This window comes from Paenibacillus sp. GCM10012306 (assembly GCF_042649265.1).
Taxonomy (GTDB): domain Bacteria; phylum Bacillota; class Bacilli; order Paenibacillales; family Paenibacillaceae; genus Paenibacillus_AQ.
The window spans coordinates 171,726-213,162 of the sequence record NZ_JBHRYW010000013.1; the positions used below are offsets into that span (position 1 = coordinate 171,726).

Consider the following 41,437-nt stretch of genomic DNA (forward strand, 5'->3'; position numbering starts at 1 on the left):
TCAGTTACGTCCACTTCGTCCATGATCGTAACGTGAGGTGCAGTGTAAGCCGATTTAACCATAGCGTTCGAGATCGCTTTACGGATACCTTTGAATGGTACGCGCTCTTCTTCCAGGCTCACGTTGCCTGCAGAAGCTGCTGCTGCTGGAGCAGCTTTCTCTTCAGCCTTAGGCGCTTCAGCAGATGCTGCTGCCGGTGCTGCTACAGAACCACCGTTTTGGAAGGCTTCAACATCCTCACGAGTGATTTTGCCGCTCTTACCAGTGCCATTGACTTTGGAGATGTCTACACCCTGTTCACGAGCGAATTTACGCACGCTTGGTGTAGCCAGAACGTCACGGTCAGGAGCTGGTACAGCTGCTGGTGCTGCTCCGCCTTCTTTAGCATCAGCAGGGCTGCTTGCCGCAGGAGAAGAAGTGGTGTTTGCACTGCCTTGAGCTGCGTCAGCTTCTGCTTCTGCATTTCCGTCATCTGGAATATCGCCTTCTGCATCGATTACAGCTACAGTTTGGCCTACGTGGAATATGTCGCCATCTTTAGCAAATACTTCAAGAACGGTACCGTTAACTGGACAAGGAACTTCTACTACAGCCTTGTCGTTTTGTACTTCCAAAATAATATCTTCATCGGTTACTTTATCGCCGACTTTGATATGCACTTTAATAATTTCACCTTCATGCAGGCCTTCGCCAAGCTCAGGGAACGGGTAGTTGTATTTAGCCACGTTCAAGTACCTCCTTAATGGTAATAGACTATGGGATGTGATTTATTTAAAATTCCAGAACTTTCTTCACGCCTGCAATAACACGAGCAGGGTTAGGCAACCAAGTATCTTCGATTTGAGCGAACGGATAAATTGTATCCGGTCCAGCTACACGAAGCACTGGAGCTTCCAAGTGCAGGATACCTTTTTCATTGATTTGTGCAATAACTTCTGCAGCTACGCCGGAGCTCTTTTGAGCTTCTTGTACCACAATTGCACGGTTTGTTTTCTTCACAGACTCCATGATGGTGTCAATGTCGATTGGGCTAACGGTACGCAGGTCGATAATTTCGGCAGAAATGCCTTCTTTCTCGAGCTGTTCAGCAGCCTTAGTAGCTGTGTGAACCATCAGACCGTAAGCGATAATGGTAACATCGGAACCTTCGCGAACTACGTTAGCTTTGCCAAGTTCAACTGTGTACTCACCTTCAGGCACTTCAGCGCGGAAAGCATGGTACAAGTTAAGGTGTTCCATGAAGAATACCGGGTCGTTGTCGCGGATCGAAGCGATCATCAGACCTTTAGCATCGTAAGGGTTAGAAGGAACTACTACTTTAATACCCGGGCTTTGAGCAATCAAACCTTCCAGGGAGTCAGTGTGCAGCTCAGCCGCTTTAACACCGCCACCAAATGGTGTACGGAATACGATTGGAGAGTTGTATTTGCCGCCGGAACGGTAGCGCATACGTGCAGCTTGGATTACGATTTGATCCAGAGCTTCATAAATAAAGCCGATAAATTGAATTTCTGCGATTGGACGGAAGCCTTGGATACCAAGACCTACAGCCAGACCACCGATAGCGGACTCGGCCAGCGGCGTATCGAATACGCGATCTTCGCCAAACTCTTTTTGCAGACCTTCAGTTGTGCGGAATACCCCGCCTACATTACCAACATCTTCCCCAAAAACGAGAACGTTAGGGTCACGATTCAGTTCAACGCGGATTCCGTCACGGATCGCTTCTTTCAAGTTCATTTGTGCCATGCCTGTTATCCCCCTTATTCAAAATCGGCTTTTTGCTCTTCCAGATGTTTCGGAGTTGCCTCGAACATGCTGTCAATCAAGCCGGAAACGGTCATTTTTTCGGTTTGCTCTGCTTTTTTGATTTGCTCGTTAACAGTAGCTTTTGCTTCTTCTTTCACGCGTGCTGTATCTTCTTCGGTCCAAAGGCCTTTTTTCTCCAAATACTTAGCAAGACGGGCAATTGGGTCCTTCTCGCTCCATTGTCCTTCTTCTTCTTTAGAGCGGTATTTGCTCGCATCGTCAGAAAGGGAGTGTGGACGGAAACGGTAAGTTACAGCTTCAATCAGAGTAGCGCCTTCTCCGTTACGAGCACGCTCAGCAGCTTCTTGAACTGCGCTGATTACTGCGAAAATGTCCATACCGTCAACCTTGATTCCCGGAATACCAGCTGCAACCGCTTTGTGAGCGATAGACTTGGAAGCTGTTTGTTTCGAGAATGGCGTGGTGATGGCGTAACCGTTGTTTTGAACAAAGAAAATAACAGGCAATTTAAAGCGTCCAGCAAAGTTAAGACCTTCATAGAAGTCACCTTCGGAAGAACCGCCGTCACCAGTGTAAGTGATAGCAACATTCTTTTGGTTCTTCAATTTGAAGCCCATTGCAATCCCTGTAGCGTGCAGAATTTGTGCACCGATGATGATTTGTGGCATCAGTACGTTTACACCGTCAGGAATTTGTCCACCATGTTGGTGTCCACGGGAATACAGGAACGCTTGGTACAGCGGGAGGCCATGCCATACAAGCTGTGGAATATCACGGTAGCCCGGGCAGATGAAATCTTCCTTCTGCAGCGCGAACTCACTACCGATCATTGTAGCTTCTTGACCGGATACCGGTGCGTAGAAACCAAGGCGGCCTTGACGGCCCAGGTTCACCGCACGGTCATCCCAAGTACGGGTAAATACCATACGGTACATAATTTCCTTCAATTGATCATCAGTAAGAGCAGGCAGTTTATCTTTATTGATAACTTCTCCATCCGGGGAAAGTACCGAAAGAGCCTCGACGTCCTCTGTATACACTTCATAAGGAACTTTACTCATTATCATCTTCACCTCAACAAAAAAATTTGAATATCAGTTGCCTCTGTTATAGAATTATTATACACCTGTTTTATCCGTTTCGTCAAAGAAATACGCATAAAATTTATGTTTCCATAAATTTTGTATGTATAACAGGTCTAATTTTATTATATAACAGACGCCATACATTTTGGCAAGTAAATGATGTATGACACATTTACCCCTTGGTAATATTATCGTATTGCCGTCGGGAATGCAAAATTCGACAAGAAAGGTGACAAGAACAGCTATGAGTGAGCCTGTTTTTCTGAAACGTACAATAGTGAAACAAACCCTGTGGAGCGAATCGCTGCAGGAGGAACGTAAGCTGCGAATCTACCTTCCGCCCGGCTACAATGAAATTCTCAGTTATCCCGTCGTGTACTGCCAGGATGGTGAGGAGTTCTTCAACTTCGGCCGAATCGCCACACTGGCGGGCCAACTTATTCTCGAAGAAGATGTCGAACCCTTCATTATTGTAGGCGTTGAAGTTGATGTGAAAGTTAGAACCCAGGAATACGCACCATTCGGCAATCGTTTTGAACAATACCTGTCTTGCTTTGCCGAAGAAATTATTCCCTTCATTGAACATAATTATCCGGTACGGCGTACGCCTGCTGAGCGCATTCTAGCTGGTGACTCTTTGGGAGGTAGCGTCTCCCTCCACCTTGCCTTAGCTTATCCATCCATATTTAACCGTATCCTCAGTCTTTCCGGCGCTTTTTATCCCGAGACCCGTGAAATGATTGAAGATGAAGTGGATCTCTCCTGGCTTACTATTAATATGGTGGTTGGACTGCAAGAAACGGAATACAAGACGGATACAGGCGTCTATGACTTTGTTGATATGAACCGCAAGACGAGGGCGCTGCTTGAAGAACGCGGAGCCACAGTATCCTATCGTGAGAAAGACGGCGTTCACCTCTGGGGATTCTGGCAGAAGGAACTGCCCGAATCACTACTCTATTTTTTAAACAGCTAAAACAGGCTTGAGACAAGAAAAAATGAACATCTTGAGAACAGTATGTACAATCCATGTGTGATGACGCTTTCAGGGCGTGAGGGGCAGAAACGGCCCCCCGCCCTTCACAAGGACGGTTGTTCCGAATCTTAAAGCATGGATTAGAGCTTTTCTCTCACGATGGTGTCGAGCAGTACATCGCAACCAGCATCCATCAGATCATAAACCTGTTCAAAGTTTCCGGTAAAGTAAGGGTCCGGTACTTCGCGCAGTTCATCCTCTGGCAGCAAATCCATAAAGAACAACAGCTCCGCCTCTTCTCCACCCTGGAGCTTCCGCACATTGGTTCCATTAGAATTATCCATACAAATGATATATTGATAGTTCTCAAAATCATCGCTGGACACCCGGCGAGCCTTCATGCCTTCATAGCTGATTCCATGCTGGTCGAGGATACGCCGTGTCCCCTCATGTGGAGGGTTGCCGATGTGCCAGTCCCCTGTACCTGCAGAGTCTACAATAATTGAACCGGACAAGCCGCGTTCGTTGATCTTATGGCGTAGCACAGCTTCAGCCATTGGCGATCGACAAATATTGCCGAGACAAACAAACAGTACGTTAACGATTTCTCTCACCTCCAATTCTTTTTCTACAAAACCAAGCAGTTACCAGCATCACGCTGGACACGCTATTCTTATTTTAGCGCTGTCTGGGGCAATTGTACAACTTTTCAAACTGCATTATACTTGAGACTTGGTTCTGGATCAGAACTTTAGAATTGTAAGGAAGGGGAGGATTAGTGATGCCATCCGGAAGAATCGTGATTTGGGCCGGTGGAGAGCTATCTCCGGAACATTTGAATGTATTAGATGAAGAGGATTTTATTATCGGTGCCGATCGGGGTGCCTTGTTCCTCATTAACCATGGGATAACGCCGGATCTTGCAGTAGGAGATTTCGATTCTGTATCCCCAGAAGCGCTGCAAGAGATTAAGAACGGAAGCCGGGAGATTATTACTTGCGATGCGGTAGACAAAGACCTGACTGACAGTGAGCTAGCCCTGGACCTGGCGCTGAACAGATCTCCCTCATCGATCCTCATGATGGGCGTGACCGGATCGCGGGTTGATCACATGCTGGCCAGCATTCAAATGATGACACTGGCGATGCAGCGTCAGGTGAGCTGTTCCATTATGGACAGCCATAATTATATTAGCCTAACAGGGTCACAGGCCCTTGTTGAGGATCGCGGCTACACCTATGTATCCCTGCTGCCTCTAACGCCTGAAGTGACAGGAATTACGCTCGAGGGCTTTCAATATCCGCTGAGCAACGCCACATTGAAGCTTGGACAGTCACTTGGTGTAAGTAACAAACTGCTCTCAGCATCCGGGACCGTAACCATCGAGAGCGGTCTGCTGCTGATTATTCAGAGTAAGGATTGATTTACATACGAGATTTAGAGACATGGCTGTAACTTTTAAATGCATATCGATTAGGCCGAAAACCCCTTGCTGTTCAAGGGGTTTTCGGCCTTTTCATTCTATCATTCGCTGTAAATATTAATTTTTTGTAACTTTTAATCGTTTTTTAATAAAACGCTTACATCCCTTACCCTGCCTTGATTTGACTCATCTATTCCAATAAATAGGTGGTAGATTACCTGCTATACTACGAATCAGCGAAAGAAACAAAAGAAAAAAACGAAATAAAGAAATACACCTTGGAGGGATATACAACATGAATAAACAACAATGGTTCAAAAAATCAATTGTCATCGGGATGTGCACTACTATTGGCCTGTCCACACTGGCTGCAACTGAAATCGGCACACCACGCGCCGCCGCAGCTACAGCGTCCAAAGGACAAAGTATTATAAATCTCGGTAAAAAATATATGGGCGTTCGTTATGAATTCGGAGCATCTACTTCAAGCACTCGTACTTTTGACTGCTCGTCGTTCACCAAGTATATTTTCGGTAAATATGGTGTAGATCTACCCCGTACTTCTCAAGCCCAATCCAAAGTTGGTAAATCCGTTTCCAAAGCTAATCTTCGTGTCGGAGACCTTATCTTCTTCTCCAGCGGCGGTAGAGCTACCGGCAAGAATGTAACTCACGTAGCTGTATATGCAGGTAATGGCAAGATTCTGCACACGTACGGTTCGCCAGGCGTCACAGTCTCAGATCTGAATTCCGGTAACTGGAAAAGAACTTATCTATTCGCCCGCCGCGTACTGTAACAGCTCTAAAGATTAGAGTTTTGACTATGATAGAGGATTGGGTTCAGCATGTGGCGTCTCCGGGAGACGCCCTCATTACATAGCCGGATCCCCTTACCGTATGAATGAGTTTGTTCCGATAGCCCTTGTCCACCTTCAGGCGGATATGCCGGATATACACATCTACGACATTGGTGTCCGCTTCAAAATTATAGCCCCAGACCTGCTGCAAGATTTCGGTTCTGGGGCATATTTGCCCTGCATGTGCTGCCAGGTAATAGAGCAGGTCGAATTCCTTGCCTGTTAACTTCAGCTGTTGGCCATCTCGGTTCACATGCCGGCAGCTAGGATCCAGAACCAGACCGTCAATTTTTAAAAGATGATTCTTTCGGCGGCGCCGCCCGCTGAGAATTAATAAATTTATGATCCGGCAGGTCAGTTCCCCTGTATGGATAGGCCGGGACAGATAATCATTTGCCCCGGCCTTGAAGGCTGCTACCGCGCCTTCTCCAGCACCTGCGCCGGATATGACGAATACGGGCAGCTCCATCCCTTGGTCACGTAGCTCGGCAATGAGCTGCCAGCCATCCCATTCATTCGCCCGCTCCAGCTCGGCCAGGAGCAGCAAGGGCTCGCCTTCGATTAACAATGAGCGAAGATCTTCGAGATCCTCGCTCATTGTTATTTTTAAACCGGCTTCCGATAAGGCCTGTAGGACAGCGTCATGATCTGCTTTTTCCTGAATATAAGTTCCGCCGTTCGGTTCTTGTCCACTGTCTTCCCGAACTTCTTTAAACCACACGATTATCTCGTTCACCGCTGCGTCCTCCGCGTCACGACTTCTTGGCTTCCGGGTATTCCGGCACAGATAATCGTAGCGTTCCCCATATACAAAAAGAGCATTCCATCCTCGATGAAATGCCCCCTCTGTAATATACGCTTAGTTTCCTTTTACAACGTCGATCTCTTGAAACTTCACAACTTCCGTCTCCCAGCGTTGCTGTACGAACTCCTGGTGGGTCGGGTGATTCATGTAAGTCTCAAAAGCTTCTTGGCCATCAAACTCCATGCTGAAACCAAAATGGAAATCGCATTTCGGGCTGACTTGGCGCAGAACCTCGAATTCTTTCACTCCTGTAATGGAGGTCAAGATTCTCTCCCCATCCTTCAGAAAAGCTTCTGTCTCAGGTGCATCCACAGGATATTTCAAGCTAAAGTAAACCATGTGCCGAAGAATTCCGTTATTCATGTTATTAGCCTCCCATTATTTTATACAGATTGTGTCGACCACTGCTCGACATCCCAAGTCTTCGTAACCCAGTCTTCATAGAAATCCGGTTCGTGGGAAACGAGCAGTACAGTCCCTTTGTATTCCCGTAATGCACGTTTGAGCTCTGCTTTGGCAACCACATCAAGGTGATTGGTCGGCTCATCAAACAGAATCCAGTTGCTCTCGCGCATCATCAGCTTGCACAGACGCACCTTGGCCTGTTCTCCCCCACTCAACATGCTGAGCGGACGGGTGATATGCTCATTCTTCAAGCCACAGCGAGCCAGGTGTCCACGCACCTCGTTCTGACTCAGGCTGGAGAATTCGCTCCACACATCCTCAATCGGCGTAATATTCGCCGCCTTGGCCTCTTGCTGGAAGTAGGCTGGTGTAAGATAATCGCCGAGATACGTTTTGCCACTGTATGCCGGAATTACGCCGAGAATCGTCTTCAGCAATGTTGATTTACCGACACCGTTGCAGCCGACAATGGCAATCTTCTCGCCGCGTTCAATGGTCATATTCAGCTTCGGCAGAAGCGGGCGATCATAGCCGATCTCAAAATCAATACCTTCGAAGACCGTTTTGCCACTGGCCCGAGATTCTTTGAAGACGAAGGTTGGCTTAGCTGCTTCTTCTGGCCGGTCGATCCTTTCCATCCGATCCAATTGCTTCTCGCGGCTCTTGGCCCGGCCGGAAGTTGAAGCCCGCGCTTTGTTGCGCTGGATGAAATCCTCCTGCTTTTTGATGTACTCCTGCTGCTTCGCATAAGCTTCAATATGCTGGTTCTTGTTCAGTTCAGCCATCTCAAGGAAACGCTCATAGTTCCCGGTATAACGGGTCAGCTTCGTGAATTCCAGGTGATAGACCACGTTCACGACCTTGTTCATGAATTCCGTATCATGGGAGATCAGAATAAAGGCGTACGGATATTGCTTCAAGTAGTTGGTCAGCCAGTCGATATGCTCTACATCGAGATAGTTGGTAGGCTCATCAAGCAGCAGTACGGTAGGCTTCTCAAGCAGGAGCTTGGCCAAAAGCACCTTAGTCCGCTGACCCCCGCTCAGGGAAGCTACGTCTCGATCCAGACCAATCGCGGACAATCCGAGACCATTCCCCATTTCCTCTACCTTTACATCAATCAGATAAAAGTCGCCGATCTCCAGCTCCTCTTGAATCTCACCCATCTTCTCCAGCAGCACTTCAAGCTCTTCAGGCGTGGCATCACCCATCTTGTCAGTAATGGCCATCATTTCCTGCTCCAGCTCTAATAGCGGGAGGAAAGCATCTTTCAGCACATCACGTATCGTCTTGCCTGGCGTCAGTTTGGTATGCTGATCCAGGTAACCATAACGGACACGCGGCGTCCACTCCACCTTGCCGCTGTCTTTCAGCAGCTTTCCTGTCAAGATATTCATCAATGTCGATTTGCCCACACCATTTGCTCCGACCAATCCAACATGTTCGCCGGCTAACAACCGGAACGATACATCCCTGAACAACTGGCGTTCACCAAAATTGTGAGCAACTTCTTCTACTGTCAGTAAACCCATAACTTCTCTGCAAGCTCCTATCTATATTTTAAAATAAAGCGAGAATACGTAACACACAATGATTCATTGTAGCATAAGTATGCGTCACTCTGACAAGGAAAATTAACGAATACGAACTTAAGGTCCTTATTTATGACTAGATCGTCACTACGGTGAATGTTTGGACTTCCGGTCGCTGTTGTCCCCAGATTTCTTTGATTATACAGCTACTAGCGGTTGAAATCTGGGCACAAAGGCGATCGCTCCGCTCCTACAGTTCCAAATCTTCCCCTCCGTTCCTTCTCGTTTTAAGTCACTTTCTTTTATTCGTCTTATATAACGAATAAGAGCAACCAATCAGTTCTAAACAGAGAGATCACTGCATTTTGCCGCGAAAAAGAGCACTGCGCCGCTGCGGCCGTCGCATAGCAATTGCCTCCTTCAGCATCACCTCCAGCACATTTCCAAGTCTTCCCTTAGACCGGAAAGGATCGTGCTGCAAAGGCAAAGCGAACACCTCAGCTGTGCCCAGCGCCTTCTGCAACAGAACAGCAGCGCTATCTCCAGCCAGCGGCAGACCTACTTTCCAGCCTTTCTTCGGCTCAAGACGACGCCGGCGCAGCCAATGCAGCAGCTCCCCGAGCCGCCAGTCTGCCCCTGAAGCAATCAGCAGCGGCACATCACAGTGATTGAATGCTTCCATATCTCCCTCTTCGCTGAGAGTTCCGAGATCCAGTACAATGAAGGAATACTCGCCATGTGGGAGCCTGCTATTCCCTTTACCCGGACTACTCCAGTAATGAACATTGCTCCAGGCAAAGGATAGAGCAGCGCACATATCGGCTGGAACAAGTTCCTGCCCCTGTACCATCGCAAAAAGATTACGGAACACTGCTCCGTCCGAGGAGCCGTCAACCCAAGCTGTGAGACCGTGCCTGGACAGACGAGCAGCTACAGCCAATGAGGTGTGCGTCGTCCCAAGCCCATTCGCTGTACCAGCCAGCGATACAACAACGGCTTCCGATTCACATGTGGTGGGCCGTTCGGGTATCTCCTCAACTCGGATACGCTTGCCGAGATCTAGTGAAGCCAGTGCTTCCAGAACTAAAGCGGCGCTGGGGTACCTCTCTTCAGGAAGTTGCCTGAGCAGGCGGCGCAGAACCGGAATGAATTCTGGAGGAACGTCTCCCTGCAGCCTGGACTCCATACCCGGCTCCCAACTACAGTATTCGCCCCCCGTTGCCAAGTAGAGCAGCAGTGCCCCAAGTCCGTAGAGGTCGGAGACCGGCTGACTCTGCCCGGCATATTGCTCAGGAGCAGCAAAACCCACAGTTCCCAGCTTGCTCGTATCCCCATCCCCTGCGCGTCCATAGCTTCGGGCAATGCCAAAATCGATCAGCACCAGATTGTGCTGTCCAGTAAGCATGATATTAGATGGTTTCAGATCCCGATAGATGATCGGAGTGGGCTGATTGTGTAGATACTTTAACACTTCCAGCAGCTGCAGTGCATACTGGATCAGGAGATTCCAAGGTACTGGCCCGGGATGTAGTTCTAGATAACGACTCAATGTTACCCCTTCGATATAATCCATCACCAGATAGGAATACCCTTCTTTGTCGGGTGGATAGAAATCAGTGACTCTCGGCAGTCTGGGATGATTCAAGGAAATCAGCAATTCCGCCTCGGCTTCAATATCACCAGCAGCATGCATGACGTCTGGACTTACACTTTCCTTCACCGCCCACCATTTGCCCGGCAGCCGCAGATCTTCGGCCAGATACACTTGGCTCATTCCCCCAGACCCAATCAGGTCTACGACCCGATAACGTTCTCCAAGCAGTTGTCCTACTGCTAGCTTTGATGGATATCGCATATACACATCTCTCCCTTTAAGATCGCTCATTATAAATTCAGTGAAAGAATAAAGGACCTAACTCAAAATCAGTGCTTACTTACACAAGGAGCGGACTCCAAAGGCCTATGCCTTATCCAGCAAGCTAATTCAAGAAGCTAACGAACCTCAGAGACGCTATGGCCTATTCAACAAACTAATTCAAGAAGCTAACGGACCTCAGAGACGCTATGCCTATTCCACAAGCTAATTCAAGAAGCTAACGGACCTCAGAGACGCTATGGGGAGAAATCCTGAGTAAAACTTGCTATTCAATAGGAAATAACGTCATCTGAGTCCGCTAGATGCTCCAGAACAGCTTCATCCGGAAATAACGGCTATACAGTCCGTTCACTTCTATTAAATGAGCTTTAATCTACGAAATGGGTGTTCTCATAAAGTCAGTCGTTTTGAGCAAATTCTTTTGACAAACCCGGTTGATGATATTGAGCCAGAATAAAAATATAAAAAAAGAAAGCACCACCAATGACTCAATACCGGCGGTACGCCGGTCGTCAACGGGATGCTTTCCCAAAAATATATAATAATCTAATTAATATTTAATCATATAAAGTGTTATCTCGTCACGGTTATGGAACAGCTGCTTCGCCCGCTGGATCTGCATGCGCTCGCTCTCGAACATGGCGATAAGCTCCTTGATTAGCGCCAGTGGCTTCTTGTGCATCAGCTTCACCGTCACGATGGCTGTTCCGCCCGGAGCCAGACTGTGCAACTGCCCTGTCACGAGCTTAGCCATCAGCTTGGGGCTCCAGCTCATATCGCAGACGAAGAGATCAAATTCATGATCTTTGAATTTTACATCTCCGGCGTTCTTGCGCAGCACTTTAAGACCAGGAGCGTTACGCAGGGAAACGTGCATCAAGGCCGGATCAACAGCTGTGACTTTCACACCGCGCTCCAGCAGGAATGAAGTCCAGCCGCCCGGCGAAGCGCCGATGTCAACGGCATTTCGGAAGTTAGCAAAAGAAATACCGAACTCTTTCTCCGCTTCCATCAGCTTGAATTTGGCGCGGGAGATCTGCCCGTCTTCCTTGCGGAAACGGATCGCTCCACCGTTCCAACTGGAGAGGTTGTCCTCCGGGCGTGAAACCCCAGCGTACAGAGCATCCTTGGTTGCGTAAACGGAAATGACCCACTCCGGCTCCTGAACAGTGAACTCAGCTTCAAGGCTGTGCAGTTCTCCCTGAAGCCATTCCCGCAACTCACCTGGACTCTCCTCCCAGAAGGAATCCGCACTCTTGCGGACATGCAGCGCCACCTTCACGCCTTCTAGCTCACTGCGGCGACTCAAATAGGTAGCCAGACGCTGCAATGCTTCCATAACACCCTCGTCCTGAAATTGTACAGGCTGAATATGCCGCAGAAAAATTGGCGGCTGCTGTGCCAGCGATCGGGCCACATCCTCAGGACTTGCTTGAAGGGTGGCCAGGAAGATTTCACCTGGCAGCAACAGCGTGCTTTTCACAGCCCCAAACAAACGGCGCAATTCTTCCTGCGCATAGGGTGCAAAACCATGATTGGCCGTACAAATATAACGTGAAATCACTTCTTCCGAAGCAGTTACCTGCTCCGCTCTATCTTCTATCAAGTTGTTCAAATGGATTTGCCTCCAGGTCTAATTTTTATCCAGGGACGACCGTTTTCCCATTCCACATGGACAGGGATATCATAGGTCGCCCTAATCATCTCGTCCGTCAATACTTCTTCCTTGCGGCCGGAGCCGGCCAGCTTCCCGTCCTTGATCAACGCCACATGACTGAACATTGGCACGATCTCCTCAATATGATGCGTCACATAGACCACTGTAACATTGCGCTGTCTCAGCTTGTCCACTTCATCCAGCATTTTCTCCCGTTCGTACAGATCGAGTCCTGCACAAGGTTCATCCATGACAAGCAGCTTGGGATTAGCCATCAGACAACGAGCCAGCATGACCTTTTTACGTTCTCCCTGCGACAGTGTCCCAAGGGAATGGAAGGCAAGTGACCCGATATTCATATCCTTTAGCAGCGCAAGAGCCCGTTCTTTTACGTCCTCCGGGATACTTTGATAGAAACGCAAAAACGCAAACGCCCCGGTTGCCACGACTTCCCACACCGGATCGCTGAGCGACAGCTTCTCCATCAAGGAAGGTCCAATATAACCGATTTCCTTCCTTACTTCGCGCAGATCGCATTGTCCATAGCGGTTGCCAAGAACATCAATTGTCCCACTACTCGGAAACATATAACCGGTCAGCATCTCAAGAATCGTGGTTTTTCCGGAACCATTGCGACCAAGAATTGCCCAATTCTCACCTTCTTTGATTTCCAGCGATACATCGTCCAGGATCAGACTTTCTTCTCTACGGAGCGTAAGATGTTGTAATGACATCATGGCGTAATCCCCCTCCTTATGTATTCCAGCACCCGCTCTACTGAACCCATCGAATAATGAACTTCTGGTGGTGTCAGGCGGTCAGCTTGTGCCACTAGAAGGGCGGGCACACTGGATATACGATAACTCCTCACCAATTCTGGCAGCATGTTCACATTTGCCTCGTGAATCACAAGATCATCCCGCACCAAATGTCCTGCGACCTCCAGCATACGACGGGCAACTTTGCAGGTTCCGCACAGTGGTGTATGCAGAAAGACTATCAGAGGATCACCGGGAACCTCCAGCGCTTTCAGCAATTCCGGCTCCTTCATCTCCTGCATCATCATGAAGCACCCTTACTAGCGGCGATCTTCTGAAGTTGCTCCACACTAAGCGGGCCGTTATGCAGAGCCGTTCCCTCAGGCTTGGCCGGGTACAAGATTTCGAACATTTCCTTGCGCCCCCAAGGACTGGAAGTGTGCAGAAAGATAGACCGGGGGAACAGACCCTCCAGCACAATCCGCTTGGCCACTTCATCACCATTGTGGTCGTCAGGGCCCATATCATAATCCAGCGACAAAATATCAACATCGCAATCCCGCAGCAGCATCAGGCATTCTTCAGTCGTACGGGCCAGTGCGAAACCCTCCGGCCGCTTGCGGTAATCATCCATATATACGTTAATCAAGGTCAATCCTCCGTTCCAAACCAGGCCTTTACCAGGGAAATCTCATGGGAATGACTCCCGTCCGGTCCCTTCGCCGTCTCCATTACAAGCGCTGCACCCTGCAGCGGCTCTGACGTCAATAGTCCTGCCAGACCTTCCGCTCCGATATGCCCTTGCCCAATGGCAGCATGCCGGTCCCGGCGCGAAGCCAAGGGGTACCTTGAATCATTAAGATGTACGGCAACGAGATGGGGCCAATAGCCGAGGTCTTCTCCGCGGCGGAGCAGTGCCTCTGTATCTTCCGGGTTCCAGATTCCAGCTGCATAAGCATGGCAAGTATCGAAGCAGAAGCCAATTTTCTCTGGATATCGGCTCAGTTCACGTACCTTCACCATTTCTTCCAGCGTCATGCCCTCCCGGCCGTGATTGCCGGCTTGATTCTCGATTAAGAGCTTGGTTCGGCCTTCCCAAGACGCCAAGGTTTCATTCATACATTGTATAATATTTTGATAGCCTTGTAACGGCTCCATCCCGCCAAATTGTCCAAAATGCACGACAATCCCCAGTGAGCCGCAAGCTTCGGCAATCTCCAGATCATTTCGCAGTGAAGCCACCATCACGGCTGCAGGTGTTGCAGCATCCTTCCCTGCCGCCATATTGGTCGGATAAGGCGTATGCGCGATAGAGACGATTCCGTTCTTTCGACAAAAGGATGCGCAGTCCTCGGCATCCCGGCCATCGACCGGCTTGAGCTTCAGACTGCGCGGATTTTTCGGAAAATACTGAAAGCTTGTCGCACCGCTCTCCCAGGCGAAACGGGCCGCTCGGCCGTATCCACCACGAATGCTGACATGTGCCCCAATTTTAGGGCTATTGTTCATGCTGGCAGTCCGGGCAATAGAACACTTTGCGTCCGGACAGCTCGATTTTGACAACTGTTCCCCCTCCGCGCAGGCAAGGCTCGCCTTCACGGTCATACACCATGCACCGGTCGTTATACGATCCTGTGACGGTATCGCCATTCATAAATGGCATTTCCATATAGCCGCCGATCTCTGTCGCGTCAATCAAAACCTTACGGATGGCCTCATACAATCTTGCGATGGAATCCGGGGTCAGGTTCTGCACGAGTGCAGACGGCAACAATCTGGCTTCAAAAGCGATCTCATCGGCATAGCAGTTGCCAATACCGGCGATGAACTGCTGGTTCACCAGCAGGCTCTTCAGTGCGCCACGCCGACCTTTGAGCATCCCTGTAAAACGCTCCAGGGTCATCCGCCGATCCAGCGGTTCTGGTCCAAGCTTGCCCATGGCGGCTTCCGCTTCTTTAACCGACAGCAGATGCAGGTAGCCAAGCCGCAGACCCATGAAATAGAGGATATGATCGCCAAAGGCAATCTCCACTTGAGTGTTGCGGTCCGGTCTTTCTTCCTCCGTGCCGTAGAACAATAACCCGCCCAGCATTAAGTGCAGCAGCAGTCTGCGTCCGTCATGCAAGTGGAACAGAATATGCTTGGCCCGTCTCTCCACAAATACTACACGTGCGCCAACCAGAGCCTGAGTGAATGCCTCAGTCTCCAGATTAATGGATTTTTCTCTATTCACAGTTACGCCTGTAATCGGCACGTTGATAATATGTTGTCCAAGCCTTTGTCTATAGTTCTCCATTTCCGGCAGTTCCGGCATATCTCAATCTTCCCTTCTAGGTTGGTGGAATGGCCCGCGCCTATACCATTATACACCGAGAAATGTTTGAAGTTCAGCTAAATCGGCACAAATGACGTCCGGGGTGATTCCCGTGATCTCTTTATAATGTTCCAGGTTCTCCGCATTGGTGAGACCTGTATAGACCAATATGGTTTGACAACCTGCACGGGCACCTGCCGCAATATCCGTCCGCATGTTGTCTCCAACCATGATAGCATTTCCAGGCTCAATTCCCAGCCGATCTGTTGCATATGCTATCAGATGGGAATGAGGTTTGCCAATAACTACTGGAGCAATCCCGGTGGCTGCTTCAATAGCGGCACCAATCGTTCCTGCACCCGGCATGATTCCGCCGTCACCTGGCAGCATCAGATCCGGATTCGTCAGTACAGATGTGGCACCACCCAAAATCCAGCGCTGGGCCTGTGCCAGCTTGTCATATGTAAAGGAACGATCGATTCCCTGCACGACATACTGGGGCGATTCTGTCACAATATTCAGACCCGCCTCTTCACAAGCCTGGTGCAACCCCTTTTCTCCAAGTATCGCCACGGATGCCCCCGGCGATTCCTCGGCAATATAACGGGCAGCCGCCAGTGAGGACGTGCACACCTCATCCGCCTTGGCTTCAATGCCCATGCCACGCAGATGTGCCGCTACGTCCTCCGCTGTACGTGATGAATTATTGGTTACGAACAAGAAAGGGATCTCTGCTTTTCTTAAACCAGCAATTAAGGTATCTGCGCCCGCAATCATCGTATGTCCATGATACAACGTACCATCGAGATCGATTAGCAATCCTGAGGTTTTATTCATAACTTCTCCTTTGCTAAATGCAAAAACTATATTTAATAATGTGAATTAATCATCTTATGAATTAAATATTCCCTTATGTTATAAGGCTTCCAGATAACTCCAATACAACTTTCACCATTAAGTCTTTATATTCAAACACACTTTGTCGATGAGAATCGAACCTGGTTTGAGTTCCGGCATTTTTTGGACAAGGCTGTCAGTTCCTGCGCTTTCCCGGAAAATAATTATTTTCCGGGCGCTCTACGATACACAGGAAATGTACCAAACTCTTCGGCTAGTAATGTCTCCGGGAAGACGGCCTGCGCCTCTTCCTGAAGCGGAGCTAGCTCATCAAATGAAATGTATCGGGAACTGAAGTGGGTCAGTAGCAGAGAACGCGCTCCGGCTTCGCGGGCAGTCTCCGCAGCCTGTCTTGCCGTACTGTGGTGATACTGATGAGCCATGTCGGCCAGATCATGAGCAAAGGTAGCTTCATGGATCATCAGGTCGGCATCCAGTGAAAGTCGAAGGGCTTCCTTGCAGGGCCTTGTATCTCCAAGCACTGTTACAATACGACCACGCTTCGGCTCGTTAACAACATCAGCTGGCTGGATAACGAGACCATCCGGTGTTGTTACAACTTCCCCTTTCTTCAGCTTGCCGTACAGTGGTCCCGGTTTCAGGCCATAGCTCAGCAGAAGCTCTGTATTGAGGCTGCCAGGGCTATCCTTCTCCGTAACACGGTATCCGTAACTGTCAATCCGGTGTTCAAGCAGGCCCGCCTCCACACGGAAGCTTTCGTCCTCAAACACAACACCCCCGGTATGCTCTACAATTTCCAGCTTATAAGGGATGCGGGACTGGCTCACGGACAACGAGATCTCAAGAAAATCTTTCAACCCCGGAGGTCCATATACAGTCAGTGGAGCAGTGCCTCCTTGATAGCCACGACTGGAGATTAGCCCGGGCAGGCCAAACAAATGGTCACCATGCAAGTGAGTGATGAAGATCTTCTCCAACTTGCCTAATCGCAGTGGGGAACTAAGTACCTGATGTTGTGTCCCCTCCCCGCAATCAAACATCCAGAAGCTGCGCCGCTCTTCCAGCAGACGCAAGGCAATCGATGTCACGTTTCTTTGCAAGGTTGGCACCCCGGCATTGGTTCCTAAAAAGTATATTTCCATAGCTCTCCTCCTTTCTGTGCATTGTGTCTGTTCCGTTCTTCTATTATTCCAGCAAGCAGAAACGGCTTTGCCGTCCTCTAAGGGACGGTATCCGTTTCAGCGAGAAATATAAGGATGATTGTTAGCGTAAAACATATAAATCCTTATAGTTCAAAAAACCTCCCGTAACCGGGAGGCTTCGCCGGATGAGGGCTTATATACACCCTCATTCCGGCTATCATCAAAAGAAATTACTGCTTCTCTACGTTAAAATACTGCGCTTCAGGATGCGCGAATACCATCGCAGATACAGAAGCTTCAGGTTCCATCATGAAGCCTTCGGTCAGCTGAACGCCGATGTCTTCAGGAGACATTAACTTGAACAGCGGCCCCTGATCTTCAAGATCTGGACAAGCCGGGTAACCGAAGGAAACACGAATCCCTTGATAACGAGCGCCATGACGTTGCTTCATGGTCAGATCCGCCGGATCTGGGAAGCCCCAAGTATCCCGCATCATATGATGGACACGCTCCGCCAGACCTTCCGCCACCTCTAGAGCAACTGCCTGCAGTGCATGGGAGCGCAGATAATCTCCTCTATCCTTCAGCTCCGTGGACATTTCGCGAACGCCGTGTCCTGCCGTCACCACAAGGAACCCTACATAATCCATAATGCCGCTATCTACCGGCTTCAAGAAGTCGGCCAGACACAGGAATGGCTCAACCCCTTGGCGTGGGAAGGTAAAGGTATGCAGCACCTTGGAGATATCCTGCGGATCATAGATCAGAATATCATTGCCCTTGGACTGAGCCGGGAAGAAGCGGTACATCGCATGCGGCGTAATCGTCCCGTCCACCATCGCTTGATGCAGAATATCATCAACCGTCGCCTTTAGATCCACTGTACGCTTGTCCCCTGCCGCAAGCAGGTTTTCCACCGAGCCTTTAAGTCCCAGATGGTGGCCCAGTAGCATCTGCATGTTCACATAAGGTACGATATGCCCTAGCGGATAATTGCGCAGGACATGACGCTCCAGATCCGGAGGCGTAAAGACTGGTGCATCCGGTGAGATATTAGAGCGGACCGCACGGGTCAGCTTCGGCAGTTCTGTTTTCACCGCTACAGTAGCACCCGCTTCAGCTTCGGCACGAACCTCTTCTTCAATCTTGGCCCGTTCTTCCGGATTCATGAGCCGGTTGGCAATGTCCAATCCGTCCATGGCATCCTTGGCGTACAACACCAGTCCGTCATATTCCGGACGAATGCGCGTCTTGGTAAACTTGCGTGTCAACGCCGCACCGCCGACCATGATCGGCACATCAATACCGGCGTTCCGCAAATCCTGTGCAGTCAGCACCATTTGCTGGGCCGACTTCACCAGAAGGCCAGAGAGACCGATAGCGTCTGCTTTTTCACGCCGGAACGCTTCGATGATGTTTTCCGGTGGTACTTTTATACCCAAATTGACGATCTGGTAACCATTGTTGGAAAGGATGATCTCAACCAGGTTTTTCCCAATATCATGCACATCCCCTTTGACGGTGGCCAGCATGATCTTTCCTTTTACCGCAGTCTCATCCTTCTCCATAAACTGCTCCAGATGTCCAACCGAAGCCTTCATAACTTCCGCACTCTGCAGCACCTCAGCCACGATCAGCTCATTGTTGTTAAACAATCTTCCGACCTCAGACATCCCGGCCATTAGCGGACCGTTGATAATCTCCAGCGGGGACGCTTTGGTTAGCGCCTCGTTCAGATCGGGAATCAGACCTTCCTTCGTCCCTTCAACTACATACGAAGCTAGGCGCTCGTCCAACGAGAGATTGGAGATTTTCTCCTTCTTCTCGACTTTCTTGCCACGGAAGGCAGCGACAAAAGCGGATAGCGTATCATCGTTAGTATTGTAGATCAATTGCTCGGCCAAGATCCGCTCTGCTTCGGGAATGGAAGCATAACGCTCCACCTTCTCGGTGTTCACAATAGCGTAGTCGAGTCCAGCCTTGGTGCATTCATACAGGAACACAGAGTTCAGTACTTCACGCCCTGCTTCAGGCAGACCAAAGGAAACGTTACTGATCCCGAGAATCGTATGAACAGATGGCAGTGCCTCTTTAATCATGCGTATCCCGTCAATCGTCTCCTTCGCGGAACCGATATATTGCTCATCCCCCGTCCCAACCGGAAACACCAGCGTATCAAAAATCAGGTCTTCCGATGACAGTCCATACTTGTTCACGAGCAGGTCATGAGAACGTACCGCTACCGCCAGCTTGTCAACCGCCTTAATCGCTTGCCCGCTCTCATCAATTGTTCCAACGACAATAGCAGCACCATATTTATGGATCAACGGCGTAACATGCTCGAATTTTTCTTCACCATCTTCAAGGTTAATGGAGTTAATGATCGCTTTGCCCTGGCAATACTGCAAGGCAAGGTCAATAACCTTCGGGTCTGTGGTATCGATCATCAGCGGAACTTTAACCTTTTTGACCACGAGCTCCAAGAACTGCTTGATGTCTTCGCTCTCGTCACGGTCAGGGTCCTGTACGCAAACGTCAACTACCTGTGCACCGCTCTTGACCTGAGCTCGGGCAATTTCAGAAGCTTCCTCATATTTTCCTTCAACGATCAGACGTTTGAATTTCCGTGAACCCAGTACATTCGTACGCTCTCCGACCATGTATGGACGGTTACCATCTTCGACATAGACGGGATCAATACCCGACAAGGCAGGCGGATGAGTACCGTTCAGCGCACGCGGCGGGAATTTGGACAATTCATCTACCATAGCCCGGATATGTTCCGGTGTCGTTCCGCAGCAGCCGCCAGCGATGTTTAGCCAGCCCTTTTCGGCAAAAGCACCAATCTTGCGGGCCAGTGAATCTGGCGATTCATGATAATGCCCGTTCTCGTCCGGCAGACCCGCATTCGGATAACAGCTGATAGCGGATGATGAAATATCCGACAACGTCCGGATGTGATCGCGCATGAACTCGGGTCCGGTCGCACAGTTGAGGCCGACAGAGATCGGTTTCAAGTGCTCCAGTGAGATGTAAAAGGCTTCGATATTCTGACCAGCGAGCGTTGTGCCCATTGGCTCAATCGTACCCGAAATCATGACAGGCAATGTAATACCGGTCTTCTCAAAAGCATTACGAATTCCGATACTGCCCGCTTTAACATTCAGGGTATCCTGTGAGGTCTCTAGCAGCAGTACATCGACTTCACCATCAATCAAGGCAACAGCCTGTTCCTCATAGCTCTCCACCAGTTCCGCAAACGTGACACCGCCGGTTACCGACAAGGTCTTGGTTGTAGGTCCCATAGCACCAACTACATAACGCGGGTGGTCTGGAGTATCATACTTTTCAACAGCATTGCGCGCCAGTTTGGCGGCTGCCAGGTTAATCTCGCGTGCCCGCTGCGGAATATCGTACTCCGCAAGAACAACTGATGTAGCTCCAAATGTATTGGTCTCGATGAGATCAGCGCCTGCTTCCAGGTACTGCTCATGAATCGTCTGGATAACCTCTGGCCGGGTAAGCACCAACATCTCATTACATCCGTCCAGTTCTTCTCCGCCAAAATCTTCTCCAGTCAGCGGGACCTGTTGGATCATGGTCCCCATCGCGCCATCAAGAATCAAAATTCGTTGCTGTAAGCTCTCAGCAAGTGTATATTTAGCCATGTTCCTATCCCCCCAGTAAAACATTAGAGTAAGTTTAGCAGAATAAAGGGAATTCGGAAAGTCTTCCTTCCGTCTCTGCCGATTCTTAGCTGCTCATCTCATGCTGTCATAATTATGGCAATGGCTTAACAGTAAGCTCCTTGCTTGGCATAGAATGCTGTGTCCGTGCCGATACATGTGAGGTCACATTGTAAAGCCCTTCCTTATCAAAAGTTCCTTCTGCGGTGTACTTTCCTTCTCCTGCCGAAGTCCCTTTTAGTTCCATCTTTTCGGTCTTCCCATCTTTGTTTACGATTTCAAAAAGCACTTCCTTGGCATCATCCACAGGTTTACCCTCCTGGGTCACCTTAGCTTCGAATGTAACCGGGCTGCTCACTGTAACTTCAGCTGGACTCCATTCCAGCTCTACTTTGATCGGCTCCATCGATATATCTACCGAATGACCAGCGTGCCCTCCCCCAGCTGTCCCAGAGGCGCAGCCTGCCAGTAGCAATGTGAACGCAATACCTAATAATGAGACCTTTTTCCTCGGGTTCAACATTTGAAGCCCTCCTGATATAATGGTTATCCTATTACTAGAGTTGCTATTTAAGATGAGTTTAAGATACGAACTTAAGGCTTGGCGTCACTCCAGTGAAGCTTGGACTTTCGGTCGTTGTTGTCTCCAGATTTCTTCTGTTTAACCGCTAGTAGCGGTTGAAATCCGGAAACAAAGACGAGCGCTTCGCTCCTACAGTTCCAATCTTCCCCTACGTTCCTTCTCGCTTTTTGTTAATCTCTTTTGTTCATCTTAAATAGAATCAAACATTGCTGCATGGAGCCCTAGGTGTAATAATTCTCTTTCTATTATACACATTATTCTCATTTTTTCAGGAAGGAAAGCCTGTTTTATCAACATACTAGTAATAGAAAAAGCCGCCTCATCCGTAGGAAACCTACTTCAGAAGACGGCTCTATTCAAAAAATAAGTTCCTTACAGAGTTTGTACCAACGGCAGAAGCTCCGCTAGATGCCCGATCTCATAGTCCGGCGTAATCGCCGGATCTTTTTCCTTACCGGTACGGTTAATCCAGACGGTCGTAAGTCCCGTGCTCAAGCCGCCGAGAATATCGGTTGTCAGTTTATCACCGACCATGACTCCCTGCTCCGGTGTGATATCAAGCAGGCCAAGGGCATGCTCAAAAATCGAAGTATCCGGTTTGCCTTTACCAAAACTGCCGGAGATCACAACATGATCAAAATAAGGAATCAGTTCCGGTACTCCATCCAGTTTCTCCTGTTGAAGTGCAGGACAACCATTGGTTAGCAACAGTAGTTTCACTTGTCCGCGCAGTTGATCCAGTACCTGCAATGTCTCTTCATACATATAAGGACGGCTGCGGCGTTCGGCTGCAAACTTGGCTGCGAGCGTCTCAGCAAGAACCTCATCCTCTACACCTAGCGACGCCAGTCCCCGGCGCCAAGACTCTTTGCGGTAAACCGGTGCCAGTTGCTCCAACTGACGGAATTCAGGCTGTTCACCAGCGCTAAAGTTAGCCCAAAGCGCTTCAAACGGATTAATCCCAATCATTTTGGTAAACGGAAAGGTCTCATAGGACTCATACAAACCCCTGGCTTCCCTGCGTACAGCAGCTTCCAACTCATGGGGATCCACAGCGTCTCCTGCAGCCTCACAAGCAGAGCGAAACGATTCCTCTACACTGCGTTCATCCCAAAGCAGCGTATCGTCCAAATCAAAAAGTACAGCGGTAATCGGCATTTAAGTAACTCCCTCTCCCTGAAGTGAACTGCTCTCTATTGTTTACAATTGCTCTACCGGAATGTTGTTGACCTTACCGAATTCTTGCAGTCGTTCGCCCATCGCAGCCGTGTCATAACGGTTAATCAGCTTGGAGAACACCCACGTGGTGCGTTTGCCTTTATACTTAATCGTGACAGCACTGCGAGAAACTGTGATCTTCTCAATATCGGTAGCAGGCAGCCAACGTTCGCGGTTGAATTTGATAGTGGACAATCTGTTCCGCTCTACCTTCAGGTAAGGACGACGGAAATACAGCATAGCTGCCAGCAGCAAGTACAACCCCACGCCCAGCCAGTGCATGAAGACGCTTCCTCCACTTTGATCCAGTGTACCGATGAGCCAATAAAGCACACCTAGTGCAACGAGAACAACGGGCAATACGATATTGCGCCCCTTGAATACATCGCTAGTCTTTGTACTGGAAGCCGAGGATTGAATGGCATCCTTCCCTTGTTTCTTTCTTTGCTTATTGAGTTGCTGTGAATTGCGTTGAACCATTCTTTCCCAAGAACGGGCCATGTCTCTTCCCCCTAGTCATCCTGAAATATCTATGAAAAGAAACAGAGGGTTCATGTTAAGCCTCTGCTCCTTGTTCAACGCTTATTTATCTACGAATTCAATGTTGTCCAGTTGGGCACGGAAATTGCGGCGAATGTTGCCCAAGTAAATTTCACGGAGCTTGGCGCGCTCAGCCAGTTCTTCTTCATTCAGACCCTCGTTCTTCTGCTTGTGTGCCAGTTCATTAATTCGTGCAATCAATTCATCTATATTCAATATTTTCGCCTCCCTAATAAATTCATTCTAACTTTGCCATGAGAAAAAGAGCTTGTCAAGGTTTACCCCCTGCAAGCTCTCTAATGTTCCTATCTCTGAACATAAAGTTGTTAAAATAACGGGACTGTTAAAACGTCTCCTGCATGAATAGTGCTGTCGGTCAATTGGCTCGATCGTTTAATTCCTTCTATATATACAGCTGTCTTCATATTGGTCGGCTTATATCTAAGAGCGATGCTCCAGAGAGTATCTCCTTGTTCAACCACAACCCTCTTCTCTTGCTTCGCAAGATTAACAGGTCCAGCAAACACATTACCTACTACTGTAAAGCCCGCAACAATCAGCAGCAGAAAAAGAGCGATCTTATAGAAGTTAAATGTTCTGATCAACTGACTTAATCCATTCGATAGCACATTGGTGATTTCTTGAATTCTATTTATTAGTCCAGAACCTAAAGTTTGTCCTACAGAGCTAACTTCTGTGTCCTTGTCATAGATGCTATGGTATGTACTGTACTTTAACATAATTCATCATCCTCCAAACACTTGTTCTTACTTGCAAAATCAATATAACACGAACATGTGTTTTGATCAATACTATTTTCGAACAATTGTTCCCCTCTTATAAAATCCCCTTTCTGAGTGAAAAAAATGCTCTTGATGTGCTCATCTCCCTTGCCGTTCTTGCGTATTCCTTCGACATAGAGGCCGATTATTGAAGATATCATTCTCCTTCCTGTTCTCATCCTTGTTCCCTTCTCTTAAACTATCGATAACGTTAGAACTTATGTTTGTGCGAACGGCAGTTCTATGTTATAATTTTCCCAAACATTACTATATGGGGTTGATTCTGATGTCAAAGATTTCGAGTCGCCAGCTGGCGATCCTGGAATTTATACGTAACGAAGTCCGCAGCAAGGGTTATCCTCCTTCCGTACGGGAAATCGGAGAAGCTGTAGGCCTCGCCTCCAGCTCCACGGTACACGGTCATCTGGACCGCCTTGAGAAGAAAGGCCTGATCCGCCGGGATCCGACAAAGCCGCGTGCCATTGAACTGCTTGGCCAGGAAGACTCGGAGAATGTCCATCAATTTGCCCAGACGATCACTCGCGTTCCTGTAGTAGGGAAGGTTACCGCCGGGGTACCTATCACCGCAACAGAGAACATCGAGGACTATTTCCCGCTCCCAACACATTATGTTGGTGACAACAAGGTATTTATGCTTTCTGTTCTTGGTGACAGTATGATCGATGCTGGCATTATGAACGGCGATTATGTCATTGTGCGCCAGCAGCAGACCGCAGACAATGGTGATATTGTTGTCGCTATGACTGAAGATGATGAAGCTACCGTTAAGACTTTCTATAAGGAACGTGATCATATTCGCCTCCAGCCGGAGAACCCGTCCTATGAGCCACTTCGCCTGAATCGGGTAAGCATTTTGGGTAAAGTCATCGGATTATTCCGGGATGTCCACTAATCTATCATTAATGTCTCTATTAGAAGACTGTTCCGTTCAGCGGTGCAGTCTTTTTTCTGTCTAAACTCTTTTCCCTAACTCGAATAAAGAAGCAAGAATTCAGAACAAAACTATCGCGATAGTTTGCGTCAAATAAGTACTGAGGTATCCTCTGAGTTTAGATAGGGCCACACTTTTTTTATTTTTACTCACGATTTCGGATTAACGGCACCCTTGCTCCGCACATATCCTAATTTAAAGGAGTGCTGATCCCATGCCCAATTACCGAATTGTCGTCGATTTAACACAACGAATGCTGTATTTGCTGGATAACAATACTGTCGTCCGAGGTTACCCTGTCGGAATCGGAACGATGCTAACCACAACACCAGAGGGAGAATATACGATCATTAACAAACAGCCTAATCCCGGAGGTCCATTCGGTGTGTTCTGGATGGGACTTTCCAAGCTGCATTATGGCATTCACGGGACGAATGACCCCTCCTCCATTGGACATCTGGTCTCGCACGGATGCATTCGAATGTTCAACCAAGATGTACTGGCACTTGCTGCGCTGGTTCCAATTGGGACGCGGGTGACTATCCGGCGTTAACCGCCTGGTACTGGATGATTTGACGTGCAAATAGCCGTCAGACGGTGTCTGGCGGCTTGGTCATGGGGATAATTCAAATTACAGCAAGAAAGATCTAGAGATAATAACTAACAAGATGAAGAGAACCAAGATTGCAGCAGTAGATGTGCCAAGACCATATCCTCCAGCAAATTCACCCATGAGTAATTCCTCCTTTTCTATGAAGACACCAGGATTTGCAGCGACAAAAGATCGGCCCTTAGGAAAGGGAGATTTCTTCTCCGCTAACTTAATGCCCGAATAGTCCAGGCCCCTTGATTAGATCCAGCAAATACTCAAAATGATTACAAGCAGAATGTAAAGCACCAAAATCGTTCCTGTTGACGTAAAAGGACTAACTACTGGTCCACAATGTTCTGCACCCATGTGAATTCCTCCTTCAGATTAATGACTACAGAACAGAATATGTAACAGTATCCTACTGAGTTTGGGCAAACCGGAAAAGAAATGTACTCCTGTGACGAAGGTAAAAGCTTACCTTTGAGGGGACTTAGAAGGTCCACACTAAGATGGATCTTATTTATTTCTATCGGGGAAGTATAGTACACTGGTAACAAACCAATGTTCGGAGGATTCTCATCATGTGCGGACGTTATACCATTACAGTCTCTATAGAAGAACTAATGCTGAGGTATCTTACGAATGATGCCAGCATCCTTCATTATGCTCCCAGATATAATGCCGCTCCCATGCAGCATATTCCGGCTGTGATTCACACAGGTACCGGCAACCGAATCGGTGAGCTTCGTTGGGGCCTTGTTCCATCATGGGCGCAGGACGATAAGATCGGCAGCAAAATGATCAATGCCCGTGGGGAGTCTTTATTGGAAAAAGCCTCGTTCAAGAAACTCGTTGCCTCTCGGCGGTGCCTGATCCCTGCAGACGGCTACTATGACTGGAAAAAGGTAGACGGTCGCAAGCAGCCTATGAGAATTGGCATGCGGGACGGCAGTATTTTCTCAATGGCTGCTCTATATGATATATGGCTGGACCCGAAAGGCGAGAAGCTGGCCACCTGCACGATTATCACGACCACACCTAATTCATTGATGGCTGAAATTCACGATCGTATGCCTGTTATTCTGCGACCGGAAGACGAAAGCGATTGGCTCGGACGGGACAACCATGATGTCCAAAATTTATTAAAGCTGCTTAAGCCTTATGATTCTGCCAAAATGAGAGCATACCCCGTAGCCCCTGCAGTCGGCAATGTCAAAAATGATTATCCTGAACTATTAAAAGAGGCTGCCCAGTAGCAGCCCCCTTTACTTACTCTTTGGTATTTCCAATCCGGTTGTTAAAAGCCAGCTCGAACAGCCCCGTCGCGGATAAACCTGACAATGCCCCCGCCCATAATCGCAGCACCAATTCCATGTCTGTGAACGGATAGGCCGCCGCTCCGATAAGCATCCCTACAATTACACCGATAAGCGGCACCATATTTTTAGGAACCTTCACCGTGACCTTTACCAGCTGTACTCCTGTCAACACAAAGACAGACAACAGAGATGCAAAGGCCAGAACATTACTTAAATTCTGATTCTCCATTCACCTCTCCCCTTTCTGCTCTTCTATTCCTATTCCTCTCCTCTGCGGTACATGCTCGATAATCCAAGGCCTCTCTTCAAAAATATACCGCTGCGCATACAAATTCTTGTATTGTGTGCATAGTATATTGCAAAAAACTAGTGACAAGAAAAAGCATTGATAACACTATGTGTCACGTTTACATCAAATTACTCCTGAGAATGAGGAGGTGCAGGTTATATGTGGGGAATCATGATTCGCCAATACCTCGATTACTGCATGCGACATCCAGAGGAGCAGTTCAAGCCGGGAAATATCTACGAGCGCTTCTATTCGTTTCTGGTGGATTTGCTCGGCATGGATGAACAGGACGCGGAGATGGAAGTCGCTTATTTTATGAACACAATGTATGACCTGATGGATTAACAACTACCGTTCCATGTAAAGGAACCCTTCAGTGTCCAGCCCTGAGGGGTTCGCGGCATGCCCTTTTATCAGTATTTCTCTCGCAAAACCTCATCTTCTTCACCGTTTCCCGGTTCCGACTAGCAAACTCACCCTAAAGTCCTATCATTTCAGAATATTTTCCTATGTATATAGAACTATAGACGTAGAGATGCTATATTTAGGGAAACCCTATAATTGGAAAGGTGAGACTATGCTCCGGAAAATTGCTAGATTTAGTTTGTTGTTCGTTCTTATTTTTTGTGCTCAGTACCCAGCCCCTGTTCGCAGCTGGTAAAACTGTAAAGATTAAAGTTACTTTTGTAGAAGCCAAATTAGTGGAAAATAATCACGTGGGCAATGAATGGTGGTGGGGTGGCTTTGTCAATGGCAAAGAACTCAATGACGGGGAAAGTGTAACGATCAACGCCGATGCCGCCGGATCAATCAAGCTTCACGCAGAAGCACAGGAACAGGACAAGTATCCGGATGACGGCGAAGCCAGCGCCTCCGTTAAAGTCTCCTCCATTAAAACTAGCGTGACCAAGAAGCTGAATGTGACCGTTGTCGAGAACCGCGGGCGCTATTCCGGGAACACTGCGAAGTGGCAGTTTACTTTTAAGCTGGAGAAAGTGAAATAAGCTTCAAATAACTATACTTAGAAACACCTTCCTAGAGGTTTAGGAATTGAACCTGAGTCCGACCCATCCGATAACACATGCAGCAAGGATGAATAAAAGAATAACTGCTGTTCGCCAACCATATTTCTTGCTCACTCCACTACCTCCCTTGTCTAATGTAGCCAATTGCTACATGCGGATAACGGGGGGTCCCCTGTTTTATTTGAGTTAAATGGTCCCAATCATCATAGTATAATTTTAAAGAAATTTAACATAGAAAGGTAATTTTTCAATGAATGAGTTTTTTGTAAAAAAAGCGAATTCTATACTTCGTTATAACGATTTCCCCGGTAAGGAAATACCCATTTTGTTTATTCACGGTCTTGGATGTGCTGGTTCGTTTGATTATCCGCAAGTGGCCACCCAGGAACACTCAAGAAACCACCGTTGTATTTTAGTTGACCTATTAGGTTCAGGGTACAGTGACAAACCGGAAGACTTCATTTACACAGTCAACGAGCATGCGGAATATCTCGCAGAGTTAGTTAAGTCCTTAGATTTGAAATCATTTGTATTATTTGGCCACAGTCTAGGAGGCGCCATTGCGCTGTCATTAGCAACGAAATGCCAGAATCAAATCGATAGAATAATTCTGAGTGAAGCAAATTTAGACAAAAGTAGCGTAGGCTCAACCAGCAAGTATATTGCGGACTTTGAGATGCACGATTTTTTAGAAAATGGATTTAGCAAATTGGTTCAAGATAGTCGGACAAACGGAAACGAAATGTGGGCAGCAGCTTTATCTTCATGGTCACCTAAAGCCGCCTATCTTGTATCTCAATCGGCAGCAAAAGGGGAAGAACCATCATGGAGAGAAAAGCTCTACTCTCTCGATTGTCCTAGAACCTTTATCTTTGGAGAAAATTCATTGCCAGCTTCAGATTTAGAGGTACTTAGTGCACATAATATTAATATCGAAATTGTAAATAATACTGGGCACTCTATGGCCTGGGAGAACCCAAAAGGATTGGCTAGAGCAATTAAAAATGGTATACAAGTAAAATGAAATAGGAAACACGACATGGCTGCGTAATTGAGCCATGTCGGTGTGCCTGGAAATGCTTTGATAATTTCGCTTTTACAACACTTCCTTTAAGAACATTCCTGTATATGATTCGCTTACCATGGCTACTTCTTCAGGAGTCCCCCATGCGACTACAGTTCCTCCGTCACGCCCCGGACCCGGACCAATATCGATGATGTGATCTGCCGTTTTAATGACATCCATGTTATGCTCGATGACTAACACGGTATGACCTAAATCCACCAAGCGATTGATACACTGTAACAATTTTTGAATATCTGCGACATGCAGCCCTGTCGTTGGTTCATCTAATATATAAATATTGCTTGCACCCTTTTTGATTTTTGATAGTTCAGCCGCAAGCTTCACACGCTGAGCTTCCCCTCCTGAAATGGTGGATGATGATTGCCCTAATCGCAAATAACCTAACCCTAATTCGCTCATAACCACTAATTTATGATGAATGTAAGGCACCGACTTAAAAAACTCGATTGCTTCATCAATCGAAAGCTGTAATACTTCTGAAATCGACTTTCCATTATACGTAATTTCCAGGATTTCTTCTTTATAACGGGAGCCTTGGCATGAGGGGCACGTGACTACGACATCGGGCATAAATTGTAGCTCTGTAGTTAACAATCCTATTCCATTACATTCATCACATCTTCCGCTTCCCGTTTGAGTAAAGCTAAAGTCAAATGGCGTAACCCCCGCCTCTTGTCCTTGGTCTGTCTCAGAGAAGAGCTGCCTGATACGATCAAAAATCCCCATGTATGTAGCCGGACTTGAGTTTACCGTTCGGCCGATCGGTAATTGATCGATATGTATGCAGTGATTCACATGCTGAATCCCTTCAATAGAATCATGTTCTCCCGGGATAATATGAGGATTTACAATAGAATGTAATTTTTTATATAAAATTTCATGGACCAACGTACTCTTACCCGAGCCTGATACACCGGTTACACACACAAACATTCCTAACGGAATTTCGACATTGATATTTTTTAAATTGTTATCCCTTGCCCCATTAATGCGTAGACTTGTTCCATTCCATGTTCGTCTGTTAGCGGGACGATCGATCCGCCGATGACCCGAAATAAATTGCCCTGTAATGGACTCGGCATGATGAGAAATCACCCCGGCATTTCCTTGTGCCACAATACGCCCACCATGAATGCCCGGTCCTGGGCCAATCTCAATAATATGGTCAGCTTCTTTGATCGTTTCCAAGTCATGTTCCACTACAATGATAGTATTGCCAATGTTTTTAAGACGTTTAAGCATTTTGATTATTTTAGAGTTATCTCTGGGATGCAGGCCGATACTTGGTTCATCCATAATATAGAGCATGCCAATGAGACCGATCCCGACCTGTGTTGCCAGGCGAATTCGTTGGCATTCTCCGCCAGATAAAGAATCCGACCGCCGGTTTAACGATAAATAACCTAAGCCAATGTCATTTAGCATTTCGATACGCTTGGCTATTTCTTCAAGAATGGATGATGCTACATCACGTTTCTCAACTGGGAGTTCTATTTGTCTAAAGATCTGTTGCAATTCCTCCAAGGGGAGCTCGCCTAATTCATGAATGGAAAGGTCTTTAAGCTTCACTAGCAAACGTTGTGGTTTGAGACAGGTTCCTAAGCAGTCTGGACAACGCTGCTGCACCATATGCTTTTTGAAAATCATTTCCTGTACAGAGCCGTTTACTTTGCTTCTCCGTGACTGAGCATACTGTTGATCCAATTGTGTCAGAATTCCAGGGAATGCAACATAATCCCCAGCATTGTTATGAGCAGTCTTCGCACCCGGAGGATGGAGTAATTGAAAGGATTCACCCTTTGTACCATAGAAAATAAGCTCCTTCGTTGCCCGGGGTAAATCCTTAAACGGAGTGTCCAAGCTAAAGCCAAAATGAACAGACATACTATATAACAGCATGTATTTGTATGGATGCTTCACGCTAAGTAATGTATTAGTAAGAGCGCCCTCGTTAATACTCTTCTTGTCATTATCTACTGCCAACACTTCTTCTGCTTTGAGATAGATCCCCATTCCTCCACAGCTAGGACAGCAGCTTGCGGGATCATTAGGCGAAAAATATTTAGGCTCCAGATCTCCAATCGTAATATGGTGTTCCGCACAGGCAAACCCTTCATAAAATAATTGCTTTTGTTTCTCGGGTAAAACTGATTGTTCTAACTCCAGCTTAATGAAGCCCTCACCGAGCTGAAGAGCCTCCTTGATTTTGGCGATTAGCTGCTTGTTGTAATCTTGCTTAGCATACACTCTATCTACTATGACTTCGATTTGGTATTCTTGCCCATCATGGAGCACTAGACCCACCAAACTACCTGTATCGTGGAGTTCACCCTCTATTTTGACCTTACGATATCCCTGCTTTCTTAATACATCGAATAAATACGAGTACTTCTCATTATAAATTTTGGATACCGGCGCTAATAGAGTAACTTCTGTTCCAGAAGGCAATGCTTGAATCCGTTCTGCAATTTGATTAGCGCTTCGAAGAGAGATTCGCTGCGTACAATGTGGACACTGGGCTACCCCCATCGTACTGTACAATAATCGTATATAATTCGAAAGGTCTGTCATCGTTCCCACTGTAGACCTTGGATTGAATTGGCCTTTCTTTTGTTCCATGGCAACAACAGGTGATAATCCATGGACATAATCTACTTTAGGTTTATTCACTTGAGACAAATACCGTTTGGCATGGGTGGATAAAGTATCTAAAAACAAGCGTTGCCCTTCCCCATAAATAACATTAAATGCAAGAGAAGATTTCCCCGAACCACTAACACCGGTGATTACCGTTAATTGATCTCTGGGAATCTCGACATCTATATTTTTAAGGTTGTTTTCTCTAGCCCCTTTTACCACAATATGATTGTTCATATTATTCCTCCTTGAACGAGAACATATGCTGGCTCATCTACTTCGACCCTGCTCCGGCTGGTTAAGCGAATAGAATGTGGAACTCTTGTAATCATGTTCAGGTCAGATAACCATTCACAGGCTTCGAGAAAATGCGGAATACTGACATCTGTACGTTTAAGCAATTGTTCATGAATATAGGATACGGGTTGGGGCATTCCTGTTTCCTGTAGAAACTGTAAGATGGGATGGAAAAATAGAGTATTATGCTTAACAAGAAATTCATAGATGGTCTCCATGACAGAGGTTACCTGGGCTTCATCCGGTAATGCCCGGATAAATCGAGTATATAGAACATCAAATAGTTCAGGTTCAAGCTCCTTCGCTTGAAGGACTACTTTTTGTAAAGGGACTTTACCGTTCATGATTACGACAAGATGAGCAATATTATCAATGAGGTCACCCATCTTATAGTAGCCGTATGAAAAATCCTTTAAAACCGTGAGTGTTTTTAGTGTTTTATAATAACCGGCAACCGCATTTATTCCATAAATAGCCAACTGTAAAGCTATGTCATTATCCCCCATCTCCTGGATGTCAGAAAAATAAGTCTCCATACTGGGGTCTGTAGTATACAAAAGCCTGCTTTGGTGAATTAAAGAGTGAAAATCATCGCCTTGTACAAGGCTTTGAAGCTTCTTCTTGAAATTCATTCTGGAGAAAACCAGCGCATTGATAATAATGCCATGTTCTAAAAAACTGCGAAAATCAAATGCAGTCTTCTCATCATTGACCACAAGTATCAAATCAATATCTGACCTCTTCCAAAGGGTACCGCTGACATAACTGCCATAAGCAATGGCTGCTACAATGGCTTTGTCCATCTTGAGTTTGGCAACGAACTGACCTAATGCAATATCGAAGTTCTTTTTTGAAGACAATTCTTTTATTGCTCTTCTATGCAATTCTGACTGGATTACTGGATAAGTTAGTTCTCTTGGCAACTCTTCCAAGAAACATATCTCGCCTATTTCACTTTCAGGCATTAAATCTCCTAGTTCTGTAACCTCAGAATAATATAACCCCCCGAAAGTTTCCTCACTATTGTCATTTGTAACAGAATAAATTAATAATGGAGCTATATTAAACGTAAGGGCTCCGGTTTCTTCATAAAGTTCACGACGAGCTGTCTCATGAATATCTTCATTTATTTCTCTTCTCCCACCTGGAATTTCCCAAGTATTCCGTTCTTTATGTTTTACATAGATGGATTTATTTTGGTACCTAGCGAAAATCACAGCATATTTCAACCGAGAATCATCTATTGTATTCAAATCATAAAACTTAACTTGCATACAGTAGCACCGCCTATAATATTTTTAGCTTCATCTACGACTCTATTTGATCGCTGCTCTGATCCAGTTACATATTCTGGTTAATCGACAAGCATGAAAACCATTATATTTTGTTGGGAACATTATGTAAATGATGTTAATCCCTTCAATCAACACAAAGTTAATATTTAGTTATTTAATAAGATAATAATGCTGAGCGTGTTACTTCTGTCCACAAAAAAAGCCCCCGACGCTAACGCGTCAGGGGCTACTTCATTTAGTAAAGGGTAATGTATTGATCTCTTTCCCATTGGTGTACTTGCGTACGGTAGATATCCCACTCGATTTCTTTCAGCTCGTAGAAGTGAGCCAGCGCATGCTCGCCGAGTGCTTCGGTGATCACTTGGCTGCGAATGAGTTCGCCCAATGCTTCTTTCAGGTCAGATGGCAAGCTAGGGATGCCTTCTTCAATGCGCTCTTCTTCGGACATCACATAGATGTTACGGTCGATTGGAGCTGGAAGCTCAAGCTGACGCTTGATGCCATCAAGGCCTGCCTTCAACATTACAGCAAGTGCAAGGTAAGGGTTAGCGGCAGGGTCCGGGTTACGAACCTCTACGCGTGTGCTGAGACCTCTCGAAGCCGGGATACGGATCATCGGGCTACGGTTACTTGCAGACCATGCCACGTAACAAGGAGCTTCATAACCAGGAACCAGACGTTTGTAAGAGTTCACTGTCGGGTTAGTGATTGCGGCAAAAGCACGTGCGTGCTTCAGGATACCTGCCATGTAATGACGTGCAGTTTTGCTGAGGCCCAGCGTATCGCTTTCGTCATAGAACATGTTCTCGTTGCCATTGAACAACGATTGGTGAGCGTGCATACCGGAACCGTTCATTCCGAACAGCGGCTTCGGCATAAAGGTAGCATGCAGACCATGTTGACGGGCAACAGTCTTAACTACCAGCTTGAAGGTTTGAATTTGGTCAGCCGCTTTGATCGCGTCTGCGTATTTGAAGTCAATCTCATGCTGGCCGGAAGCCACTTCGTGGTGGGAAGCTTCGATCTCAAAGCCCATTTCTTCCAGAGTCAATACGATTTCACGACGGCAGTTTTCGCCAAGGTCCATAGGTGCCAAGTCGAAGTATCCGCCATGGTCGTTAAGCTCCATTGTCGGGTTACCCTTTTCATCTGTCTTGAACAAGAAGAATTCCGGTTCTGGACCAACGTTCATGGAAGTGAAGCCAAGTTCTTCTGCTTCCTTCAGACAGCGTTTGAGGATACCACGTGGGTCACCTGCAAATGGAGTACCATCTGGCATGTAGACATCACAGATCAGACGCGCTACACGGCTATCAGTTACCCAAGGGAAGATTACCCAAGTGCTGAGGTCAGGATACAGATACATGTCAGACTCTTCGATACGTACATAACCTTCGATGGAAGAACCATCGAACATCATTTTATTGTCCAGTGCTTTTTCCAATTGGCTTACAGGAATCTCAACGTTTTTGATAGTACCCAGCAAATCGGTGAACTGAAGACGAATGAAACGAACATTTTCTTCTTTGGAAATACGCAGAATATCTTCTTTAGTAAAGCTCACAATAACCTCTCCTTTTCACGTATCTATATATTATTTATTGAAAAACCGGGATAACTCACCTTGAATGAGAGATACTTGTCCCGGTCTTTTTCCGGAAACGAGTTCTTGCTTCAACAAGCGGTGAAGCTGGGAATCGGACAACTCTCTTCGTTTAACCTCTGTATCAGGGGTGATCACCGTCGCCTCTTCGGATTCCTTGGATACAGGATTCATCACCTGTTTGATCCCGGCGATATTAACACCCTTCTCAATCAAAGCCTTGATCTCCAGCAAACGTTCTACATCGTTAAAAGAGAATAGACGCTGGTTACCGGAAGTACGCGCTGGTACGATCAGGCTGTGCTGCTCATAATAGCGAATCTGCCTTGCCGATAAATCGGTTAGCTTCATTACAATTCCTATAGGAAATAATGCCATATTTCTGCGGATTTCATCACCCATGACTCATCCAACCTTCCAATGATCTTTTTCTAATTATCATTGTACATTCCCTAATCCAGCGCGTCAATAGTATGTTAGATAAACTTACAACAATTCGCGATCCTTCATACCTTGGAGAGCCATCAATACGCCATATTTCACATGAGAGTAGGTCAAGCCACCTTGCATATAGCCAATATATGGCGCTCTGATCGGCGCATCGGCCGATAATTCCAGACTGCCGCCTTGAATGAACGTACCTGCCGCCATAATGACAGGATGTTCGTACCCCGGCATATCCCATGGCTCTGGAACCACATGGCTGTCTACAGCCGCAGCGCGCTGAATACCTTGAACAAAGGCAATCAGATGCTCCGGTCCGTCAAAAGCCACGGCCTGGATAAGATCTGTACGAGGTTCATTCCACGCAGGTTTTGTCTTGAAACCACAGCGGGCAAAGACAGAAGCTGCGAAAATACTACCTTTAACTGCTTGTCCCACCGTATGAGGCGCGAGGAACAGACCTTGATACAGGCCGCGAGTGGTTCCCAGCATCGCTCCCACCTCACCGCCGATGCCCGGCGCAGTCAGCCGGTATGCGGCTAGCTCCACGAGATGGCTGCGACCGCAAATATAGCCCCCAGTCTCGGCAATGCCGCCTCCAGGATTTTTAATAAGCGAACCGGCAATGAGGTCTGCACCGACCTGTGTCGGCTCCAGTTCCTCTGTGAATTCACCATAGCAATTGTCCACAAAAACAATGACATCCGGCTTCAGCTCCTTCACTTTTCGCACCATCTCTCCGATCTGAGACACCGTGAATGATGAGCGCCAGTCATAACCGCGTGAACGCTGAATGCCGATGACTTTGGTATTGTCATTGATGGACAGTGCCACCTTATCCCAGTCTACCCCGCCCTCAGGGGTCAATGCAACTTCACCGTAACCAATACCAAAGTCCGCAAGGGAACCTGTTCCGTCACCGGTTTTGCCGATAACCTTATGTAAGGTATCATATGGGGTTCCTGTGATATAGAGCAGCTCATCCCCCGGTCGCAACACACCAAATAGAGCCGTGGAAATGGTATGTGTACCAGAAGCAAAATGAGGGCGCACCAGCGCTGCCTCCGCACCGAATACATCCGCATAAACAAGATCCAGCACCTCACGGCCCCGGTCATTATAAGCATAGCCAGTAGAACCGGCAAAATGGTAATCACTAACTTGATGACGCTGAAACGCCTCAATGATTTTCCATTGGTTTTTGTCCACAATCCGTTCTAGGTTCTTTACTGCACTTTCGATCTCAAGCTCTGCGGCTTCTGCCGCCTGTAGAATATCCTCTGCAAATACTGCCATGTTTCTCTGCTCTCTCCTTACATTTACTTGCCATTAAAATAACAGGAAGCGACAGTTGCCTGACGCTTTCCTGAGCAATGCATAAATTCATTTTACTTCGGGTCCACAAAATCAGCCAGCATGTAACCCCATTTTTCATAATCTTCTTTATTCAGCCGAACCGTGTATAGTATATCATTCTCATCAAAATCCTGCTCCAACACCTCACCGACCCGGTACAGCACGGAGGTCAGATCTCCCCGTTCCCCAGGAATGCGGAAGGTCAGTGTATCTCCGGCCAGTTCATCGGCAATCACTTGCGTGATGTGGGCCAAATCCTCAGGGTTAAACGCACTGATCTTCAAATATCCATCACCCGACGGCAGCATTTCGAGCTGTCCCGGTTCACAAATATCGGATTTGTTGAACAGCACGATCTGCGGTTTGCCTGCTGCGCCAAGATCTTGCAAAATGCTTTGCACGACATCCATCTGCTCTTCCCGCATCGGTGAAGAAGCATCCACTACATGCAGCACCAGATTGGCTTCATTCACTTCCTCCAGCGTCGCTCGGAAAGAAGCAACGAGATCATGGGGCAGGTTCTGGATGAAACCAACTGTGTCAGTAAGCACTACATCCTTGCCACCAGGTAGTTGAAGAACCCGGGAAGTGGGATCAAGCGTGGCGAACAGCTGGTTTTCGATATAAACATCCGCGTCGGTGAGCTGCTTCAACAGCGTGGACTTTCCAGCGTTTGTATACCCCACCAATGCCACTTGCACGGCTCCGCTCTTCCGGCGGCGTTCACGGTGCAGCTCGCGTGTCTTGACAACCTCATCCAGCTGGCGTTTCAGTTCGGTAATCCGGTCGCGGATATGCCGACGGTCGGTCTCAAGCTTGCTTTCCCCCGGTCCTCTCGTCCCGATACCACCGCCCAGTCTCGACAGGTTTTTGCCATGCCCGGATAGACGGGGTAGCAAGTACGACAACTGAGCCAGCTCCACCTGGATAATCCCTTCTCGCGTCTTCGCCCGGCCAGCAAAAATATCCAGAATCAACTGGGTCCGGTCAATGATTTTGAGATCCAGTGCTTCCTCCAGATTGCGGACTTGAGCGCCCGACAACTCTTGGTCGAAGATAGCGGTGTTAGCCCCTAGGCCGTCTGCCGCCATACGCAGCTCCTCCACCTTACCTTTACCGATGAACCATCTGGGATCAGGAGTTTCCTTGTTCTGACGAAGCACATCCAGCACCTCGACTCCAGCTGTCTCCGCTAATTGAACCAGTTCCTGCAGGGATAGCTCTGGGTCAACGCCTGTGCGCTTGATTTTGTCCGTAACGAGACTGACCAGGATCGCCCGGTCTTGTACTTCCGTTGTTGTGTTATGTGTTACGATTGCCATGTATGCATACTCCTTATGCCCGTTTCGGTATTCCTGTCCGCTCACTCAGGCCCTACAGCTTAAAGTCCTCTGTTCGCAGTGTCATTAGCTCCTGCTTGCCGGGACTATTGTTCTCATACTGGTACAAGAGCCTTTCAGCCTAGCTGCGGACCGCTTTTTCGATTGCATTGCGCACATATCTCGCATTACTGAACGCATGAAGACTTTCCGTCTTCTCCAGCAGCAGATGCTGCTTTAGTTTGAGTATCGCCTGCGGCATCAAAATATAATCGCGTTCTTTAGCCATCAGCCCCGCGATTTCAAGCAGCTGATCGGTGGTATAGTCGGGAAACTCGACCTGAATCGGGAACCGGGAAGGAAGTCCTGGATTGCTCATCAGAAAATAATCGATCTCGCTGGAATATCCGGCTAAAATGAGGATAAATTGTCCACGTTGATCTTACATGGACTTAGCTATGGATTAGTTTTTATTATGTAATATTCATTTATCCTCTAATTCTTTTAGCGATTTGATTATACTCGTTGCATACATTTCTGTATAGCGCGCACCTTCTCCTTCTTTTTCATCTATTAATCTCTGCAGCGACTTTCATTTAGTGTTTATTTCTTTTATTTATTTATATATTTTTCCATTTCCTTCTCATGTCGTATTCACAGTGAGCATATTTACTGTTTATCCGTTCGTCATATTTACCCTGCTTATAAGCTACAAAGTACAGATTATCTCGAACAGTTTTAAAAAATTTTGACCAAAACAACCAAATAATAAATCGATTCATATATCTCTTAAAATTCACTATGTTTTCCTCACCCTTTCAATGAGCTTTATAATTGGCGAAAACAATACCTCTTTGGTTTAGATTTAGATTTCTTCCTAATAAAAAAAGCACAAGCTATTTCACTTGTACTCATTATATAATTATGTTTATATATGTATTTTATCTTTAATTTCATATCCTTTCGATTAGTGTTAAATTTCATAAGCTGAATTTCACCGCAGGCAATTCTAACTGTATTGTATGTCCTTGAAAGAGTCTGCGCTCCTATTTTTTTTATACATTTCGCTTACACACATATTAAATACCCCGAAAAAATCTTTCCCTGCATCATTAACAACATATGCTTCTCCATTCAAAAAGTCGGCCGGGTTGTCATTGTAAAGCATCCTCTCTACTTTATATATCTTCCCTACTGTTATGTTACCTCCCTTGTAAAGCTCTTTTATGATTTTGATGTATTCTGCCTCTTCCTCTGTTTTAGCAAGAGTTAAGTTGCTTATGTCATCGTAAGAATTTTGCATGTTAATATCTCCTTTTAATTATTCAACTTTTTACCTCTTTCACTTTACGAAACGAACGTTTTATTAATCAATTTCTTCGCCAATTTTTTGTTCCACATAGTCCAACACATCATTAGTTTTATCTCTTAGTTCCAGTAAATCACTATAGGTGTGTTCATCATTTGTAAGATCATCAAGAAGTTGTTTATAGATTTCTAAATTAATAGGAAACATAGCTTTTCACTTCCTTTGATTTATTTAATGAATCTCTGCTTTCAGTTTTGATAATGAAATCAATAATATCCACTGCCTTTTGAAAATCGTAGTTAACTACCTTATAGTCAAATTTCTTATTTCTAAATTTAATTCCATCTGTTGTTACTTTCGCGAGAATTTTATCAAAGTTATCTCCACGTTCTTGCATTCTTCTCAGTCTTGTTTTCTTATCTACTTTGATATAGATAGTTACAAATTCTATGTCCTCAATGTTTCTCTTTAAGTCCTCAATTCCATCGGGATCAACCGCATATATATCTGCTTCGTACATTTGCTCTTTTGTGTTAAAGTAATGATTGCCCTCAAATAGACTGTAGGCAACAATATCATTATTCTTTTTGAAGTTTTCATATTCTTTTATCGTTGTAAACATATGGCCCCACTCATCCTCAGAACATGGCTGTCGTGTCGTATATGGCTGTAATACATTGTATCCATAATCCTCTAACCTTTTAGCAATCTTTGTTTTACCTGCCCCGGAATAGGCCATTAACAGAAACACTTTTTTCATTTTTTCTTTTTCTCCCCCATCTTTAAAACCTTTACTTTGACATTGTGTTTCCGACCAAAATTTCTGGCCCTTTGTAAGTCCTCAATGAACAGGTCTAGTTTATAACCTTTAATAGCTCTCCCAGTATCTTCAACGATACGCTCGCCAACCCCATCTATATACAGAACGGTGCCATAAGGAAATAGATTTATATCTGCCGATACTGTACGTCCCTCTTTAGTCAATTTTCCACTTGAAGTTATGCCGTAGTCCTTATTCCCTTTCGTCTTGCCCGTAGACTCTTTCCCGTTCGTATAGGCAGATATTTCAAAGGACAACCACATTTCTTCATTTTTCATTCGTTTCTTTTCTGGTTTTACTTTAGTCTCTTTAACAAATTGCTGCTGTTTCAATATATTCTTTAAGGTACCTTGCTTATTATGTAATTCTTTTTTTAAAAACTCTTCTTTTATATCTGTATTCACATCTTGGTTAATAGCATATGTGTTCTTAATTTCTCTAATGATTTGCAAACTATCTGGCTGTTGAAAGCTTGGAGTTGGTTGCACGAATAATAGAGATAGAAGTAATCCTTCTAGCATCTGAGCCTCCTTATATTTAGATAATTCCACACTTCTATCGTGAGGTTTTTTATTTTATGTATAAGAGTTCAACCTTTAGTATATTCCTTTGTTTTATTGATACCGCCTGCTCATCATTTAATTTGCAAATGGGTTGCTACTGCACAGATTCTCTGTATTTGCACCACTAGTTTCAAAAGAGTTATCATTTGTTATTGCTACTAAAGATAATATGTATTTTATTAAAATAATTATATTTATTTTTATTTTAAAAAATATTACAACCTTTACTTCTACAACATCTATCACAGATAAAAAATTATAAAT

The 41,437-nt window shown here is 46.6% G+C and carries 45 protein-coding genes and 1 pseudogene (1 of these 46 running past the window's edge); 9 read left to right on the forward strand and 37 right to left on the reverse strand.

Annotation, left to right across the window (positions count from 1 at the left end; translation table 11 throughout):
- The 3 genes in view from ACFORK_RS24145 to pdhA are tightly spaced (at most 46 nt apart) and all read right to left on the reverse strand, a layout consistent with a single transcriptional unit that may run on beyond the window.
- On the reverse strand, nt 1–725 hold the 5' portion of the coding sequence (locus tag ACFORK_RS24145; RefSeq protein WP_379203879.1) for a dihydrolipoamide acetyltransferase family protein. The gene continues 586 nt to the left of window position 1, outside the view; the window shows 725 of its 1,311 coding nt (coding positions 1–725); the start codon lies at nt 723–725; its stop codon lies off the left edge, out of view.
- A gap of 46 nt (nt 726–771) precedes the next feature.
- Nucleotides 772–1,749, reverse strand: a complete 978-nt coding sequence (locus tag ACFORK_RS24150) for an alpha-ketoacid dehydrogenase subunit beta (RefSeq protein WP_379203881.1) — start codon at nt 1,747–1,749, stop codon at nt 772–774.
- Between the two features lie 14 nt (nt 1,750–1,763).
- Nucleotides 1,764–2,831, reverse strand: coding sequence for a pyruvate dehydrogenase (acetyl-transferring) E1 component subunit alpha (gene pdhA, locus ACFORK_RS24155; protein ID WP_175373251.1), 1,068 nt, complete (start codon nt 2,829–2,831; stop codon nt 1,764–1,766).
- Nucleotides 2,832–3,099: 268 nt separating this feature from the next.
- Between pdhA and ACFORK_RS24160 the strand changes: the two genes are divergently transcribed.
- The gene (locus ACFORK_RS24160; RefSeq protein WP_379203883.1) at nt 3,100–3,831 is read left to right on the forward strand and encodes an alpha/beta hydrolase; all 732 of its coding nucleotides are present in this window, start codon (nt 3,100–3,102) and stop codon (nt 3,829–3,831) included.
- A gap of 140 nt (nt 3,832–3,971) precedes the next feature.
- Here the strand turns inward: ACFORK_RS24160 and ACFORK_RS24165 are convergent, their stop codons facing one another.
- On the reverse strand, nt 3,972–4,436 hold the full coding sequence (locus tag ACFORK_RS24165; RefSeq protein WP_379203979.1) for a low molecular weight protein-tyrosine-phosphatase: 465 nt from the start codon (nt 4,434–4,436) through the stop codon (nt 3,972–3,974).
- 176 nt (nt 4,437–4,612) lie between these two features.
- Between ACFORK_RS24165 and ACFORK_RS24170 the strand changes: the two genes are divergently transcribed.
- Both ACFORK_RS24170 and ACFORK_RS24175 read left to right on the forward strand, forming a co-directional pair.
- Nucleotides 4,613–5,254, forward strand: a complete 642-nt coding sequence (locus ACFORK_RS24170) for a thiamine diphosphokinase (protein WP_379203885.1) — start codon at nt 4,613–4,615, stop codon at nt 5,252–5,254.
- A gap of 295 nt (nt 5,255–5,549) precedes the next feature.
- Complete coding sequence (locus ACFORK_RS24175; protein ID WP_379203887.1) at nt 5,550–6,050, forward strand: C40 family peptidase; 501 nt, start codon at nt 5,550–5,552, stop codon at nt 6,048–6,050.
- Nucleotides 6,051–6,093: 43 nt separating this feature from the next.
- Here the strand turns inward: ACFORK_RS24175 and ACFORK_RS24180 are convergent, their stop codons facing one another.
- From ACFORK_RS24180 to ACFORK_RS24265, 18 genes are all read right to left on the reverse strand, one after another.
- On the reverse strand, nt 6,094–6,846 hold the full coding sequence (locus ACFORK_RS24180) for a winged helix-turn-helix domain-containing protein (protein WP_379203889.1): 753 nt from the start codon (nt 6,844–6,846) through the stop codon (nt 6,094–6,096).
- 123 nt (nt 6,847–6,969) lie between these two features.
- Nucleotides 6,970–7,278, reverse strand: coding sequence for a Dabb family protein (locus tag ACFORK_RS24185; RefSeq protein WP_379203891.1), 309 nt, complete (start codon nt 7,276–7,278; stop codon nt 6,970–6,972).
- 20 nt (nt 7,279–7,298) lie between these two features.
- Nucleotides 7,299–8,852, reverse strand: a complete 1,554-nt coding sequence (locus ACFORK_RS24190) for an ABC-F family ATP-binding cassette domain-containing protein (RefSeq protein WP_379203893.1) — start codon at nt 8,850–8,852, stop codon at nt 7,299–7,301.
- A gap of 355 nt (nt 8,853–9,207) precedes the next feature.
- On the reverse strand, nt 9,208–10,707 hold the full coding sequence (locus ACFORK_RS24195; protein ID WP_379203895.1) for a serine/threonine protein kinase: 1,500 nt from the start codon (nt 10,705–10,707) through the stop codon (nt 9,208–9,210).
- 571 nt (nt 10,708–11,278) lie between these two features.
- Complete coding sequence (locus ACFORK_RS24200) at nt 11,279–12,334, reverse strand: SAM-dependent methyltransferase (RefSeq protein ID WP_379203981.1); 1,056 nt, start codon at nt 12,332–12,334, stop codon at nt 11,279–11,281.
- Nucleotides 12,335–12,339: 5 nt separating this feature from the next.
- On the reverse strand, nt 12,340–13,122 hold the full coding sequence (locus tag ACFORK_RS24205; RefSeq protein ID WP_379203897.1) for an ABC transporter ATP-binding protein: 783 nt from the start codon (nt 13,120–13,122) through the stop codon (nt 12,340–12,342).
- Nucleotides 13,119–13,448 carry a thioredoxin family protein gene (locus ACFORK_RS24210; RefSeq protein ID WP_379203899.1) on the reverse strand — a complete coding sequence of 110 codons (330 nt, stop codon included), beginning with the start codon at nt 13,446–13,448 and terminating at the stop codon, nt 13,119–13,121. Before ACFORK_RS24210 ends, ACFORK_RS24205 begins: the two co-directional genes overlap by 4 nt.
- Nucleotides 13,448–13,792 (reverse strand): cyclic-phosphate processing receiver domain-containing protein, encoded by a 345-nt coding sequence (locus ACFORK_RS24215; protein ID WP_379203901.1) that lies wholly within the window; start codon nt 13,790–13,792, stop codon nt 13,448–13,450. Before ACFORK_RS24215 ends, ACFORK_RS24210 begins: the two co-directional genes overlap by 1 nt.
- A 2-nt stretch (nt 13,793–13,794) precedes the next feature.
- Nucleotides 13,795–14,652, reverse strand: a complete 858-nt coding sequence (locus tag ACFORK_RS24220) for a deoxyribonuclease IV (protein ID WP_379203983.1) — start codon at nt 14,650–14,652, stop codon at nt 13,795–13,797.
- Nucleotides 14,642–15,457: an Fpg/Nei family DNA glycosylase gene (locus ACFORK_RS24225; protein WP_379203903.1), complete on the reverse strand. Its 816-nt coding sequence runs from the start codon at nt 15,455–15,457 to the stop codon at nt 14,642–14,644. The genes ACFORK_RS24220 and ACFORK_RS24225 overlap by 11 nt, the downstream gene beginning before the upstream one ends.
- A 48-nt stretch (nt 15,458–15,505) precedes the next feature.
- Nucleotides 15,506–16,294 (reverse strand): TIGR01457 family HAD-type hydrolase, encoded by a 789-nt coding sequence (locus ACFORK_RS24230; RefSeq protein ID WP_379203905.1) that lies wholly within the window; start codon nt 16,292–16,294, stop codon nt 15,506–15,508.
- Between the two features lie 224 nt (nt 16,295–16,518).
- Nucleotides 16,519–17,457 (reverse strand): ribonuclease Z, encoded by a 939-nt coding sequence (gene rnz / locus ACFORK_RS24235; protein WP_379203907.1) that lies wholly within the window; start codon nt 17,455–17,457, stop codon nt 16,519–16,521.
- A gap of 230 nt (nt 17,458–17,687) precedes the next feature.
- Entirely contained in the window at nt 17,688–21,125 is a 3,438-nt protein-coding gene (gene metH, locus ACFORK_RS24240) for a methionine synthase (RefSeq protein WP_379203909.1), read from the reverse strand.
- A 112-nt stretch (nt 21,126–21,237) separates the two neighbouring features.
- On the reverse strand, nt 21,238–21,666 hold the full coding sequence (locus ACFORK_RS24245; RefSeq protein WP_379203911.1) for a FixH family protein: 429 nt from the start codon (nt 21,664–21,666) through the stop codon (nt 21,238–21,240).
- Nucleotides 21,667–22,098: 432 nt separating this feature from the next.
- The gene (locus tag ACFORK_RS24250) at nt 22,099–22,884 is read right to left on the reverse strand and encodes an HAD family hydrolase (protein ID WP_379203913.1); all 786 of its coding nucleotides are present in this window, start codon (nt 22,882–22,884) and stop codon (nt 22,099–22,101) included.
- A gap of 42 nt (nt 22,885–22,926) precedes the next feature.
- Nucleotides 22,927–23,445 (reverse strand): hypothetical protein, encoded by a 519-nt coding sequence (locus tag ACFORK_RS24255; protein ID WP_379203915.1) that lies wholly within the window; start codon nt 23,443–23,445, stop codon nt 22,927–22,929.
- An 81-nt stretch (nt 23,446–23,526) separates the two neighbouring features.
- Nucleotides 23,527–23,700, reverse strand: coding sequence for a DUF896 domain-containing protein (locus ACFORK_RS24260; protein WP_379203917.1), 174 nt, complete (start codon nt 23,698–23,700; stop codon nt 23,527–23,529).
- 110 nt (nt 23,701–23,810) lie between these two features.
- The gene (locus ACFORK_RS24265) at nt 23,811–24,224 is read right to left on the reverse strand and encodes a LysM peptidoglycan-binding domain-containing protein (RefSeq protein WP_379203920.1); all 414 of its coding nucleotides are present in this window, start codon (nt 24,222–24,224) and stop codon (nt 23,811–23,813) included.
- Between the two features lie 328 nt (nt 24,225–24,552).
- Here ACFORK_RS24265 and lexA point away from each other — a divergent pair, with 328 nt between their 5' ends.
- The gene (gene lexA, locus ACFORK_RS24270; RefSeq protein WP_066361701.1) at nt 24,553–25,179 is read left to right on the forward strand and encodes a transcriptional repressor LexA; all 627 of its coding nucleotides are present in this window, start codon (nt 24,553–24,555) and stop codon (nt 25,177–25,179) included.
- A gap of 253 nt (nt 25,180–25,432) precedes the next feature.
- Nucleotides 25,433–25,771: a L,D-transpeptidase gene (locus tag ACFORK_RS24275; RefSeq protein ID WP_379203923.1), complete on the forward strand. Its 339-nt coding sequence runs from the start codon at nt 25,433–25,435 to the stop codon at nt 25,769–25,771.
- A 78-nt stretch (nt 25,772–25,849) separates the two neighbouring features.
- Here ACFORK_RS24275 and ACFORK_RS24280 read toward each other — a convergent pair whose 3' ends face one another.
- Entirely contained in the window at nt 25,850–25,951 is a 102-nt protein-coding gene (locus tag ACFORK_RS24280) for a sporulation protein YjcZ (RefSeq protein WP_379203925.1), read from the reverse strand.
- 117 nt (nt 25,952–26,068) lie between these two features.
- Complete coding sequence (locus ACFORK_RS24285; protein WP_379203927.1) at nt 26,069–26,176, reverse strand: YjcZ family sporulation protein; 108 nt, start codon at nt 26,174–26,176, stop codon at nt 26,069–26,071.
- Between the two features lie 215 nt (nt 26,177–26,391).
- Here ACFORK_RS24285 and ACFORK_RS24290 point away from each other — a divergent pair, with 215 nt between their 5' ends.
- Nucleotides 26,392–27,066 carry an SOS response-associated peptidase gene (locus tag ACFORK_RS24290; protein WP_379203929.1) on the forward strand — a complete coding sequence of 225 codons (675 nt, stop codon included), beginning with the start codon at nt 26,392–26,394 and terminating at the stop codon, nt 27,064–27,066.
- 13 nt (nt 27,067–27,079) lie between these two features.
- Here the strand turns inward: ACFORK_RS24290 and ACFORK_RS24295 are convergent, their stop codons facing one another.
- Entirely contained in the window at nt 27,080–27,358 is a 279-nt protein-coding gene (locus ACFORK_RS24295; protein WP_379203931.1) for a holin, read from the reverse strand.
- A gap of 219 nt (nt 27,359–27,577) precedes the next feature.
- Between ACFORK_RS24295 and ACFORK_RS24300 the strand changes: the two genes are divergently transcribed.
- The 3 genes from ACFORK_RS24300 (at nt 27,578) to ACFORK_RS24310 (ending at nt 29,467) form a co-directional block, all read left to right on the forward strand.
- Entirely contained in the window at nt 27,578–27,763 is a 186-nt protein-coding gene (locus ACFORK_RS24300) for a hypothetical protein (RefSeq protein WP_379203934.1), read from the forward strand.
- A 356-nt stretch (nt 27,764–28,119) separates the two neighbouring features.
- A complete protein-coding gene (locus tag ACFORK_RS24305) occupies nt 28,120–28,422 on the forward strand; it encodes a hypothetical protein (protein ID WP_379203936.1) in 303 nt (100 codons plus the stop codon).
- A gap of 271 nt (nt 28,423–28,693) precedes the next feature.
- Nucleotides 28,694–29,467: an alpha/beta fold hydrolase gene (locus ACFORK_RS24310; protein ID WP_379203938.1), complete on the forward strand. Its 774-nt coding sequence runs from the start codon at nt 28,694–28,696 to the stop codon at nt 29,465–29,467.
- 72 nt (nt 29,468–29,539) lie between these two features.
- Here the strand turns inward: ACFORK_RS24310 and uvrA are convergent, their stop codons facing one another.
- From uvrA to ACFORK_RS24370, 12 genes and pseudogenes are all read right to left on the reverse strand, one after another.
- On the reverse strand, nt 29,540–32,404 hold the full coding sequence (gene uvrA, locus ACFORK_RS24315; protein ID WP_379203940.1) for an excinuclease ABC subunit UvrA: 2,865 nt from the start codon (nt 32,402–32,404) through the stop codon (nt 29,540–29,542).
- The gene (locus ACFORK_RS24320) at nt 32,401–33,738 is read right to left on the reverse strand and encodes an NUDIX domain-containing protein (RefSeq protein WP_379203942.1); all 1,338 of its coding nucleotides are present in this window, start codon (nt 33,736–33,738) and stop codon (nt 32,401–32,403) included. Before ACFORK_RS24320 ends, uvrA begins: the two co-directional genes overlap by 4 nt.
- 256 nt (nt 33,739–33,994) lie before the next feature.
- Nucleotides 33,995–35,323, reverse strand: a complete 1,329-nt coding sequence (gene glnA, locus ACFORK_RS24325; protein WP_379203944.1) for a type I glutamate--ammonia ligase — start codon at nt 35,321–35,323, stop codon at nt 33,995–33,997.
- 30 nt (nt 35,324–35,353) lie between these two features.
- A complete protein-coding gene (locus tag ACFORK_RS24330) occupies nt 35,354–35,764 on the reverse strand; it encodes a MerR family transcriptional regulator (protein WP_066361713.1) in 411 nt (136 codons plus the stop codon).
- A gap of 84 nt (nt 35,765–35,848) precedes the next feature.
- Nucleotides 35,849–37,102, reverse strand: coding sequence for a methionine gamma-lyase family protein (locus tag ACFORK_RS24335; RefSeq protein WP_379203947.1), 1,254 nt, complete (start codon nt 37,100–37,102; stop codon nt 35,849–35,851).
- A 92-nt stretch (nt 37,103–37,194) separates the two neighbouring features.
- Nucleotides 37,195–38,484 carry a GTPase HflX gene (hflX, locus tag ACFORK_RS24340; protein WP_379203949.1) on the reverse strand — a complete coding sequence of 430 codons (1,290 nt, stop codon included), beginning with the start codon at nt 38,482–38,484 and terminating at the stop codon, nt 37,195–37,197.
- Nucleotides 38,485–38,536: 52 nt separating this feature from the next.
- Nucleotides 38,537–38,923, reverse strand: a pseudogene (locus ACFORK_RS24345) (AAA family ATPase); the annotation flags it as partial.
- A 567-nt stretch (nt 38,924–39,490) separates the two neighbouring features.
- Nucleotides 39,491–39,784, reverse strand: a complete 294-nt coding sequence (locus ACFORK_RS24350; RefSeq protein WP_379203951.1) for a hypothetical protein — start codon at nt 39,782–39,784, stop codon at nt 39,491–39,493.
- A 63-nt stretch (nt 39,785–39,847) separates the two neighbouring features.
- Nucleotides 39,848–39,997 (reverse strand): hypothetical protein, encoded by a 150-nt coding sequence (locus ACFORK_RS24355; protein ID WP_379203953.1) that lies wholly within the window; start codon nt 39,995–39,997, stop codon nt 39,848–39,850.
- On the reverse strand, nt 39,984–40,550 hold the full coding sequence (locus ACFORK_RS24360) for an AAA family ATPase (protein WP_379203955.1): 567 nt from the start codon (nt 40,548–40,550) through the stop codon (nt 39,984–39,986). The genes ACFORK_RS24355 and ACFORK_RS24360 overlap by 14 nt, the downstream gene beginning before the upstream one ends.
- Complete coding sequence (locus ACFORK_RS24365; protein ID WP_379203957.1) at nt 40,547–41,131, reverse strand: 3D domain-containing protein; 585 nt, start codon at nt 41,129–41,131, stop codon at nt 40,547–40,549. Before ACFORK_RS24365 ends, ACFORK_RS24360 begins: the two co-directional genes overlap by 4 nt.
- 117 nt (nt 41,132–41,248) lie before the next feature.
- A partial coding sequence (locus ACFORK_RS24370) for a hypothetical protein (protein ID WP_379203959.1) occupies nt 41,249–41,437 on the reverse strand: 189 nt, incomplete at its 5' end.

Coding starts and splice junctions, on each gene's coding strand:
- ACFORK_RS24210 (WP_379203899.1), bottom strand. CDS start 13,448: ATGATGCAGGAGATGAAGGAGCCGGAATTGCTGAAAGCGCTGGAGGTT.
- ACFORK_RS24245 (WP_379203911.1), bottom strand. CDS start 21,666: ATGTTGAACCCGAGGAAAAAGGTCTCATTATTAGGTATTGCGTTCACA.
- ACFORK_RS24365 (WP_379203957.1), bottom strand. CDS start 41,131: ATGCTAGAAGGATTACTTCTATCTCTATTATTCGTGCAACCAACTCCA.
- ACFORK_RS24205 (WP_379203897.1), bottom strand. CDS start 13,122: ATGATGTCATTACAACATCTTACGCTCCGTAGAGAAGAAAGTCTGATC.
- uvrA (WP_379203940.1), bottom strand. CDS start 32,404: ATGAACAATCATATTGTGGTAAAAGGGGCTAGAGAAAACAACCTTAAA.
- metH (WP_379203909.1), bottom strand. CDS start 21,125: ATGGCTAAATATACACTTGCTGAGAGCTTACAGCAACGAATTTTGATT.
- ACFORK_RS24320 (WP_379203942.1), bottom strand. CDS start 33,738: ATGCAAGTTAAGTTTTATGATTTGAATACAATAGATGATTCTCGGTTG.
- ACFORK_RS24225 (WP_379203903.1), bottom strand. CDS start 15,457: ATGCCGGAACTGCCGGAAATGGAGAACTATAGACAAAGGCTTGGACAA.
- ACFORK_RS24150 (WP_379203881.1), bottom strand. CDS start 1,749: ATGGCACAAATGAACTTGAAAGAAGCGATCCGTGACGGAATCCGCGTT.
- ACFORK_RS24310 (WP_379203938.1), top strand. CDS start 28,694: ATGAATGAGTTTTTTGTAAAAAAAGCGAATTCTATACTTCGTTATAAC.
- pdhA (WP_175373251.1), bottom strand. CDS start 2,831: ATGAGTAAAGTTCCTTATGAAGTGTATACAGAGGACGTCGAGGCTCTT.
- ACFORK_RS24185 (WP_379203891.1), bottom strand. CDS start 7,278: ATGAATAACGGAATTCTTCGGCACATGGTTTACTTTAGCTTGAAATAT.
- ACFORK_RS24195 (WP_379203895.1), bottom strand. CDS start 10,707: ATGCGATATCCATCAAAGCTAGCAGTAGGACAACTGCTTGGAGAACGT.
- ACFORK_RS24350 (WP_379203951.1), bottom strand. CDS start 39,784: ATGCAAAATTCTTACGATGACATAAGCAACTTAACTCTTGCTAAAACA.
- hflX (WP_379203949.1), bottom strand. CDS start 38,484: ATGGCAATCGTAACACATAACACAACAACGGAAGTACAAGACCGGGCG.
- ACFORK_RS24190 (WP_379203893.1), bottom strand. CDS start 8,852: ATGGGTTTACTGACAGTAGAAGAAGTTGCTCACAATTTTGGTGAACGC.
- ACFORK_RS24300 (WP_379203934.1), top strand. CDS start 27,578: ATGTGGGGAATCATGATTCGCCAATACCTCGATTACTGCATGCGACAT.
- ACFORK_RS24250 (WP_379203913.1), bottom strand. CDS start 22,884: ATGCCGATTACCGCTGTACTTTTTGATTTGGACGATACGCTGCTTTGG.
- ACFORK_RS24160 (WP_379203883.1), top strand. CDS start 3,100: ATGAGTGAGCCTGTTTTTCTGAAACGTACAATAGTGAAACAAACCCTG.
- ACFORK_RS24285 (WP_379203927.1), bottom strand. CDS start 26,176: ATGGGTGCAGAACATTGTGGACCAGTAGTTAGTCCTTTTACGTCAACA.
- lexA (WP_066361701.1), top strand. CDS start 24,553: ATGTCAAAGATTTCGAGTCGCCAGCTGGCGATCCTGGAATTTATACGT.
- ACFORK_RS24255 (WP_379203915.1), bottom strand. CDS start 23,445: ATGGCCCGTTCTTGGGAAAGAATGGTTCAACGCAATTCACAGCAACTC.
- ACFORK_RS24360 (WP_379203955.1), bottom strand. CDS start 40,550: ATGAAAAAAGTGTTTCTGTTAATGGCCTATTCCGGGGCAGGTAAAACA.
- rnz (WP_379203907.1), bottom strand. CDS start 17,457: ATGGAAATATACTTTTTAGGAACCAATGCCGGGGTGCCAACCTTGCAA.
- ACFORK_RS24275 (WP_379203923.1), top strand. CDS start 25,433: ATGCCCAATTACCGAATTGTCGTCGATTTAACACAACGAATGCTGTAT.
- ACFORK_RS24330 (WP_066361713.1), bottom strand. CDS start 35,764: ATGGGTGATGAAATCCGCAGAAATATGGCATTATTTCCTATAGGAATT.
- ACFORK_RS24265 (WP_379203920.1), bottom strand. CDS start 24,224: ATGTTAAAGTACAGTACATACCATAGCATCTATGACAAGGACACAGAA.
- ACFORK_RS24230 (WP_379203905.1), bottom strand. CDS start 16,294: ATGAATAAAACCTCAGGATTGCTAATCGATCTCGATGGTACGTTGTAT.
- ACFORK_RS24170 (WP_379203885.1), top strand. CDS start 4,613: ATGCCATCCGGAAGAATCGTGATTTGGGCCGGTGGAGAGCTATCTCCG.
- ACFORK_RS24355 (WP_379203953.1), bottom strand. CDS start 39,997: ATGTTTCCTATTAATTTAGAAATCTATAAACAACTTCTTGATGATCTT.
- ACFORK_RS24280 (WP_379203925.1), bottom strand. CDS start 25,951: ATGGGTGAATTTGCTGGAGGATATGGTCTTGGCACATCTACTGCTGCA.
- ACFORK_RS24295 (WP_379203931.1), bottom strand. CDS start 27,358: ATGGAGAATCAGAATTTAAGTAATGTTCTGGCCTTTGCATCTCTGTTG.
- ACFORK_RS24220 (WP_379203983.1), bottom strand. CDS start 14,652: ATGAACAATAGCCCTAAAATTGGGGCACATGTCAGCATTCGTGGTGGA.
- ACFORK_RS24290 (WP_379203929.1), top strand. CDS start 26,392: ATGTGCGGACGTTATACCATTACAGTCTCTATAGAAGAACTAATGCTG.
- ACFORK_RS24335 (WP_379203947.1), bottom strand. CDS start 37,102: ATGGCAGTATTTGCAGAGGATATTCTACAGGCGGCAGAAGCCGCAGAG.
- ACFORK_RS24175 (WP_379203887.1), top strand. CDS start 5,550: ATGAATAAACAACAATGGTTCAAAAAATCAATTGTCATCGGGATGTGC.